The sequence below is a fragment of the Haloferula sp. A504 genome (assembly GCF_044385805.1).
Classification (GTDB): domain Bacteria; phylum Verrucomicrobiota; class Verrucomicrobiia; order Verrucomicrobiales; family Akkermansiaceae; genus Haloferula.
On record NZ_JBISBU010000023.1, the window covers coordinates 1 to 57671 of the forward strand.

Annotated in this window: 32 protein-coding genes and 1 pseudogene (1 of these 33 running past the window's edge); 16 read left to right on the plus strand and 17 right to left on the minus strand. The window is 65.0% G+C overall.

Features of this window, described 5'->3' with window-relative positions; all coding sequences use genetic code 11:
* Positions 1–67: 67 nt before the first annotated feature.
* Together ACG2LG_RS12305 and ACG2LG_RS12310 are read left to right on the plus strand one after the other, a co-directional pair.
* Positions 68–154: pseudogene (locus ACG2LG_RS12305) on the plus strand (hypothetical protein); the annotation flags it as partial.
* A 171-nt stretch (positions 155–325) separates the two neighbouring features.
* The gene (locus tag ACG2LG_RS12310) at positions 326–1066 is read left to right on the plus strand and encodes a TIGR00266 family protein (RefSeq protein WP_396259472.1); all 741 of its coding nucleotides are present in this window, start codon (positions 326–328) and stop codon (positions 1064–1066) included.
* Positions 1067–1068: 2 nt separating this feature from the next.
* On the opposite strand, the gene ACG2LG_RS12315 is transcribed toward ACG2LG_RS12310, so the two are convergent.
* Complete coding sequence (locus ACG2LG_RS12315) at positions 1069–1410, minus strand: hypothetical protein (protein WP_396259390.1); 342 nt, start codon at positions 1408–1410, stop codon at positions 1069–1071.
* A gap of 484 nt (positions 1411–1894) precedes the next feature.
* On the opposite strand from ACG2LG_RS12315, the gene ACG2LG_RS12320 reads away from it, so the two are divergent.
* The 6 genes from ACG2LG_RS12320 to ACG2LG_RS12345 are packed head-to-tail and all read left to right on the plus strand — an operon-like array spanning position 1895 to position 30211.
* On the plus strand, positions 1895–2872 hold the full coding sequence (locus tag ACG2LG_RS12320; RefSeq protein ID WP_396259392.1) for a hypothetical protein: 978 nt from the start codon (positions 1895–1897) through the stop codon (positions 2870–2872).
* 55 nt (positions 2873–2927) lie between these two features.
* Positions 2928–5510 (plus strand): hypothetical protein, encoded by a 2583-nt coding sequence (locus ACG2LG_RS12325; protein WP_396259393.1) that lies wholly within the window; start codon positions 2928–2930, stop codon positions 5508–5510.
* A gap of 23 nt (positions 5511–5533) precedes the next feature.
* Positions 5534–14329: a hypothetical protein gene (locus ACG2LG_RS12330; RefSeq protein ID WP_396259395.1), complete on the plus strand. Its 8796-nt coding sequence runs from the start codon at positions 5534–5536 to the stop codon at positions 14327–14329.
* A gap of 35 nt (positions 14330–14364) precedes the next feature.
* Entirely contained in the window at positions 14365–16998 is a 2634-nt protein-coding gene (locus ACG2LG_RS12335; RefSeq protein WP_396259396.1) for a cadherin-like domain-containing protein, read from the plus strand.
* 10 nt (positions 16999–17008) lie between these two features.
* Positions 17009–18019, plus strand: a complete 1011-nt coding sequence (locus ACG2LG_RS12340; protein ID WP_396259397.1) for a peptidyl-prolyl cis-trans isomerase — start codon at positions 17009–17011, stop codon at positions 18017–18019.
* Between the two features lie 24 nt (positions 18020–18043).
* Positions 18044–30211 (plus strand): Ig-like domain-containing protein, encoded by a 12168-nt coding sequence (locus ACG2LG_RS12345; protein WP_396259398.1) that lies wholly within the window; start codon positions 18044–18046, stop codon positions 30209–30211.
* A 128-nt stretch (positions 30212–30339) separates the two neighbouring features.
* Here ACG2LG_RS12345 and sufD read toward each other — a convergent pair whose 3' ends face one another.
* The 6 genes from sufD to ACG2LG_RS12375 all read right to left on the minus strand — a co-directional run bounded on the left by sufD (position 30340) and on the right by ACG2LG_RS12375 (position 38342).
* Positions 30340–31629 carry a Fe-S cluster assembly protein SufD gene (sufD, locus tag ACG2LG_RS12350; protein WP_396259400.1) on the minus strand — a complete coding sequence of 430 codons (1290 nt, stop codon included), beginning with the start codon at positions 31627–31629 and terminating at the stop codon, positions 30340–30342.
* Between the two features lie 81 nt (positions 31630–31710).
* The gene (gene sufB / locus ACG2LG_RS12355) at positions 31711–33156 is read right to left on the minus strand and encodes a Fe-S cluster assembly protein SufB (protein WP_396259402.1); all 1446 of its coding nucleotides are present in this window, start codon (positions 33154–33156) and stop codon (positions 31711–31713) included.
* Positions 33157–33209: 53 nt separating this feature from the next.
* Entirely contained in the window at positions 33210–33962 is a 753-nt protein-coding gene (sufC, locus tag ACG2LG_RS12360; protein ID WP_396259404.1) for a Fe-S cluster assembly ATPase SufC, read from the minus strand.
* A 28-nt stretch (positions 33963–33990) separates the two neighbouring features.
* The gene (locus tag ACG2LG_RS12365) at positions 33991–34431 is read right to left on the minus strand and encodes a Fur family transcriptional regulator (protein WP_396259406.1); all 441 of its coding nucleotides are present in this window, start codon (positions 34429–34431) and stop codon (positions 33991–33993) included.
* A 177-nt stretch (positions 34432–34608) separates the two neighbouring features.
* Positions 34609–36075 carry a glycoside hydrolase family 130 protein gene (locus ACG2LG_RS12370; protein WP_396259408.1) on the minus strand — a complete coding sequence of 489 codons (1467 nt, stop codon included), beginning with the start codon at positions 36073–36075 and terminating at the stop codon, positions 34609–34611.
* The gene (locus ACG2LG_RS12375) at positions 36054–38342 is read right to left on the minus strand and encodes a glycosyltransferase family 4 protein (protein WP_396259410.1); all 2289 of its coding nucleotides are present in this window, start codon (positions 38340–38342) and stop codon (positions 36054–36056) included. Before ACG2LG_RS12375 ends, ACG2LG_RS12370 begins: the two co-directional genes overlap by 22 nt.
* 357 nt (positions 38343–38699) lie before the next feature.
* On the opposite strand from ACG2LG_RS12375, the gene ACG2LG_RS12380 reads away from it, so the two are divergent.
* Positions 38700–39029, plus strand: coding sequence for an HU family DNA-binding protein (locus tag ACG2LG_RS12380; RefSeq protein WP_396259412.1), 330 nt, complete (start codon positions 38700–38702; stop codon positions 39027–39029).
* Positions 39030–39301: 272 nt separating this feature from the next.
* Here the strand turns inward: ACG2LG_RS12380 and ACG2LG_RS12385 are convergent, their stop codons facing one another.
* The 3 genes from ACG2LG_RS12385 to ACG2LG_RS12395 form a co-directional block, all read right to left on the minus strand.
* Positions 39302–39901, minus strand: a complete 600-nt coding sequence (locus tag ACG2LG_RS12385) for a hypothetical protein (RefSeq protein ID WP_396259414.1) — start codon at positions 39899–39901, stop codon at positions 39302–39304.
* A 79-nt stretch (positions 39902–39980) separates the two neighbouring features.
* A complete protein-coding gene (locus ACG2LG_RS12390) occupies positions 39981–40430 on the minus strand; it encodes a hypothetical protein (protein ID WP_396259415.1) in 450 nt (149 codons plus the stop codon).
* The gene (locus ACG2LG_RS12395; protein WP_396259417.1) at positions 40427–41344 is read right to left on the minus strand and encodes a hypothetical protein; all 918 of its coding nucleotides are present in this window, start codon (positions 41342–41344) and stop codon (positions 40427–40429) included. Before ACG2LG_RS12395 ends, ACG2LG_RS12390 begins: the two co-directional genes overlap by 4 nt.
* A gap of 149 nt (positions 41345–41493) precedes the next feature.
* Here ACG2LG_RS12395 and ACG2LG_RS12400 point away from each other — a divergent pair, with 149 nt between their 5' ends.
* On the plus strand, positions 41494–42231 hold the full coding sequence (locus ACG2LG_RS12400; RefSeq protein ID WP_396259419.1) for a hypothetical protein: 738 nt from the start codon (positions 41494–41496) through the stop codon (positions 42229–42231).
* 216 nt (positions 42232–42447) lie between these two features.
* On the opposite strand, the gene miaB is transcribed toward ACG2LG_RS12400, so the two are convergent.
* A complete protein-coding gene (gene miaB, locus ACG2LG_RS12405; protein ID WP_396259421.1) occupies positions 42448–43818 on the minus strand; it encodes a tRNA (N6-isopentenyl adenosine(37)-C2)-methylthiotransferase MiaB in 1371 nt (456 codons plus the stop codon).
* A gap of 227 nt (positions 43819–44045) precedes the next feature.
* Between miaB and ACG2LG_RS12410 the strand changes: the two genes are divergently transcribed.
* The 5 genes from ACG2LG_RS12410 to rph all read left to right on the plus strand — a co-directional run bounded on the left by ACG2LG_RS12410 (position 44046) and on the right by rph (position 48440).
* Positions 44046–44843 carry a hypothetical protein gene (locus ACG2LG_RS12410; protein WP_396259423.1) on the plus strand — a complete coding sequence of 266 codons (798 nt, stop codon included), beginning with the start codon at positions 44046–44048 and terminating at the stop codon, positions 44841–44843.
* A 197-nt stretch (positions 44844–45040) separates the two neighbouring features.
* Entirely contained in the window at positions 45041–46276 is a 1236-nt protein-coding gene (lepB, locus tag ACG2LG_RS12415) for a signal peptidase I (protein WP_396259424.1), read from the plus strand.
* Positions 46277–46286: 10 nt separating this feature from the next.
* Positions 46287–47126: a phytoene/squalene synthase family protein gene (locus ACG2LG_RS12420; protein ID WP_396259427.1), complete on the plus strand. Its 840-nt coding sequence runs from the start codon at positions 46287–46289 to the stop codon at positions 47124–47126.
* Positions 47127–47154: 28 nt separating this feature from the next.
* Positions 47155–47601, plus strand: a complete 447-nt coding sequence (locus ACG2LG_RS12425; RefSeq protein ID WP_396259429.1) for a hypothetical protein — start codon at positions 47155–47157, stop codon at positions 47599–47601.
* Between the two features lie 53 nt (positions 47602–47654).
* Entirely contained in the window at positions 47655–48440 is a 786-nt protein-coding gene (rph, locus tag ACG2LG_RS12430; RefSeq protein WP_396259431.1) for a ribonuclease PH, read from the plus strand.
* An 81-nt stretch (positions 48441–48521) separates the two neighbouring features.
* Here the strand turns inward: rph and serS are convergent, their stop codons facing one another.
* The 5 genes from serS to lpxA form a co-directional block, all read right to left on the minus strand.
* The gene (gene serS / locus ACG2LG_RS12435) at positions 48522–49805 is read right to left on the minus strand and encodes a serine--tRNA ligase (RefSeq protein WP_396259433.1); all 1284 of its coding nucleotides are present in this window, start codon (positions 49803–49805) and stop codon (positions 48522–48524) included.
* 99 nt (positions 49806–49904) lie between these two features.
* Positions 49905–52460, minus strand: coding sequence for a serine/threonine-protein kinase (locus ACG2LG_RS12440; protein ID WP_396259435.1), 2556 nt, complete (start codon positions 52458–52460; stop codon positions 49905–49907).
* 67 nt (positions 52461–52527) lie between these two features.
* Complete coding sequence (locus ACG2LG_RS12445; protein WP_396259437.1) at positions 52528–53448, minus strand: helix-turn-helix domain-containing protein; 921 nt, start codon at positions 53446–53448, stop codon at positions 52528–52530.
* 33 nt (positions 53449–53481) lie between these two features.
* The gene (locus tag ACG2LG_RS12450) at positions 53482–55875 is read right to left on the minus strand and encodes a heavy metal translocating P-type ATPase (protein ID WP_396259439.1); all 2394 of its coding nucleotides are present in this window, start codon (positions 55873–55875) and stop codon (positions 53482–53484) included.
* Positions 55876–56023: 148 nt separating this feature from the next.
* A complete protein-coding gene (lpxA, locus tag ACG2LG_RS12455; RefSeq protein ID WP_396259441.1) occupies positions 56024–56797 on the minus strand; it encodes an acyl-ACP--UDP-N-acetylglucosamine O-acyltransferase in 774 nt (257 codons plus the stop codon).
* Between the two features lie 102 nt (positions 56798–56899).
* Between lpxA and ACG2LG_RS12460 the strand changes: the two genes are divergently transcribed.
* Positions 56900–57610: a DUF4190 domain-containing protein gene (locus ACG2LG_RS12460; protein WP_396259442.1), complete on the plus strand. Its 711-nt coding sequence runs from the start codon at positions 56900–56902 to the stop codon at positions 57608–57610.
* Between the two features lie 43 nt (positions 57611–57653).
* Here the strand turns inward: ACG2LG_RS12460 and ACG2LG_RS12465 are convergent, their stop codons facing one another.
* Positions 57654–57671, minus strand: the 3' end of a protein-coding gene (locus ACG2LG_RS12465) for a class II aldolase/adducin family protein (RefSeq protein WP_396259444.1). 1275 nt of this gene lie beyond the right edge of the window; only the last 18 of its 1293 coding nucleotides appear in the window; its start codon lies beyond the right edge, outside the window; the stop codon is at positions 57654–57656.

A 57671-nucleotide genomic window follows, 5' to 3' on the forward strand; every position in this document is an offset into this window, starting at 1 on the left:
GAGGTTACGGATCAGGCCTGATTTTACCATCGTCAGCACGGGTCGATTTGCTACGACGTGGGCCGTTATGCAGGAATGGCACTATCTCGACAGTCAGAACGCCTCGCAGAAGGTCACGGAGGAACAACTCAAGAGCCTGGTCGCGGCCGGCACGGTCACGCCGCAGACGATGCTGTGGAAATCGGGCATGGCCGAGTGGGCACCGGCTTCCGGGGTGCTTCCCGCGTTGTTCGCGGGGGGTTCCACGCCGCCGCCGCCGGTCCCGGCCGGCGGTGCGGCTTCGCGGCGCTGCCATGAGGTGGACTACGAGGTTTTCGGCGACGACATGCAGATCGTCGAGGTCGAGCTCGACCCGGGCGAGACGGTGATCGCCGAAGCCGGGGCGATGAACTACATCGAGAGCGACATCACCTTCGAGGCGAAGATGGGGGACGGCTCCTCTCCGCAGGAGGGCGTGATGGGCAAGCTGTTGGCGGTCGGCAAGCGGGCGCTCACGGGAGAGTCGATTTTCATGACCCACTTCACGCATGCCGGCGGATCCGGCAAGCGGCGCGCGGCCTTCGCCGCGCCGTATCCGGGCAAGATCATGCCTCTCGACATGGCTTCCTTCGGCGGCGGCATCACCTGCCAGAAGGATGCCTTCCTCTGCGCGGCGCTGGGCACCAAGGTCAGCATCGCCTTCAACCGAAAACTCGGGGCCGGCTTCTTCGGCGGCGAGGGCTTCATCCTGCAGCGCCTCGAGGGCGACGGCATGGCCTTCATCCACGCCGGAGGCACGGTGATCAAGAAGGAGCTCAAGGGTGACCAGTTGCGGGTCGACACCGGCTGCCTGGTCGCGTTCACCGACGGCATCAGCTACGACATCCAGCGCGCCGGCAACCTGAAGAGCATGTTCTTCGGCGGCGAGGGTCTGTTCCTCGCGACCCTTTCGGGTCACGGCACCGTATGGCTGCAGAGCCTGCCCTTCTCGCGCCTTGCCGACCGGGTCGCCGGCAACATCGGCTCCGGCGGCAAGGGCGAGGGCTCGGTGCTCGGCGGTCTCGGCAACCTGCTGGATGGAGACTGAACTCAGAGGTAGTCGACGCGGCTCATCGCCATCGACTCGCGGACGTCGCCCATGCAGCCGTTGGTGCCGACGTTGAGGCGAGACGTGAGTTCGAAGAAGTCGAGGCAGGTGCCGCAGAGGATGATCAGCGAGCCGCGCTGCTCGAGTTGCTTGAGCAGTGCGTTCACCTCGTCGTCGAGCAGCGCCGCCTTCACGCCTCCATTGTAGAAGACGTAACGCTCGGCGCATTCGTCGCGCTCGAGATCGGAGGCGAGGTACTTGCGGAGCAGGCGCAGTCCGAGTTCGGGATCGCCCGACCCCATGCCTTCGCGCGAGACGACGACGGCTTGCTTGCTGTTTTTCATGCAGCGGGATCCTGCCAGACGGGGCACCGGGGTAAAGCCGCGCCCGCGTTTTTCCGGTCCTCGACTACGGTGTCGTGACCCGCAGGTTCCTTGGCATCGTCCGTGGGTTTCGCCGTTCCGCGGGCAGGAGATGGGCCTCCACGCTGCACGAGCACCGTTGGTTCGGTCACCTGGCGGGACGTCTGGTTCGTTTCACCCCAGCGGGGGATCCAAGAGAATATGCGCGGTTTTTTAATTCATCGTAAAGATCTGGGAATCAGCGATCCGTGACGGATCCCGGCATCTGTGGCGCGATTCATCTTTACCGGAGCTTAGGCGGTTGGGTAAGGCTCGGTTCAATGTTTGCTGGTTGAGGGAACTCCTGCCATCGGCGAGCTCTCCCAACCCTTTTTCTGATCACATGTCGATTTTCCGGGCCGTCGTCCCTAACAAAAATTGGTCCGGAAATGGCACGCTGAGGTGGTTTTTCCCACTGCTCGCCATCGTGGTTTCGCTCTCGGCCCGGGCTGAAGACGGCCTCCAGCGGACCCAGTCGATTTCCTTGGGCAAGGGCTGGAACGCGGTCTTTCTCGAAGTCGAGCCTGTCGATACTTCACCGGCGAAGGTGTTCGCAGGCTTGCCGGTCGACAAGGCGGCCACGCTCTTCGAAAACCCGGTCAGCAACCAGTTTGTCACCGATTCGACGATCAATCTCTCGACGAGCAGTGGCTGGGGCATCTGGTATTCGGGAGAACTGCCGGAGTCGTTCCTGCGGTCCCTCGACGCCATCCATGGCAACCGGGCTTATCTGGTTCATGCCACGGCCCCCTGTCAGTGGAATGTGCTCGGCGAGGTCGAGCGTGCGGTCATCGATTGGAAGCCCGATGCCTACAATTTTGTCGGGTTCTCCGTCCGTTCACCCGGGGGGCCGACCTTTGCGGAATTCTTCGCGGGTTCGCCCGCCCACCGGGGCCAGAAGATCTATCGTTTGGTGAATGCCCGTTGGAAGCAGGTGCTTCAACCGGCGACGGAGGCGATGCGCTCCGGAGAGGCCTTCTGGATCTTTTGCGACGGTCCGTCCAACTACCAAGGCCCCCTGACGGTTGAAACCCCGCTCAGGCAGGGGCTTTCCGTCGGCCGGGGTGACGGGGAGCTGATTCTCCGCAACGCCTGCCCGCATCCGCTGGGCCTGACCATCCACCATGTTCCCGGAGTGGCGGGAGGGGTGCCCTTGTCGGTGGTGGTGAGCTCGGTCGGCGACCCCGCGAATCCAATCTCGGCGGTCGGCGTGCCGATGCCAAGCGGCACCTGGCAACAGGCGCTTCCGCCCTTGGAAGTCGGCGGATCAGTGGCCGTTCCCTTTGAATGCCGTTCGGGTGACATGCTGAAAGCCGAACAGGCGACCCTGCTCAAGATCACCACGGACCTTGGCTCCGAAAACTGGGTGCCGGTCCGGGGTTTCCGCGACGATCTGAACGACTGAGCGCCTGCAACACCGCCCTCGATTTCGCGCCTGCCGCGACCTTTCCCTCAAACTCATGACTCATTGCCCCTTCCGCCGGAGCTTCGCTCTGGCTTTCTCCCTGCTGGCTACGATTCACGCCGGAGCCCAGTCGAGCCCCCACCGCGGACTCTGGGTCGGAGAAGCGACGCTTTCCGAGGTCAGCCAGGTGACGATCCCGCTCGACGAGGACAACATCCCGCGGGCGCCGGATCCGGCGGTCACGGCACCGACTTCGGACCTGGCGAAACTACGGCTCATCCTCCACGTCGACGCGTCCGGGAACGTCAGCCTGATCAAGCATGTGGCGATCGTGGGTCGGAAGGCGGGAGACCAGGTGTCCGACTCGGATCTTGCGCTGGTGACGGATCCACGACTCTACGGGGACTTCCCACCCCAGCCGGCAACGCGCATTTCGAGCGTGGCGTTCGACTTCGGTGACGCCAAGGCAACCGGGGCGGTGAACGAGATTGCCGGTCGCGCCGCCGCGGCTGCGGCCACTGCCGCCCAGGCCGCCGGCGCCTCGATCGCAACGGTCACCGCGGCCGCCCAGGCCGCGGCCCAGACGGTCATCGCCGAGGCCGACGCCGCCTCGGCCTTCTCCGATTTTCTCCAGGACCCCCTCACCCTCGCCGCCGTGCGCTCGATCGCGACCGGTGGTCCGACCGACGACCTCGAGGCGAAAGCCGTGGAGCTTTTCGAAAACTCCTTCTTCGGTGACCGGCGGGGGATCGAGATGATCCAGGCCATCCTCGATGCGGTGGCCGCACTCCCGGCCGACGCCACGGACGACGAGAAAAGGACGGTGGCCGAGAACACCGCGGCCTCCTTCGTCGAGACCGACGGCGCCTACGACCGCTTCCTCGCCAGCGAACTGCTGGGCGACATGATCCGCGAGGGGGCGGAAGCCGGTGCTTTGGCCGCGGACGCCCTGCCGCCGGTGCCGGTCGACTCGTTCCAGCCCGCCGACCCGGCTCCCGGAACCGTCATCGTCTCTCCCGCCCACGGACTCGTGACCAATGACGAGGTCGCGATCTTCGATACCGCGATCGGTGCCTACGGTGGCGTCCGGAAGGTGATCAATTTCGATGACGACACCTTCCAGATCGACGTTCCCTTCGTCACCGGCGGTGCGATCAGCGGCTATGCCGCCTTGACGAACATCACCCCGACGACCGTCGAGTCACCCGCGCACGGCCTTTCGGATGGCGAACTGATCACGTTGCGCGATTCACCGCTGGCCGCCTTCAACGGCAAGCACTTGGTTTCCGTGATCGATGCCGACCGCTTCACCATCGAGGTGCCCTTCGATTCGAGCCCGCCGGTGCCCGGCGTGTGGTCGGTCCGCTCGGGCGAGATCACCGGCTACGCGGGAACGGCCGACGGGTCGGCGGGAATCGCCGTGACGGCACCGGATCACGGGCTCGACAACGGCGCACGGATCGAGATCCAAGGCTCCGGTGAACCCTCCTACAACGGGATCAAGACGATCACCCGCATCGACGACAACTCCTTCTCGATCAACCAGGCCTTCGGAGGAAATCCGGCGCAGAAGGGCAGCTGGGACCTTCCCCGGCCGATTGCCTCGTTCCAGCCGCCGTCGGTGGTGCCGACCCTGGTTTCCTCGGTGGCCCACGGCCTGTCATCGGGTGACCGGGTGGTGATCTCGGGATCTGACAAGGCGGAATACAACGGAGAGCAGGTCGTGACGGTGATCGACGCCGACAGCTTTTCGATCGGCGTCGCCTTCGATGACGCCGACGGCGATCCCGCGGTCAAGGGGGACTGGGTTCCGGCGGACGGCGGCCGCTGGCGGAAGGCGAACGCGGTGCGCACGGCGATCGAGCAGCAAGCGAAGGTCGTCCAAGCCAGGAGCGAGGCACTGACCCTCCAGATCAGTACTTACTCGGACAGCCGCGCCCGTGATGCGGTCGAGATCCTGATCGAGGCCATCCTCGGTGAGGTGGCGACGGACGGTTCGTCGCTGGCCGCCCAGGCGGCGATCCTCGGGGAAGAGGCCGGTCGCGAGGCCCTCGCCACGAAGGTTCCGCGCTATCCGGCACCGCCGACGGTCCCCTCGCTGGACTACAACGACTTCATCGACACCGAAACCTTCACCAGCAGCGTCGGCACCGCGGCCTCGGCCGCCGCGGAAGCCGCCGTCAAGGAGAGTGAGAACGTGATCTCCACCCCGGAGTCGATCGAGCGTCGTGCCCTGGATGCCGCGACCGATGCGATCGTGGGGACCTTCACCGCGGCCTCCCGCGCGTTCCTCACCGAACTGCCGATGAGCGGTTCCTTCGGCCCCGGTGCATCCGGCCTCACGGGTGAAATGCTGCTGCCGGCGAATCATCCGACGAACCCCTTCCGCCACCGCCGCCACCCGGATCATGCGAGGGGCTTCGACGTCAACCGCACGGTCACCCTTTCGTTCTTCTCGCAGGACGACCAACCACGCTCCCGGGCCGGCTACGGCATCGACCGTATTTCCGGCATCTACGAAGAGGAAATCTTCGGACTCCACAAGCCGCTCGGCCCCGACAAGGACATCGGCCTGAGGGTCCGTGGCGGTTTCCAACTTCAGCGAATCAGCCTGATCGACACGCTCAACGGCCGCTGAGGCGCGCCCACCCAAATTTCCCCATGCATTCCTTCTCCAGACTCCGCGCGCTGATCGTCTCCCTGACTGCCGCCACCGGTCTCACGCCGGCCTTGTTCGCCGATCCCTCGGACCTGCTGTTCACGGTGGAAATCGGCGGAACGACCAACCGGCCGTCCGTCACGATCACGAACAACTCACCGAACTTGTCGTTCACCGGGGTCACCTTCGACATCACCACGACCGGCTATGTGTTCGATACCAGTGACTTCCTGGAAACGAACGCCCCCCCAGGCGACAACGGGGCTTTCGTCATCAGTCCCACGGTGATGGTGTGGACACCGTCGTCCTCCGACGATGGTTTCGATCCCGGTGAATCGCTGTCCTTCCGCGTCGATCTCGACACCGCAGGGTCCAATGACGGCGTCAACAACCGCTTTGCCTTCTACAACAACGGCGGAACCCTTGCCAACAACGCGCGGGCCGGCGTGCGCAACGGCATCGCCACTGCCACCCGGATCCTGCCGGACTACGCGCCGGCGGAGCCAATCTTCCGGGGGCCGGGCCGGCAGATCACCGTAACGACCCAGGCCGAGTCCCAGGGCGATGACGGTGCCTTCGTGCGGGGTGTCGAAGTCCACCGGGACGGTGTCCTTGTCTCGGACAACTTCGAGACCGTGACCTTCGAGGCCGGTCATGGCGACCGGGTCCAGGTGATCGCCCCGCAGGAGGTGTACAAGAACATCCATTCCGAGTTCCTTTCCGGAAGCAGCGACGGCGAACCCGACCTGATCGCCGAGGAAGCGGAGGAGCGGTTTGTCGCGCTCGGCATGTCGGTAAACGACATCGCGCAGACCGGCGACCCGACCAACTACGACTTCGAGGCGCTCGACGACACCGACATCCGGGTGAAATGGGAGCACTACTACGCCCTCAGGATCGCGCACGACTTTTCCAAGACCCAGAGCGTGGAGGTCATTGCCGATACACCGTGGGCGGGACCGCTGGCATCCGACGCGGCGGGCACCCCGGATCCGCCTGTCAGCAAGCAGTGGGTCCTCCGCGGCACCCAGCCGGTGGTCCAGATCGACGGCTCGCTGGTCGACAACTTCAGCCATCCCGGTCTCGACATCCGTTTCGTGGTCGACGGCTACCGTGCCTACGGCCCGCCGAACGAGGACCGGACCAAGGACTACAACGATGCCCGGCTCGCGCCGACGCGGGCGGACATCCGCCAATCGCAGACCGGCACGGTCGCCTCCTATTCCAACGATGGAGGCAAGACCAGGATCACCATGGAGGACAACGCTGCGGGAACCTACAACCACGGCTTGGTCGCGGGGAACAGCGTTGAGATCACGGGAAGTGGATACGAGTTTTACAACAAGATCCACAAGGACATCACCAACGTCGACCGCCTTTCCTTTACCATCAATGTGCCCTTCGTGTCGGGCACCGGTGCGGGAGAACCTCTCGCCAAGGGAATCTGGCGTCATGTGTCGTATGTCAATCGCTTCGCCTTCGAGACGGTCGAGCAGCGCCAGCAACTCGGGAGCTTCACGATGTACGGTCCCGGCGGAGTCACCTACATCTGGCAGATCCAGTACGGCGTCCGGCTGACAGCCGACGATACCTCGCGGGCCGACCTGCCGCGGGTCTTCGAGGTCGTTCCCGGCGAAGCCGGACCGGTCGACCGGACGGTGGTCGACGGTGTGGCGTGGTTCGACCCGGGCGCGAGCATTCGGGTGATGGCCCCGGCCAACGAACCGGGCCCCGACGGACTGGCGTTGACGGGATGGGTGAATGGCGACGGCTATTACTTTTCGAACACGGGCGAGATCGATCCGGCGTCCGGGCTGCCCACCACCGGTGGGCCGGCCGAGGTGGACGGGAGCCCCGTGGCCGCGTGGACCCAGGGAAATCCTGATGGATTCATCGGCTACGAAATCCGGAGCCTGCGCCGACCGGTGCGGGCGCTCTGGCGATACGGTGCGGGTGCGATCGTGATCCATGCCACGGTCGGCAGACCCCTGTTCGCAAATGCCCCCCAGTATGCCACGACTTTTGTCCGGGAGCCCGAACCCATCATCAATGCGGTCCCCGATCCGATCGCGGTGCAGCCAGGCGTGACGCCACCCGGGGCCGACCTGATGGCGGAGTGGGACCCGGTCAGCGGTCGCCTTTTCCCGACCGTCCCCGGACGCTTCACGGTGCCCTGGAAGCCGGGACTTGAGGCGGAGAATGCGGTCGAGGTCCGGGTGATCGCCGAGTTGCCCTTCGATTCCGAACGCCAGATCCGCGGTCACTACCCGCACATCCACGGCACCCCGGCCGTCAATCTGGATCCCGATCCCGGCGATGAGCTCTCCTTCCGCTCGGTCAAGTTCACCACCGCCGGAGCCACGGTCGACGATGACGGCATGTTCTCGACCGAGAACCCCGGCATCAGCGTCCTGCTCTTCAGCCAACTGCAACGGGTCGGCCGCGGGGAACCGCGCGAGTTTCTGGCGGTGAGGGTGGTCGATACCCGGCCGTGGAACGTCAGCCTCGCCGCGGTCCCGAAGGAGGTGCCGGTCGGTTCGAGGATTTTGGACCCGCAGGTCGACCGGGCCGGTCTCGGGACCGGTTACGTTTACGATCCAAGCGGCCGGGCTCGCTACAATCCCTTCGTTTACGATGCCGGCGCGCTCGAGGGCCTGGCGGCGATCGACATCTACGACATGGACCAACTGCTCGCCGACACCTCCTCGCTGTCGGTGGTGAACAAGGGAGCGCTGCCGGGACCGGTCATCCCCGTCAACGAACATCCCGGCGTGCCGGACGACGAGCTTCCGATCATCGTCTGGTACGACGATCCGAGGGCCAACGACACGCTGATGTGGCCGTGGATCTCCCGCATCTACCGTCCGGTCTGGCCGCGGGCTGCCGACACGCCGCAGATCGTGATCGCCAGCCAGTTCGGCAGTGAGGGATTCGGACGGACCGGCGGCGAGCAGGTCACGGCACCGGCCATCGACGACACGCCCGAGGCGACCACCTACGACCCATCCCGCCTGCAGGCGGTCCAGATCTATCAGCAGCCCGATCCGGATGCCCCCGGCTACAATCCCAACGAGGAACATGCCCTGGTCGCCCCGTCGCTGCGCTTCTCCGACGTCTCGCCGCGACCGCCGGCCATCTACGCGCTGCGCGATGGCGACATCAACCGCGACAACCCGAACGTCACGAGTGGCGCCAATGCCTACACCTCCGATCCCTTTGTGCTGGTCCAGTTCTTCGATGAAGCCGCCGACGAGATCCGGATGAACCTCTACACCGTGAAGCGGGAGAGCAGCCTCGGCGACCAGCCCTTCTACCGCTTTGCGAACGACTTCACGGCGAGCACGACGAACCTGGCGAGCCAGCCGTACGTCGTCATGAATGCCGGAGAGCCGGTGATTCCCTTCTACCCGCTCGGGGTGGCGATCGGTGCCAGCCCGCCCGCCGAGACCTTCGGCAACAACTTCTTCCCGCAGGAAACCTATTGGGAGGACTGGCGGGGATCCTACTGGTCGATTTCCGGCGGCAATCGTGCGTGGTTCAACGCCTCGTTCTACTATCCGCTGAATCCGGATTTCTGGTGGCCTTCCGACCTCACCGTTCCGCCCGTGGAGGTGGTCAAGGATGGAGCGACCTACACCGCGACCTACGATGACACCCGCACTCCGCGGGTTCCGGTCACCGGCGATGCCGTGGCTTTCCTGCCTGCCGACGTCAAGCGAGGCCCCTCCGAGAACACGCTGGCCGAGCACCTGCCGACCAGGGTCATCTACAAGTCCGAGTGGCCCGACAATCCGCCGGTCCTGAAGGCGGGTGAGACCCTGACCTTCTCCGGTGGCGAGAACGCGGCCGACGAGATTTTCCTCGGAACCTCCGACCCGGCGCCCGGACTGCCCCAGCTTACGGCCTTCGCCTCGGCGGAGGTGGTGTTCGACTCCCTCAACCCCGAGGGCGAGCCGGAGCAACTCAGGAACAACTGGACCGCCCGTGTCACCCAGGCGCTCGACAAGCGGACCGCCAGCCTGCCGACCTCGAGCTTCCCGAGCGAACTGCAGCCCGCCAGCGGCCGCGTCACCGTGAAGGGTGGCAAGTACATCTTCGACGAGCTGCCGGCCTCGCTCCAGAAACGTCTGCGTTACGACCCGTTGGCGGTCCGTTTCATCAACGGGTCCCAGGTGGCCGGCGTGCTGGAATTCAGCGGTCTGCTGAACGACAAGGAGATCGGCGATCCGACGCTCACGGCCTCGCCGCCGGCGGTCTATGTGCTGGAGCCGAATATCCTTACCGCGAAGGAGCGGGACGCCATCCTCGATCTGGTGAGTACCGGCTCACCGGACCGCACGGCATGGGTCACCTCGGTCAACGCGCTCTACAATGTCACCCGGAATCCGGAAGGGGTTCCCGGTCAGAACGGTGAATACCTCACCGGGGTGATGAAGAAGCCGCTGCTCGATGAGGACGGTGGCATTGTGAAAGACGAGCTCGGCAACGTTCAGTTCGTCGACCCGGCGGTTCCGGCGCCGATGCGTGCCTACGGTCCGGGCCTTGCCCTGGTGCCGAACGACCGCTTCCTCGACCCGCTCGGACAGTTGGGCAACGGCGATCCCTTTCCCGACGAAAGCTGGGTCACGGTCGTCGAGAACAACGATCCTGCGCTCGGTGGTTCGCCGATCACCCCGCACATCATCAAGGTCGACCGCAAGAAACGCTACCGCGGGGCCATCAAGACGATCCTCTCCGACAACGTGTTTGATGAGAACATCGTGCTGCGCTCGACCGGCGACTTCGGCGCGAATGCCGACCAGCTGGTCTTCGAGTGGTGGTATCGCCCGGACGACGGGAGCCTGAACGTGCCCCCACCGGATCTGATTCCCGCCGGCCAGACGAACCCTTGGAAGCTTTTCCCCGACCCGAGTGGCAATCGTGGCCTCGGTCGCTACCAGATCACCCTGAAGGGAAATCCGAATGCTCCCGAAGCCCTGCTGGCCGACACCTTCTGGTTCTGCCGTTACCGCCACGACAACGACAACGCCAGCGGCACCAACTGGAACGTCCCCCAGCCGGACGGCACCAACGGCGTCAACTTCACCTGGGCCGGTGCCGGCAACTCGCAGCCCTTCGTCGATGCCGATCTCGACGGCTTCAAGGACTTCCGGGCCCAGCTGGCCCAGGGATGGATCAAGCGGGTGCTCGATGCGGTCAACCCCTACGAGGCCCGCATCCGGGATTTCGATGGGGACAACCCCGCCACGGTCACCAGCATGATCTCGCAGCTCGGGGCCCGCTACGAGGGTCCGGTGGCACTGAATCCCGACAAGAACGTCATCGAGAACGTCGGGCTGATCGAACTCTACGAGACCATTCTCAATCGTGGACGTAGCCTGAGTATCGACCTGTCGCGCCCGGTCTCGACGCCCGCGATTGCCAACGCGCTGCAGCTTGCCTCGACCCGGATCTCCGACTTCTACACCCTGCTCGGGAACGAGGCCTACGGCGATGCGGTCGACCCGACCATCGGTCACGGCAGCAACAGCGTCGACTACGGTTCGCTGGCCAGCTCGGTCTTCACCTTCCAGAACCAGCTCGCCTCACCCATCGACGAGGAACTGGCGATGCTCCGCGGCGTCGATGACTTCTTCGCCCGTCCGGTTTACAACCGGCTTTTCTGGAACTTCACCAAAGGGGAGGGCGAGGCGGCCTACGCCACCAACTACGACATCAGTGACGTCACTGAAGACGGCTTCGTGGACGAAGATGATGCCATGGTGCTCTTTCCGCAGGGTCACGGCGATGCGTGGGGGCACTACCTGACCGCGGTCCGGAACCAGTATGAGCTGCTCCGCCATCCTTCTTTCAACTGGGTCTCGAGGTCCGAAAGCTACAACCTGCAGGACATCGTGATCACGGTCGACTTCCTTGATGAAAGGAAGTTCGCCCAGGCCGCCGCCGCACGGGCAAAGGCGGGCAGTGAGATCGTGGCGATGACTTACCGCGACCGCTACGTCGCGGATCCCGAGGCCCAATGGCAGGGCTACACCGATTCGAATCCGGACCGCGCATGGGGCGTCGACGAATGGTCGCGCCGGGCCGGGCAGGGCGCTTACTTCGACTGGGTCACGGCCAATGCCCTGCTTCCGGCCGAGCATCCGAACGAGGAGCTTGAAGGCATCCGCAAGGTGGACCGGACGACCAACGCGGACATCAGCGTGGTTTCCGCCAACCTGAGCGCGATTCAGCGCACCATCGACCAGGCCGACCGCGGCTACAACCCCTTGGGCATCGCCGCCGGAGCGCAGATGTTCGACCTCGATCCGCTCTTCGAATATTTCGGGGAATACGGGGCCGGCACCGAGGGCAAGCAGCACTTCGACCAGATCTACGACCGCTTCGAGAGGATGCTGGAGATCGCCGAGATGAGCTGGGATGCCGCGAACGTCCGGGCGAACATGGTCCGCCAGATCGGCAACTCCGAGATCGACTTCCGCAATTCGACCTTTCAGGAGGACCTCGTCTACCGCAACGAGCTGATCAAGATTTTCGGCAAGCCCTACGAGGGCACCATCGGGCCCGGCAAGCTCTATCCGGCCGGCTACGAGGGCCCGGACCTCGGGCTCTACATGTATGTGCCGGTGCGTGAGATCAACTACGACACCGTGCCGCGGCCGGTGCTCGAATTCGCCACCTTCAACGGTGCCAACGGGGCGCTTTCGGGGGGAGATCTCTATGACGCCTACCTCGCCAGCTCGCCCTCCGGCAGCGGCAGCTCGATCCTCAACAAGGAGACGGCACTCAAGGATGTCAGCGTCAACTTCCGCGAACTGTTCAATGCGACCTTCGCCAACGCCACCAACAACCTCGAGTACGATGCCAATACGACTTCGGGCCTGTTCGCGGTCAACTACACCGACCTCGACAACCCGAAGGTCGAGCTTGAGAACTTCGTGAACCAGATGCCGATCACGACGGCCGGCTACACCTTCCAGGCGCCTCCCGAGTGGGGAGCCCGCGGGGCGACCGGCGAGTTGCAGATCCTGCTCAACCAGATGATCCAGCAGGAGGCGGAGATCGCCAAGGCGGTGGCTGCGTGGGATGCCTTGAGCGGCGAGACGGTGCGGATCCTGCGCCTGATCAATGCCCGCCTGACCACCTCGGGCCTGAACCAGGGCAACGAGGAAATCTTCAGCCGCGTCAAGCTCGCGACCAACACGGTGATCAAGGCCATCGAGACCGGCAAGACGATCAACGACCTCGCCCAGTATCTCAACATCGAGCTCTTCGGCGCGGCCCGCGAGGGCATTCCAAGGAGCCTTCCCACGGCGGGCCTTGCGGTCTCGCCGGGGGATGCCCTGTCCGTCGCCCGGGCCGGGATCCTGTTCTCGAAGGTCGGGGTGGGCAGTGTGCTCAAGGGATTCGACGGGGCGTTCTCCATCGCCAAGCTGGTTGCCGAAACCGCACTCGATATCACTGAGAACGAACTGGCGCTGGCCGCGGCCGACCGTGACCGGGAACTCGAAATCAAGGAGTGGATCAAGGAGCTGGAAGACCAGGTCGGAGACGAGGCCATCCTCAGGGTGGCGGTTTTCAAGGAGATCCAGGTGCTCCGGGAGCTGTCGGACCGCTACCGCACGCTGCTCGATGAGGGTGGGCGTCTCGTCGACGAACGGGCCGCCTTCAACAAGCGGGTCGCCGCCCAGACCCAGCGCGAGCGCTATCAGGACATGACCTTCCGGGTTTCGCGCAACCATGCGCTCCAGTCCTACCGGAGTTCCTTCGATCTCGCCGCCCGCTATGCCTATCTCGCCGCGTCGGCCTACGACTACGAGACCAACTATTCGTCGTCCGACCAGGCTTCGGCCTCGCCGTTCTACAGCCGGATCCTCAAGGCCAGGACGGTCGGGTCGCTGAAGTTGGCGATGCGACAACTGAAGCAGAATTACGACTCGCAGCGCAGCCAGCTCGGTTTCAACAACCCGCAGCGCGAGACCGGCGAGATTTCGCTGCGCCAGGAATACATGCGCATCCTTCCCTCCGGCGAGGTCCAGCCGGACCTTCCGGCCAACGAGTATCCATCCCCGGGAGCCGATCCGGATGCCGTCTGGAAACAGGAGCTCCAGAAGGCGCGCGTCGAGGATCTCTGGCAGATCTCGGAGTTCCGGAACCAGTGCCGTCCCTTCGCTGCCGCGACGGATGCCTCCGGCCGGGCAATTCCCCAGCCGGGCATCGTGATCCGCTTCTCGTCCGACATCACCTCGGGCAAGAACTTCTTCGGCAAGCCGCTCAGCGGGGGCGACCAGGCCTACAGCACGAGCAACTTCGCGACGAAGATCTCGGGCCTCGGCGTGGCATTCGAAGGCTATCAGACCGATGGTGTGCTCGACGATCTTGCGGCAGCGCCGCGAATCTACTTCGTTCCGGCCGGACTGGACGTCATGCGCGTCTCCCGCAGCCCCGATCCCAACGAGTTGCGCACCTGGAAGGTCGTCGAGCAGGCGATTCCGGTGCCGTTTCCGACCTCGAATTCGGACATCGAGGCGAGCGGCTACATCCCGCTTCTCGATTCGCTCAACGGCCGCCTCGGCGAGCAACGCCGCTTCTCCGACTTCCGGGCCTACCCCGACCAGCTTGGCGATGGCGTCAAGGACACGCGCCTGGTGGGACGCTCGATCTGGAACACCCAGTGGATCCTGATCATCCCGGGTGCGACGCTCAATGCCGATCCGGATACCGGTCTCGACCGCTTCGTCGACCAGGTCTCGGACATCAAGCTCATCTTCGACACCTACGGCCAGAGCGGCGGCTGAGCCGATCATTCGCTGCAACACCCAAAAGATTCCTCATGAATTTCTGGAACATCTCCCAACCGGTCCGCGGACTCCGGCTCGCCGCGTCATGCGTCGCGAGCGCTTGGCTCGCCGCCCCGGCAGTGCATGCCTTCATCGCCGAACCGGAGACCATTCTCTACGGCCGGGTCCTCAACCGCAGCAACCCGAACACCGAGCAACTCGTGGTCGAGGGCAGGCTCCTCTGGACCATCCAGAAGCCGGATGGTTCGTCGATCCAGCTGGCTGGCGAGATGGCCGAGATGAGTGGCGGCGAATTCTCCTACACCGTCCGGGTTCCCCATCAGGCGGTCATGCTCGGCGAGACGGCCACGACGAACGCGGTGCCGCTCGGCACGTCCGAGGCACCGGCCTTTCACTCCGAGATCACGGTCGACGGGGTCATGGCCGAGATCCTGCCGCCGGCGACGTCCGCCTTCGATCTGGACCAACTCTTGCGGGCGAGCGCCGTGCGGATCGACCTCGGGGTCATCGCCGAGGAACTCGACAGTGACGGCGACGGGATGCCCGACTGGTGGGAGGATGCCAACGGCCTCGACAAGCAGGATGGCAGCGACGCCCTGACCGATTCGAACGGCAACGGCCTGAACAATCTCGCGGAGTTCCTTGCCGGAACGGATCCCGGGCGCGACCCCACCGAGCCGTTGCTGCTGACCCGGGAAGTGATCGCCTACGCGGATTGTGGTTCCCTGATTCCTCTTGAAGTCGCGGACAGCGACACGCCGGCCGACTCGCTGACCTTCACGCTTCATTCGCTGCCGACCGGTGGGATGCTGGTGCTACGCAATGCCGCGGAACTGCCGGAGCCGACCGCGACCGCTCTGGAGCCGGGGGCGACCTTCACCCTGGCGGATGTGCGTTCGGGCCGGCTTCGCTTCGACCACCAGGAGGGATCGACGGTTGGACCGTTCGAGGTTGGCGTTCGCGACGAGGATCCCACTCATGCGGAGTCCCGCGGCGAGGTGAGCATCCTCTTGTTCGACTCCGATGCGGATTCCGTCGCGCTCACGGCGGCCGAGAAGGTTCGCTATGAAAGCCATCGGCTGGGTTGCGATTTCGGTCACCTGATTGTGGATTTCGGAGCGACTGCCGGCCCACACCAATTCGCCGCCCCGACGGCCGGTCTCTCGGAGTCGCAGGAACTCGCCCACGCCGAGAGTTATGGCATCGATCCGGCCCACATCTTTCTCGGTGGCCCGGCCGATGACATCCTCACGGGTGGAACGGCGGACGACTTCCTGATGGGTGCCGACGGAGCGGACCGGCTGACAGGCGGGCCGGGCGCGGATGCATTTCTGTTCCTTTCGGCTTCCACCGCCGTCGACGTCATCACCGACTTCGATCCCGCGGCCGGCGACACGATCGACATCAGCCCGATGCTCGACGGGCCGTCACTGCTGTTGACGGACTACGCTCGCATCCGGCGCGACGGTGCGGATGCCCTGCTTGAGATTTCGGCCGCCGGCACGGCGACGGGCTACTCCGATGCCGTGATCCGCCTGCTGGACTCACCGCTGCAACCGTCCGACCTGGTGAACCTTTACTATGCCGGGAATCTCGTGACGGGAGACGTCGGCATGCCGCCCCGTCTCAGTGTGATCGCGACGAATACCGGTGCCAGCGAGAACGGCCCGGCCGACGGTGTCTTCACGATCGAACGCGAGGGCGAGCTGGGTCACAGCCTCAATGTCTCTCTACTGTTCACGGGCAATGCGACCAACGGCTCGGACTATGAATTCCTTCCAAGCACCCTGGTGATGCCTGCCGGGGCGGCCTCGGCCGAGCTTCGGGTGCGCCCCTACGTCGACTCGCTGGTCGAGTTCAACGAACAGGTTCACCTGTCACTCGTGACTTCGGCGGATTACCTCATTTCCAGCCAGTCCTCGGCCCAGATGGCGATCGAGGACCTCAAGCCGCAGCTGAGCCTCGAGGTGCTCGATGGCATTGCGGGCGTCGAGACCGGAACTCCGGCTTCGGTCCTGATGCGGCGGGGCGGGCTGACCTCCCCCGAGGTCTTCGTTCAATTCCGCCTCACGGGGACCGCGGTCAACGGGGTCGACTACCAGTATGTGACCCCGTTCACCTCGATGTCGGCCGGCCAGACGACCAAGCTGATTCAATTCACCCCGACGGCGGGCGTCGATTTCTCGGGGGCCAGCGCCAAGACCATCCGGATGGACCTGAAGCCGGACGTGGCCTACGCCATCGCTTCGCCGCTGGCCCGTCTGGTGATCGTGCCGAAGCGCCTGACCTATCCGGCCTGGCTTGCGGAGAGCGGACTTTCCGGCTCCACCGAGCAGGGGATGTCCTTCCTGATGCGCTATGGATTTGCGGTCGATCCTTTCAATCCGAATGCGGCGGACACGCGGCTGCGCCTGCCAAAGGCGGAGCTTGGAGGTGACCACCTGATGCTTTCGTTCCGCCGCAAGCCGGGGGTCACCGACCTCCGCTACCAGGTCGAATACACCAACGATCTGGTCACCTGGAATACGGGTCCCGAGTTCGTCGAGGAGATCACCCACGAGTTTTCTCCGGATGATCCGGAGACGGCGGTCTTCCGGGCCAAGCGCCCGATGTCCGAGGCCAAGACGGCGGCCATGCGCGTCCGTCTCCTTCTTTCCGGCGAATGATCTGCACCTGATGTTTTCCAAGCTCCATATCCTGCCGATGCTTCTTGCGGCCCCCGTTTTGCTCACCGGCTGTGGTGAACCGCCGTCCGAGACGGACGCGGCGGGAGGATCGCCCGTGCTCGCGACGGTCGCCGGCGAGCCGGTCACCGAGGCGGATCTGCTTGCGGAGGCGAAGTGGCGGATGGAACGGCGTGAAGCGATTCCGTCCACGAAGGAGCTGCTGGACGAGCTGATCCAGCGACGGGCCCTGCTGGCCAAGGCCCGTTCCGAAGGCTTCGATGAGGATCCGGACACCCGCCGCCGGATGGAGAACCTGTTGATTGCCGCCCTGCGGGAGCGCGACCTCGAGCCGGCGGTCGCCAACGCGCAGGTGAGCGACGAGGAATTGCGCGAGGAGTATGAGAACCGCAGTGCGGAGCTCGGCACCAAGGACCTCGACCGCTTCGCCATCCTTTTTCTGGAAGCCGACGAGAAACGCCCGGACGACTATCGTGCGGAAGTCCGGTCGCGGCTCGAGGAGGGAGTCGCCAAGAGTGACGCCAATCCCGCACCCGGCGGGCGCGGCCCGGCGGCCGGCGGGTTCGGTGCGATCGCGGTCGATTACTCCGACGACCAGGCGGGCCGCTACCGCGGCGGAGACATCGGCTGGATCGAGGCCGGTGCCGGCTCCGCACGTGTTCCCGATTCGATTCTCGAGGTCGGCCGCTCCCTCGAGCCCGGGGCACGGAGCGGGATCATCGAGGCCCCCGAAGGCTTCTACGTCATCATGAAGACCGACAGCCGTCCGGGCGGGCTGCCGGCCTTCGAAAAGGTCTCCGCGAGACTCTATCAGGACCTTCTGATCGCGAAGCGACAGCAACTTCAGCAGGACTTCATGGCCGACATTCTCAGTGCGGCCGAGATCTCGATCGACGCCGACGCCCTGGCGGGGGTCGAGCTTCCCGCCTCCTCCGAATCTCTCGCTCCACCCGTTGCTCCGACTGGCCCCGCCGGGGTCCCAAGCCCCGCCGCTTCCCGCTGATTCCCGATTTTTCCACCCCGACGCATGGACACACACTCCAGAAAACTTCTGCGGCTTTCCTGCCTGGCGCTGGTCGCCCTCGCGACTCCCGCTTTCGCCGCTCCGCCGACGCTTACCAATGTCGACGACTTGGGGCCGGTTAATGAGGACACCGCGATTCCCATCACTCGTGCGCTTCTTGAGAGCAAGTCGAACGTGAATGATGACACCACACCCAAGGGTGATATAGGTTTCCAGCTGAGGTCGGTTGCCTCGGGTACGCTTCGCGACGGTGGCGGGGTCGTCGTGGCAACCGGGACCGTTCTTGCCGGCACCACGACATGGTCCTGGACCCCTGACTCCAATGAAAATGGCATCATCAGCGCCTTTTCCATCCGGGCCATCGCCGATGGCGAGTTGTCAGGATCCGACGAGTTGGTTCGGATCGAAGTGACGCCCGTCAATGACCCTCCCGTACTTGGCGGGACCCTCGGCGAGGGCGGCAGCGCCGGTGCCTCGGCCGGCCAGCCGATGCTGGATACTCCCACCGGAGCGGAAGGAACGCCGGCCGTCACCGTGGCGGTCTTCGACTCGATCACGGTGAGCGATGTCGATCACAACAAGCCCGATCCCGAGCAGATCGACGTTACGGTCACGATCGACGAGGCGATTCTCGACCACGGGACCTTCGCGTCACCGGGTTGGTTCCAGTCGGCCTCGGGTGGAAACGTGATCTTCACCCGCCTGAACCGGACGCCTTCCCAGGCCGAGGCGGCCCTCGATGACCTCACCTTCACGCCAAATCCGAACACCCGACCGGTCAACCTCTACGACTTCGTGACCTCCGTCACGATCACCGATATCGCGGGCGCGGGTCCTGCCGGCCCGGTGAGCGGCTCCCTATATGTGCAGAGCGTGAACGACCCTCCGAAAGTCGCCGCCACCCTGACGCAGAATTCGATTCCCGACTCCGGAACCTGGAAGCTGTTCCGGCTCAGCGTGACGGATCCGGATGTGGACGAGACCTTTGAGGTGACCGTGAACGAGACCGGCACCTCCCGGGGCACGCTGGTGGTCCCCGCCACGCCGATCACCGGCGACGCGGCAGCGGTGGCCGAGTCGATCAAGGACGTTGAATTCCAGCCCAACCTCCAGGGGGCGATCGTCAATGCGACCTTCGACGTGTCCGTGGTCGATGTCCACCCGAGCGGCGACAAGGGAGCTGCCCAGACCGACCCCGTGACTCTCGAGATCGTCTTCGACAACGACGCGCCGCAGATCTCGGGACTTCCGACCGGCCTGATCCGGATCACCGACGACCCGTCCAACGACTCCATCTTTCCCTTTGCCAATGTGACGGTTTCCGATGCCGACCCCGGCCAGGAACTCACCGTCACGATCACCCTCGACGACATCGCGAAGGGAAGTTTCACCGGCGACACGGCCGCACTCATGGTGAATGGCGTCATCCAGGGCACGGCGGGGGAAATCACCAACCTGCTCGCGGACCTGGGTTTCCAACCCAATCCGGATCGCCAGCGGGAAGGGGGAAGCGAGACGGTCACCATCACGATTTCCATCGATGACGGGACCACCGTCCTGACCAACAGCCAGACCCGGATCGAGGTGACCTCGGTGGACGGATCCCCGAACATTACCTGGGATGGATCTGTCGCCTTTCCAGTTTCGACGAACCCGGCCTTGATCGATCCGTCCACCGGTCCGCGCCCTTTCGACAAGATCGGGATCACCGACAATTCCGAAGTGGACGTGACCATCACGCTCGCCGAGCGCGCCAAGGGCGAGTTCGATCCGGCCACGCTGGGTGGCTTCGTCGATGAGGATACCCTCAATCCGGGGGAGCAGCCCGATCCGTCCGATCCCAGAATCTATCGCTTCAGCGGCACCCCGCCGGACGCCCAAACCGCGATCCGGGGAATCGTCTTCAATCCGAACCCGGACTACCTGTTCCCGCCGGGTCAACCCGGGCGGACCGACTTCACGATCTCGGCGAGCGACGCCGTCCTGAACATCACGACCCGGGTCCTGCCGATCGTCCTGATCAGCGACAGCCGCAACTTCATGGTCACCAACGTGGCGGATGATCCCACCACGGAAGGCAGCCTTCGCCATGCCCTCTTCCATGCGAAGAACAACGACGTCATCACCTTCGCACTGCCGAGCTACCCGGCGGTGATCCGGCTCAGCGCCCTCCATGGACCGCTCGAAATGGATCGTCACCTGACGCTGCTCGGGCCGGGTCCGGACAAGTTGACCATCTCCGGCGACGCGAATGCGAACGGCAATACCGATGCCAATGACATTCAGCTGATGCAGGTCAAGGCGACCGTCCGGCTCAAGGGTTTGAGGCTTTCCAGCGGCTTCGCCGACCTGGGGGGCGCGGTGCGGGTCAGTCGGATCGATCCGGCCACCCGTCCGGGCGAACTCATCCTCGAGGACTGCATCATTTCCGACTGCGTGGCGGGTCGCTGGGGCGGCGCGGTGGACGTGCAGGAGGGCTCCGTCCGTGCCGAACGCGTCCTGTTCGAGAACAACCGGCTGGTGGTTTCCTCCGGGCAGGGAGGTGGGGCGGTCTCGCTTTGGACCGATCTGGTCTGCGTGTTCGAGAACTGCACCTTTTCCGGCAACATCCAGGGAGCACCGACCGGCTACGGCGGGGGCGCGATCTATGCCGAGAGCTACACCTCGACGGTTCCGTTCCGGGTCTCGGTGACCCATTCGACCTTCGCCGCCAACGTCGACGCGGCGGGGAACGGAAGCGCCATCCACAGCAACGCCGGCAATACCGACGTGCTGCTGACCAACAGCTTGTTTGCCGACGGCAGCGACCGCAACCTGCAGGTGGCCGGTGCGGGTGAGATTTCGTCGCAGGGTGGCAACCTTTCCGACGACAACACGACGACCGCGCTGATCCAGGGCGGAGATCCGGGGCAGAACTACTTCCTTAAACATTCCACGGACCAACGCAACGCCGAGCCCGGACTGGCTCCGATCGCGACGCTCGAGGGACCCACGCGTGGCTACCGCCTGCTGCCTTCCAGCGACGGCAAGGACGCGGCGACGGATGGCGTGTCGATGCTCGACCAACGCGGCGTCCTGCGGCAAGGCGATGCGGATGTCGGCGCGGTGGATGCCGATTCCCTGGGACGGATCATCGTCAACGAGATCTTCCTTTCCGCGGCGGATCCGACGCTCGAGTTCATCGAGTTCTTCAATCCCCGGGACCAGGCGGCGGTGGACCTTGCCGGCTTCCGGATCCGGGTGAACGGCGTGGTCCGCTACGAGTTCGGCGGCCCGCCGCTGGTGGTGCAGCCGGGCTTCGGGTTTATCCTGGCGACCAGCCCAACGGCGGTGATCGCGGCCAGCGCGAGTACGCCGGTGCTGGGTGCCTCCTCGCTCGCCCCCGATCTCGGTCTCGGCCTTGATCAGCGAGGGAGGGTCGAACTGCTGGCACCGTTGCCGCCCAGTGGTTCCGGCCCGACGCACCGGGTCGTGGAGTCGGTCCAGTACGTCGGTGTGTTCGTCAATCAGGCGGATCCCACGGGACCCCCGAGGAATTTCGACACCGACTCGATCACCCTCGCTCCGCAGTCCCAGGGCGCGGCCTTCGTGCCGAACAGCAAGATCAAGGGAGGACCGGGTGGGGGCGTCGACCTGACCAAGGACGGCCCCGTGACTTCACCGGGCGCCACGGCAACCGGCACCCCCTTCGGTGAGCCCAACGCCTATCCCTTCGCGGTCACCGACCGGATCGAGATCAACGAGGACGATGTTTCGCTGCTCGACGTGCTCGCCAATGACGTCGATGCCGACGGCAACGATCGCCTCTACATCGTCGATCTCGACAGCGGTCTGACGGCCGTGCTGAGCGGTGAAAACGGCTCGCTCCCGATCAACCTCGCCAGCAGTCCGCCGGATGCCCCGGTCACGGTGAATCCCGACCCGCTGGCATCACCGCTCCTCGGCACCTCGCTCGAGTATGATCCACGGGTGGCCTACAACTACCTTCCCGCTGGCGCCCGGGTCACGGACACCTTCGCCTACTCGATTCTCGACGTTGGTGGCGGGGCGATCACCGGCTACGCCGACGGCGGGGCCGGCAAGACCCTGGTGACGGCACCCGGACACCGTCTCGGCGCGGCCGGTGGAATGGTGGAGATCAGCGGCTCCGACGTGCCGACGTACAACAACACCTTCGTGGCGACGACCGTCGATGCGGACGTCTTCGAGATTGATGTCGACTACGTGGTTTCCCAGACATCAGGCACCTGGGAGTCCGTGGTTCGGAGCGGAACGGTCGGCGGCTACGCCGACGACACGGTCACCCCGGGCCCTAACACGGCGGTGACCATTACCGGCCACGGCCTCGGAACAGGCGGCGGCACGGTCTGGATTTCCGGATCGGACACGCTCGAATACAACGGGGTGTTCGAGGCGAGCACCCTCGATGACGACACGCTCAGCATCGATCTTCCCTTCATTACCCCGACCGGCGCACCCGGCACCTGGTTGATCGGATCCCGCATGCCGAGTCCACGCTCGACGGTGGTGACGACCGGCACCGTGGGGGGATTTGCCGACGATGGCGGCAATACCGCGGTGACGATCACCGCTCACGGGATCGGAAGCGAAGGCGGTGAGGTCACGATCTCCGGATCCAGCATTGCCGCCTACAACGGCGTTTTCCAAGCATCCCGAATCGACGACAACACACTCAGCATCGGCGTTCCTTTTGCGGGTGCCGCAGCCACGACGGGGACCTGGCAGATCGTCTTTTCACCGCCGAGCAACCGCTCGCAGGCCCTGGTCGAGGTGGTGGTGCTCGGTCGCAACGACCCACCCCAACCGCTTGCGGATTCCACGGGGATCCTGACCGACGAGGACACGGTGCTCCGCCTCTTCGCCGATCCGGTCGCCAGCGTGCCCGTTCTCGATTCCGATGCGCTCTACCCCTTGCCGCGGACGGCCTTCACCGGCGGCCTCCTGAGCAATGACTCGGACCCGGATACCAACGACCAACCCTTCACGCAGTTGCGCCTCGTCGGCGTCTGCCAGGCGGCGGACATCACGGATTTCACCGGCACTCCGGGCGAAAGCCCGGTGACGGTGACGAGTCCGGGACATGGCATCTCGGATGGCGAGACCATCCTGATCTCCGGCTATGTGGGGCACCCTTCCTACAACGCCTACCATGTCGTGAGCGTTGACCCGGCTTTCCCGGACACCTTCACGATCCCGGTGACTTTTGTTGATAGCGAAGCTCCCGTGGCGGGCCCCAAGGCTTTGTGGACCCAGCTCGATGACAGCAACCGCTTCCAGACGACGAGCCTCCGCGATGCAGTCGTCAAATTGGAGATCCGTGCCGACCGGACCCAGACGAACGTGATCTTCGACTCCCGAAGCTCTCCGGAGCTCAATGCACTCGCCGATGGGGAGAGCATCACCGACACCTTCTTCTACGCGGTCGAGGACACCTCGGGTGCGGTCTCGCTGGCAGAAGTCACGGTCGAGGTCGACGGGGTGAACGACGACCCCGTCCCGACCGACGATCCCCCCGGTCTCGCAGTGCTCCTACCGTTTGTCCCGGCGGGCTCCACGCTTCCGGAAACCGCAGGCAACGCCACCGTGCTTTATTCGTTGCCGGCACCCGCCGGACCCGGAACGGTCAACCTCACGGTTCGTCCCGAGGGGGCGGCCGACAGTGACTTTGTCGTGATTCCCGGGGTCGATTGGACACACGAGGACGCCGCACTCGAACTCCCCAAATCACGGTTCCTCGACAATGACGGCGAGGTCGACACGAACGACGAGCTGAGTTTGGCCATCGGTCCGGGACAGGAAACCAGCCCTCTCCAGGCGGCGATCCGCCTCAATGGGGACGCCTCCGTGCTGACCTATGACCCCACCGGATCACCGGAACTTCAAGCGCTTGCGTTCAAGGAACGGCGGATCGATGTGGTGACCGTCAACGTCACCGATGGCATCGCGACGGTCCCGACGACCTTCATCGTGATGGTCGAGGGGCGCAATGACACTCCGGTGGCATCGCCCGCGACCTACACCGTGGACGAAAAGACGCTGCTGACGGTGCTTCCTTCAGGGCTCATCGACAATGGTGTCGAAATCGACCAGAACGGGACCTTGCCGGACAACCGGCGATTTGTGCGCCCGCAGGAGGATCTGGCGACGACCGTCTTCGGGGCCCGGGTCGACTACCTGCTCGAAAATCGTGGTGGCCAGATCTCCTCGATGGGCGGGGTGACCGGGGATCCCGGTTCGACCGCGATCGTTTCGGTCGGGCACGGCCTGCAAACCGGTCAGGAAGTGGTCCTGCCCTCGAGTGGCCCGCTGACCGGGCAGTATTTGGCGACCCGCCTCGATGAGGATCGGTTCGCCATCCCGGTGCCCTTCGATCCGGCGAACGCCGGTCTCGGCGGGACCTGGCAGGCCTTGAGCAGCACCTTCCTCTACGATCCGCGCGCCTCGGTCTTCGCCGGTCCGTCCGGAGCGCCGAACTTCACGCTCCAAGGCCTCGCCGCCGACCAGTCGTATGTGGACACCTTCGACTACACCCTTCTCGACGGCAGCCACCTGTTTGCGAACGATGACATCTTCCGCGTCGAGGTCGACCGTTCGGACATCGAACTCCGGGTGCTGGTCAACGACACCAGCCTCGACGGCCTGGCGACCTCCCGCTCGATCGTCGCGGTGGGTCCCCCGAGTGCGGGCGGCACGGTGAGCCTCAATGGCGACGAATCCATCCTCTACACGCCGGAAACCGGCTTCGTGGGTGATGAGTTCTTCACCTACACGATTGAGGATGACCTTGGAAATCGCGACACCGCGCTGGTGACGGCGCGGGTGACCATCGACCGTCTCAACGGCAACCTTCGTGCCAATCCGGACGCGTTCACGGTGGCGACGACCCAGTCACCGCTCCTGGATGTGCTGGCGAACGACAGCATCATCCCGGCTACCGGGGCGCCCCTGAGTCTCGATGCGATCACCGCGAATCCCGACCAAGGCGGCACGGCCGTGGTCGAGGCCGGCCAGATCCGCTACACGCCTTCGCCGGCGGCGGTCATCTTTCCCTACACCGAGACCTTCAGCTATCGCATGTCCGGTGGTGGAAGCGCGACGGGCGAGACGACCGTCACCGTGTTGGTGGTCGATCGCCGGGAGACCCTCAATGCCCGCGCCGACAGCTTCGGCGTGCCGGCCGGAAGCACGAGCAACACGCTGAACGTGCTGGAGAACGACAACGTCCTGCCGGCGAACGGGGAGGACTTTGAAATCATCTCGACTCAGGATGGTCCGTCCAACGGGTCGGTGATCATCGTCAACGGCGATGCGCTCAGCTATTCGCCCGACCCGGGCTTCCTTGGGGATGACAGCTTCACCTACACGGTGGCCGATGGATATGGAGGCACGAAGACCGCGGCGGTCACGGTCAGCGTCGGCTACCTCGTAACCAACCCCGACATTTTCAGCATTCGCTTCGATGAGACCGGCCCGGGTCCCGGTGACGTGGTGGCTGAACTGGACGTCCTCGCCAACGACAACGTCCTCCAGGGAGGCACCGGCGGCGTCACGATCTCAGGCGTCAGCACCACCGATCCCGCGGCAGCAGCTCTCGGGACGATGGACGTGGCGAGCGATGACCTCAGCCTTGAATTCGATCCGGCCGAAGGGGAGACGGGACAGGCGGACTTTACCTATCAGGTGGTCGACTCGAGTGGTCGCACTTCCAGTGGACTCGTCACGGTGGTGGTGATTTCGAACGGTGTCCGGGCCAGCAGTGATTATTTCACGGTCCAGACCGACAGTTCGGAGAACCAACTGAACATCCTTCAGAACGATCTGCGGTTGTCGCCATTGCCCGGCGAGCTTTCGATCTCGTCGATTGGTGCCGGGCCGGACGGTCCGGATCAGGGTGGCACGATCGAGATCGTCGACGCGCCGCCCGGGGAAAAGGATTATCTCGTCTACACCCCGGCACCCGGCTTCAGCGGCACCGAGTCGTTCACCTACACCGCGACCGATGGTGACGACAGCGACACCGCCCGGGTTTCGGTGCGGGTGACTGCGGGAGCGATGGTGGCGGCGGATGACGACTTCCTGGTTTACGAAGGCAGTGCGGCGAACCGGCTTCCGGTGCTGCTCAACGACCGCGTCATCCCGGATGCCGGCCAACTGCTCTTCGTGACCGCGACCGGGCTTGACTCCGGCAATGCCGGAAACCCGGTGAGCCGTGGGATGCTCGAGATCATCGAGGACGGTGCCGCACTCAGCTACACCCCCTCGCCCGACAATTCGAGCCTTCCATCCTACGTCGAGACCTTCACCTACGAAATTTCCTCGGGCGGCACCGGGCGTGCCGAGGGGACCATCAGCATCCAGGTGATCGACCGGGTCGGAGTCCGTGACCTGGAAACCAACGACGACCGCTTCGACGTCCGCAGCGATTCGACCGGGACGCTGCTCCCGGTGCTCGTCAATGACAGCGTGCTGCCGGCAAGTCCTGCCGGTTGGACGATCAGCGGTGTCTCGCCCGCCGTGGTGAATGTCTGTTCATCCTTCCTCTTCCTGCCTTCGGATTTCGCGGACCCGCTGCCTTTCGCGGCAACGCTCACGGCTCAGGACACCAATCTGAGTGGCTTCCTCTGGTCGCAGTTCTCTCCGGCGTCGCAGGTGCTGTTCGGCAACCCGTCCGCGGACGAGGCGGCGATTCGCCAGGCGATGGCGGATGAATTCAACGCCCTGCTTCAGGGAGGTGCCTCGATCCATGACGCCACCCGCTTCGAGGGGGTGACCCTGCGGACTTCGACCCAGTATCTGATCGACACCGGTGCGACCGGCGACGAGATCGTCGTGCTCAACCGGCTGCTGCTGGAGGATGGCTACACTGCCGGGATCGCGCGTGCTCCCGGTGGGGGATCCCTGCAGATCAGTGGCACCGATCTCATCTACGTTCCGGTGCCCGGCTTTGTCGGGAGTATCCGGTTCACTTATTTCGTCTCGGACGGCCTCGGCGGAACCGGCGAGGGCGAGGTGATCGTCAAGGTGGGCGACGTCAGCGTGAGTGACGATGCCTTCACCGTCCTCGCGGAAGGCGGACCGGTATCCCTCGATGTGACCGCCAACGACGGGGTGCTCCGTGCGGCCTTCCCCGCCGAACCGGAGCCCGGGCAGGCGGATTTCTCCCTGACTTCCCTGCAGCCGGTCGACGTCGTCCCTGCCTCAGCCGGAACCGCCACGGTGGTGGATGGCAAGGTGGAGTTCACGCCGGATGCCGGATTCATCGGCTTCGCGCACCTGACCTATCGGGTGGCCGACGATGGGGATTGCACCTACCCGGGTCTCGCGGTCGTGGATGTCCGCTCCACGCTCGAGGATGAGGACACCGCGTCGATTTCGGTCACGGTGACGGGGGTGAATGACGAACCGATGCTCATCGGTGCGGATCCGAGCGGGGTCAACGACACGATGCAGGGCAATCCTTTCGCCAACGCGACCGTGATCGAGTACGACGAGCAGCGACTGCAGCAGGTGACGCTGACCGTGACCTACGATCCTGCCAGGGGCACGCTGGTCGGTGGCGGCACCGAGCTTTCGCCGGGTGTGCTCCAGTTTGTCGGCACGGCCGAGGAGATCACCGCCGCACTGCGGGCTCTGGTGTTCACGCCGACCATCAACCGCATTCCCGTGGGAACCACGGAGGACACCCTGTTCTCCGTGAGCATGGACGACGGCTTCGTGGCCTCCCCGGTGATCGTGGACACGGCGGTGACCACCGTCACCCCGGTCAACGATCCGCCCGTCCTGACCGGCACGGTCGGCGGACAGCGGCTCTATCAATTCACCTCGATCCGGCCGTTCAGCGGGGTCGATATCAACGATGTCGACGACCTTGAGCTCCAGGCCCAGACCGTCACCGTCCAGATCGATGATCCGGCGAAGGGTGGATTTTCGGAGCTGGGTGGGTTCATTGAAACCACACCGGGAACCTGGGTGATGGGGGGTACGCCCGCCGCGGTGTCATCCGCAATTCGCGCGCTTCTGTTCACGCCGACTCCGGGTGACCGGATCACCCCCGAGTCTTCGGAGACGGCCCAATTCACCATCTCGGTCGATGATGGATTTGCCCCGCCGGTCGTCGATGCGCTGACGACGGTGATCATTCTGCACGGCGAGGTGGACCGGCTGCTGCCGCTTGATCCGACCGGAGTCGATCAGTCGGAATTTGCCGCCGAGTTCGGAGAGAGTATCGGGGTCAGCGGCGACACGCTGGTCGTCGGTTCGCCGCTTCGCGACGGTGCGGGAACCAACGAGGGCCGGGCGTACGTCTACGAGGAGAATTCCGGGTTTGGTCTGCCTTGGGGTCAGGTCGCCGAGTTGAGTGCGCTTGATGCCCAGTCGGATGACCTTTTCGGCGAGGCGGTCGCCATCGATGGAGACGTGATCGTGGTCGGGGCCCCCGGTGAGGACGCCGCCGGTCCCGGGTCGGGTGCCGTCTATGTCTACGAGCGCGATGCGATCAATCCGAACGCGTGGTCGCAGGTGGCCAAGCTTCTCCCGCCCACGGTAAATGCCGGAGGGGGTGATGCCTTCGGTGCCGCGGTGGCCATTGACGGGGACACCCTGCTGGTGGGTGCCCCCCGGGCCAACCTTCCGGGAGCTCCCCGGTCGGGGCGTGCGTTCGTGTTCCGTCGCCAACTCGGGAACTGGACCGCGGGCGAGACCCTCGTGGCGGCGGACAACCGGGTGAATGTCTTTGTTCTCAATGACTTTGAGCGCTTCGGTGAGTCTCTCGATATTGAGGGGGACACGGTGGTCGTCGGATCACCGGGGGCCAACCTCGATGCGGGGATTTCGGGTCGCAACTACGGAGCGGCATACGTCTTCACCCGCGACTCGTTCACCGATCCCTTCGTGGAACTGTTGAGGCTGGATGACTTCACCGGACCTGATGGATCGAGTTTCTCCGGCTACGGATTCTCGGTGTCTCTTTCCGGGGATCGCCTGGCGATTGGCATTCACGCCGGAACCTACTCCGGCGACCCGGCCGACGCGAACTTTGTTGCCGGTGGTGCCCGGATCCACGAACGGAACGAGGGAGGTGCGGACCAGTGGGGCCTCGTGCAGAAGTTCTCGGCGTTCGATGGTTCCAGTACGCTCCATTTCGGACATGCGGTGGCGATTTCGGGCGACCTGTTCATGGTTGGATCCCCGGGATACACGCAACCGGGACGCGGCGAGGTCGATGTCTTCCGCTTCGACGCCGCGGCTTCCCCGTCATGGAACCAGATCGACCGCTACGTTCCGAACGACATCAGCGTCTCCGATCGCTTCGGTCACGCCGTTGCTCTGGATGACTTCACCGGAGTGGTCGGAGCGATCCGGGACGGGGAGAATCCCAGCCTTGTGGATTCGGCGGGCTCGGCAAGCGTCTATCAGTTCCAGTATGACCTCGGCCCCCAATTGGTGATGCCGCTCGAAAATCTGGTGGCGAACCAGGATGAACTGTTCGGGTTCACCCTGCCGGGCGAGACCTTCGGCGATGCGAATTACCCCGACCAACTCACCCTCGGAGTGGAGCTTTCCGATGGGAGTCCGCTGCCGCTGGATGGCTGGCTTGCCTTCGATCCTGCGACGGGGAGCTTCAGTGGCACCCCGACTTCCACGGAGCGCCGCGATTACGCGCTGGTGGTTTATGCGGTCAATCCGCTCGGTTCCCGGACCAACTCCGCCGTGTTCCAGATCGACGTTACGGCCGGTCCCGGGCTGGCGGGGCTGTATCAGGTGTGGGCGGCGACCCAGTTTCCGCCTGCCGTGCTCAATGATCCGGCCCAGGAAAGCACCGTCTGGGGCATGGACGCCAACCCCGACGGGGACAAGCAGTCGAACATCTTCGACATGCTGTTCGGCGGATCGGCGACGATGCAGGACCCTCCCCCGATGACCTTCGTCAAGGTCGATCCCTCGGGAGGCGAATTGACCTTCCCGCTTTCGGACAGCTTCCCGCCCGCCTACATGCGGGTCGAGTGGAGTCTCAACCTGGTCGACTGGTTCAACACCGATGTCACCTACGACTTCGGACCCTCGGTTCTCGGGGTGAGGGAGACCGTTGCGCTCGTTTCACCGCCGGGGAATCCCGGCAGGCTGTTTGTGAGGATCGTGACCGTGCCCTGATTTCTTCCCGGCGTCATGCGCCGGTTGTGTGTGCAAAGGCGCTCGGTGGATACGGAAAGACCGCGACCTGTCGAGTCGCGGTCCCTGAATGGAAGCCTTCGGTTTGGCGGATGCCTTCCGCGACCGCGTCACGCCCCGCCGCGGGCGAGGTGGGCGAACTTGTCGTCGAGGTAGCGCAGGACCACCGCCTCGATCTCCTCGTCGCCGAGGCGTTCGATCACCTCCACGGAAAAGCCGCGGGCGATGAGCTGGCGGGCACGGACCGGATCGATGCCGCGGGTCTGGAGGTAGAAGATCTCCTCGTCGCTGATCTGGGCGCTGGTGCTGCCGTGGGAGCACTTCACGTCGTCGGCATTGATCTCGAGGCCGGGCATCGAGTTGGCCTCGGCATCCTCGCTCATGAAGAGGTTGCGGCAGGTCTGGTAGGCGTCGGTGCGGTGCGCCCCCTCGTCGACGAAGATCAGTCCGGAGAAAATGGTACGGGACTTGTCGTAGAGCGAGTTCTTGTAGAGCAGGTCGCTGAAGGCCCCGGGCGAGACGTGGTGCTGGAAGGTGCGCTGATCGTACTCCTGGCTGCGGGCCGGCACGCTGACGCTCAGCATGTCGGAGCGGGAGCCCTCGCCCTCGAGGCGGCAAAGCGATTCGTTGCGGGCCCACGAGGCACCGGTGTTGAGCACGAAGCCGGTGGTCGAGGCGTCCCTGGCGACGCCGGTCTCGTTGACCGAGACGACCCGCGTCTTTTCATTAAAGGCCTGGATGGCGAGGTAGTCGAGCTTCGAGCCTTCGCCGGCGATCAGGTCGTTGACCGCGATGCAGAGGCCGGAATCGGCGTCATCCGCCGAGCGGAAGTAATCGACCACGCGGACCTTGGCGTTGGCGCCGGTGACGACGAGCGTGTGGGGGAAGATCGCGGCGTGGTCGCCGGCGAGCCAGTGGAAGACCTCGATCGTTCCCGCTACCTCGACGTTGTCGGGGACGTGGACAAAGAGACCGTTGCTCACGCGCGCCTCGTGCAGGGCGGTCCACTTGGTCGACCCAAGCCGCGTGTCCTGTTTCATGAAATGGGCCTCGACGAGGTCGGAATGCAGCAGCAGGGCCTCGGCGAGCGGCAGGCAGATGACCTCGTCGGGAAGCTTCGAGTCGATCTCGATCAGCGTCTCGTTGACGAAGATGAACTTGGCGGCGGGATCCTTGAGGCCGGACGAACGCTCGATCAGCGAACCGGTATCTTCGGGCACCTCGACGTCGTTGCGGTAGCCGGAAAAGTCGAGCTGCTTCAGGCTGGAAAAGCGCCAGGTCTCGTCCTTGCGGGTGGGGGCGGGAGTTTCGAGAAAGCGCTGCCAGGCGGAGCGCTGGCGCTCGGCGAACCATGCGGGAAGGTCCGCCTCGGTTTCGGGCGGGGATTCAAGGATCGACATCGGGGGTTCTGCTAGAATGGACATGGGGATGTGACAAGTAATCGGTGGAAATGAAAGCCGATTTCACAACCGGCACCGCGGTCAACCAACCGAGCCTTCCATTTCGAGGTCGATCAGGCGCTTCAGTTCGACGGAGTATTCCATCGGGAACTCGCGCACGAGGTCATTGATGAAGCCGTTGACGGCGAGCGACATCGCGTGGCCCTCGTCGATGCCCCGCTGCTGCATGTAGAACAGCATTTCCTCCGAGACCTGCGACACGCTGGCCTCGTGCTGGGTCGCGTGGCGGTTGCCCTTCACCGTGATCGCCGGGTAGGTGTCGGTGCGGCTGTTGGTGTTGATCAGCAGCGCGTCGCACTCGGTGTTGTTCTTGCAGCCCTTGAGCTTCTTCGGGATGGAGACCTGACCGCGGTAGGTCGAGCGACCCTCGCCGACCGAGATCGACTTGGAGACGACGTTCGAGGTCGTGTTGTCGGCGGCGTGGATCATCTTGGCGCCGGTGTCCTGGTGCTGGCCGCTGTTGGCCAGGGCGATCGAGACGACCTCGCCCCGGGCGCGTTCGCCGCGCATGATCACGCCGGGATACTTCATCGTCAGGCGCGAGCCGATGTTGCAGTCGATCCAGCGCACCTCGGCATCCTCCATCGCCAGACCGCGCTTGGTGACGAGGTTGAAGACGTTGCTGCTCCAGTTCTGGACCGTGATGTACTGGATCTTGGCACCCTTGAGGGCGACCAGTTCGACCACGGCGGAATGCAGGGTGGCGGTCTCGAACTTCGGCGCGGTGCAACCTTCCATGTAGGTCACCTCGGCACCCTCGTCGGCGATGATCAGCGTCCGCTCGAACTGGCCGAAGTCCTCCGAGTTGATGCGGAAGTAGGCCTGGAGCGGCTGTTCGAGCTTCACGCCCTTGGGGATGTAGATGAAGGATCCGCCGGAGAAGACCGCGCTGTTGAGCGCGGAAAACTTGTTGTCCCCGGTCGGGATCACCTTGCCGAACCAGGGGCGGAAAACCTCCTCGTGCTCCTTGAGGCCTTCACTCGAGTTGACGAAGATCACGCCCTTCTTGGTCAGTTCCTCCTTCATGTTGGAGTAACTGGCCTCGGAGTCATACTGGGCCTCGACCCCGGCGAGGAACGCGCGTTCCTGCTCGGGGATACCAAGGCGCTCGAAGGTCTGCAGGACCTCGTCGGGCACTTCGTCCCACGAACGCTTCGGTTTCTCGCCGTCGGAAAGGTAGTAGCGGATCTTGTCGAAATCGATGTTGTTCAGGTCCTCGGTGGCCCAATTGGTCGGCATGGGCTTGTCGCGGAAGACCTTGAGCGCCTTGTGGCGGAACTCCCGCACCCAGTCCGGGTCCTGCTTGACGTCGCTGATGTAGTCGATGGTGCGCTCGGTGAGACCGCGTCCGGCGTCGAACTTGTGCTTCTCGGGAAAGCGGAAGTCTCCCTTGCTGCGGTCGATGTCGAGCGCGGCCTTGGTTTCCTCGTCAATGGCGGGAGTGGTTGCTGGGGCGTCGTAAGTCATGGGAAATTCAGATGGATTCAGGGGCTTGGCGGATGGAATCCGCCGCCACGGGTTCAGGCGGTGGCGAGCTGCTTGAGGAAGTCGTAGCCCTTCTCCTCGAGTTCGCGGGCCAGTTCGGGACCGCCGGAGCGGGCGATCCGGCCTTCGGCCATGACGTGGACGTGGTCGGGCTCGATGTAGTCGAGCAGTCGCTGGTAGTGGGTGATCAGAAGGATGCCGCGATCCGGCGAGCGCATGGCATTCACGCCCTTGGCGACAATCTTGAGCGCATCGATGTCGAGGCCGGAGTCGGTCTCGTCGAGGATGCAGAACTTCGGCTCGAGCATCAGCATCTGCAGGATCTCGTTGCGCTTCTTCTCACCACCGGAAAAGCCTTCGTTGACCGCGCGGCCGGTGAACTTCCGGTCCATCTCGAGGAGGTCCATCTTCTCGTAGAGTTCCTTGTAGAAGGCGACGGCATCGAGTTCCTCGCCGTCGGGCAGGCGGGCCTGGCGGGCGGCGCGGATGAAGTTGGCGTTCGAGACTCCGGGAACCTCGGCGGGATACTGGAAGGCGAGGAAGACGCCGGCGCGGGAGCGCTCGTCGACCTCCATCTCCAGCAGGTCGACGCCGTCGAGTTCCACGGTTCCTCCGGTGACTTCGTAGCCTTCATGGCCGGCGACGACCTTGGAAAGGGTGGACTTGCCGGAGCCGTTCGGGCCCATGATGGCGTGAACTTCGCCGGCGGGGACTTCGAGGTCGACACCATTGAGAATCGCGGTGCCGTCTTCGAGCTGTGCGTGGAGCTTGTTGATTTTCAGGGACATGGAATTTCGGATTTCAGATTGGGGAATTTCAGATCTTGGTCGTGGGCAGCTTGCCGCGGAGGGTGAGTTCGATGTCGGTGATGACCGTGCCCTCGGGCAGGTCGAGCACCTCGGAGAGGTCGATGCCGGGCTTGAAGGTCACGTCGTGGATCGAGCCGTTGGACTCGTCGTGGAAATGACCGTGCTCGGCGAGATTCGGACAGAATCGCGACGGTTCGCGGTCGAAATTCACCTGCCGGACGATGCCGTGTTTCACCAACGCCTCGAGGCAGTTGTAAACGGTCGCCAGGGAGATGTTCGGCAGTCGCTTCTGGATCCGCCGGAAGACGTCGTTGGCCGTCGGATGATCCTTCTGCGTCATCAGCAGCCGGTAGGTCTCCCAGCGCTGGCGGGTCATCCGCAGCCCGTTGATTTCCGCCGGCATCTTGCCGGAGGGCTCGGGGTGGAGGTTGGAATCGTCGCTGACCATGGGTGGGCGGCGGGAACCTAGAACGATTCCAATTCCTGGCAAGAATGATTCTTATTCTTTTTTCGGGCGGTGGCTCTCTCCCTGCGCCGGGGGGATGTGCCGATGACCCTTCGGGCCGTTTGTGGCCGTGGTCGGGGTGCGGCTGCGAAAGAGTCGGCTTTCCGGCAGTCGCGGGGCTCAGCCGCGACCGGGATCGAGGGCCGAGAGGATGGAATCCAGCTCGATGGTCGTGATGGTCGTGGAGGTGTCGTTGAGGCCGTAGGGAAGGACGAGTTTCCCGGCATGGACGAGGCCGCCGCAGGAATAGACGACGTTGGGCACGTAGCCGTCGCGGGCCGGTTCGTCGGGCTCGATGAGCGGTTCGGCGAGGTGTCCGAGCACGATGGAGGGATCCTTGAGGTCGAGCAGCATGGCACCGATGCAGTAGCGGCGCATCGGACCGACGCCGTGGGTGAGCAGCAGCCATCCGGCGGGGGTTTCGATGGGGGAGCCGCAGTTGCCGATCTTGACGGCCTCCCAGGCTTCCGACGGGCGGCGGATGAGGAGCGAGTCATCCCAGCGGTGGATGTCGTCGGAAAGCATGAGGTAGAGATTCTCGTCATCGCGGCGCGAGATCATGGCGTGCCTGCCCTGGATCCGGCGCGGGAAGAGGGCCATGCCCTTGTTCCGGACCGAGGGGCCGGTGAGGGAGCGGGCGCGGAAGTTGAGGAAGTCCTGGGTTTCCAAAAGCTGGGGGAGGACGGCGCGACCGTTGTAGGCGGTGTAGGTGGCGTAGTAGGTGATGGTGCCGTCGTCGTCAGTGAAGCGGACGAAGCGGGCATCCTCGATGCCGTTGCTTTCGAGGGGCGAGTTCGGGAAGATGATCCGCCGGGAGAGTTCGACCTCGGGTTCGAAATGGACCTCGTAGTTGATGGTGGCGAGCCACCGGATGCACTCGATGGTGTGCTTGGCCTTGCGGGAGTCGCGCCGGGTCGAACCGCAGGCGGTGCGCAGGGCCGCGTCGAGCTCGCTGCGGGTGAAGGTGTCGCCGAGGGAGTCGATCAGCGCCCGCGTCCACGGGCTGTCGAATTCCATGTCGTTGAGTTTCCGGAAGAACACCGACCGGCGGAAGCTCGGGTCGGGGTTGAGCCGGGGGGCGCAGGGCAGGCTTTGGCGCGGATCGAGGTCGATCCTGCCGTCGGCCCCGACGACCCCCGAGCGGAAGGCGATGGACGAGATGTGACCCTCGCCGACAGCCCGCAGGCTCATGATGAAGCGCAGGGAGCCGGCCGGGAGCCCGTTCTGATCGGGGTGGGGGGTGATGGACGGATTGAACAAGGCGGCGGACTCCAGCGCGTATTCGCCTGAGAAAAGAGCGCCGAGGTAGAGGCGGCGCTGCGGGGTGAGCGAGGACTCGTGGGGGACCAGGTGGCGGATGTGCTGGTAGTGTTCCTGCCATGCATCGGTGAGCGCGGGGTGGCGTCGGTCGAAGTGTTCGTGGAGATGGGCGAGTCTTTCGGCGATCTGCGCTTCGGAGAGGTCCATCGCCCGCTCGATGACGCGGAGGACGGATTCCTGATCGGCCGGGATGAAAGAGCGGACGATGACGCGTGAGCTGTCCGGGAGGATGTTGATCCCGGCGTTCACGGGGTGGGGAGTGGGCATGTGGGTTTGCTTGTGCGAGAGGCTTTGGCCGGATCGCCGCAGCGGCTGATCTCCAGGCGGGAGAGGTGGAAGGCGAGGGTGGATTCGGCACCCTGGTTCTGGTTGAGGTGGTCGCGCAGCAGGGCATCGCGGCAGCCGCCGGTGGTGGCGTCGTAAAGCGGAATGCCGAGGTCGTTGCGGCCGAGGAACCACTCGAAGCAGCGGCGGCCGTCGGCGGCCCAGGCCGGGTCGCCGGTGAGATCGGCGGTGGCCATGCAGGCGGAGATGGTGGCGTGGGCCTCGACCGGTTGCTGGTCGAAGCGCGCCTTGGTGCCTCCGCGCGGCCAGAAGCCGTGGCAGCCGATGGGGGAGAACTGGCCGCCCTCGGCGGTCTGGCTGTCGATCAGCCAGCGCAGCGAGGCGAGCCCGATTTCGACCGCTTCGGGTTGCCCCGAAACGATCAGTGCGTGGGACAGCTTGGCGTTGTCGTAGGTGGCGGTGCGCTCGAACCACACCCAACCGGGGCCCGAGTTCGCGCGAAAGAGATCGACGAGGCGGCCGACGAGGATGCGGCGCATGACCTCGACCGTGCGGTCGCCGGCGAAGGAGCGCAGATATTCGTGGATGGCGATGAGCGTGAAGGCCCAGGCGCGGGGCGAACTGAAGTGCTTCACCGGGCCGAGGCCGCGCTGGAAGAGCAGTGCGGAGAGGTTGCGGAAGCCCTCGTTGCCCGAGCGGCCGAGGGCGGTTCCGGCGGCCCACAGCGCGCGGGCGTGGCTGTCTTCCGAGCCCTTGCTTTCGAGCCACTTCCGCCCGTGGTTCATGAAGTTGCGGAAGCGCCGGGTGTTGGCGTCGAAGGCATACCACAGGAAGGCCAGGTAGGAGCAGGCGAGGCGGTCGAGTTCCGGGTCGGTGCCGTGTTCCTCCTGATGTAGCACGGTGTAGATGAAGGCGCGGGCGTTGTCGTCGGTGCAGTAGGCCTCGTGGTAGTTGGGCACGCTGTAGATGGCGTGCTGGAAGATCCCGGTGTGGTCGCTCATCCGGAAGAGGTGCTCGAGGTTCGGTGCCGGCACGGGGTACTGGCAGCCGTCGTCCTTGCGTTTCCGGACGGTGTCGGCGGTCGGCACGCTGAGGTTGGCGCGGGCGCGGTCGAAGCTGTCCATGTAGCGGCGGGCGACCTCGGGCCAGATCATCGAGCGACCTTCCTTCCAGGCCCGTTTGCGCATGGCGATCATCCGGGTCGGGTGGGCGAGTTGGCCGAGCACGGCCTCGGAGATGGACGCCGGGTCGTCGAAGGGGACCAGAATGCCGCGCTCGTCGCCGAGCAGTTCCAGGGCGTGCCAGAAGCGGGTCGAGATGATCGCCTTGCCGGCGCCGAAGGCGTAGGCCAGCGCGCCGGAGGTGATCTGTTCCTCGTGCCGGTAGGGTGTGAGATAGACGTCGGCAGCACCGATGAACTCCTTGAGCTCGTCCAGCGAGACAAAGTGGTTGTGAAAGCGGACGTGGTCGGAGACGCCGAGCTCCGCGGCCAGCGCGACGATCCGGTCGCGGTACTCGTCGACGCCGCCGGCGAGGAGGTTCGGATGGGTCGCGCCGACGACGAAGTAGATCACGTCCGGGTGTTTTCGGAGGATCGCGGGAAGGGCCTCGATGACGTTTTCGACGCCCTTGTTCGGCGACAGCAGCCCGAAGGTCAGCAGGACGGTCCGGCCCTCGACGTCGAAGCAGTCCTTGTAGAAATTCGAATCGACGAAGGGCATGTCGATCACCCCGTGGGGGATGAGGTCGACCTTTGCCGGATCGATGCCGTAGATCTCGCCGAGCAGCCGTTGCCCGCGCTCGGCCATGACGACGAAACGCTCGGAATACCGGTCGAGCTGCTTCATGACCTTGAATTGCTCGGAATCGGGCGAGCCGAGGACGGTGTGGAGCGTGCTGACGACCGGGCGGCGCAGCTCGCGCAGCAGGTGGAGCAGCATCGATCCGGCGGGGCCGCCGTAGATGCCGAACTCGTGCTGGATGGAAACGACCTCGACGTTGTTGATGTGGAGGAAGTCGGCGGCGCGGCGGTAGGAGGCCGGGTCATCCTGCTCGATCTCGAAGCGCACGCGGGACGGGTAGGCGTAGCCTTCCGGCGAGTCGTTGACGGCACCGGCGATGCAGGTTGTGGACGGGAATTCCGTGGAGATTGCCTCGCAGATGTCGGTGGTGAAGGTGGCGATGCCGCAGCGACGGGGCGAGTAGTTGCCGATGAACGCGACGTGACGGGTGGGGACGACCAGGGACATGAGGGCGGAGATTCAATCATCTCGCGCCCATCATGGCGGGGGAGCCGGCAAGGGCTCCGACAAGGACAAACGATATCCTTACGAAACAGACCACCGTAAGGCGCTGGTGGAGTTCAGTCAAAGTGAATCCGAAAATCACTCGCGCCGCCCCGCATCCCTCCTCTCCGGGGAGGGCAAAGGGGTGGGGAAATTGGAATGAGTTGGATGGATCATGTGTGAGAATGCCCAACATTGCTTCCGCAATTCGCAAAGCCGGGGCATGCCCAAAGGACCGAATCGAGCCCGCACCCCTTTTTTTTCAGTCTGAAATGCACAGTGCGGCTTGACAAAAGGGCTCGATTCCCTGAATTCCTCGGCATGGCTAAGAAGTTAACCGCTATTAAAGAACGCTACACGAAGACTCAAATCCTCGACGCCATCGCCGAGGAAACCGAACTCAGCCGCAAGCAGGTCGGTGCCGTGCTCGACAGCCTCGGTGAGGTCATCGAGCGCCACATCAAGAAGAATGCCGCCGGCGAGTTCGTTCTCCCGGGCATGTTCAAGATCGTGACCGTCCGCAAGCCCGCCGTGAAGGCCCGCAAGGGAATCAACCCCTTCACCAAGGAAGAGGTCATGTTCAAGGCCAAGCCCGCGAGCACCGCGGTGAAGGTCCGCCCGCTCAAGAAGCTCAAGGACATGGCGGGCTGATTAAACAGCTTTCGAACTGTTTTGAGGGGTCGTCGGTGAATGCCGGCGGCCCTTTTTTGGCTCTCCGGGCGAGATCGCCGGACATTCTTCAGACACGGAGGCACGGAGAGTGCAGAGTTCGCGGAGTCGATACGCAGCAGGATCGATTGGAGGAACCCCCTCCAGAATGTCATCCCCTCTGCGTCCTCTGGATCTCTGCGCCTCCGTGGCTTGGGAAAGTGCTGGTCGCCTGAAACGCAGTACGACGGCGGCTGGATTCCGCAGCCGCCGCCTCAGTAGCCGCGCCAGAAGAGGAAGGCGCAGGCGAGGGTGGCCGCACCGTAGGCGAGGCCGCCGAGGCTGAGCAGGCGCCAGCGGGAGTCGCTGGCGGTGGCCCAGGTGACCGCGTCGCGGAACAGGTAGGGCATGCCGACCCAGTAGAGCGACTTGACGATCAGGATGTAGGCGAAGATGGGCACCAGCAGCCGGCTGGTGGGATCCTTCTGGAAGGCGGATTCGAGCAGCGGCGCGGCGACCATCAGGCCGAGCAGGCCGAGCGCCCGGACGGCGAGGAATTCCTTCACCGCCAGCGAGACCAGCACGATGGACACGGGCACGGCGATCTTGAGGATGGGCTTGAGCGCGTTGAACTGGTCGCCGAGGTCCATCGCCAGCGAGTTGAGCAGGCCGGGACCCGGTTGGGCGACGATGAGCCAGAACCAGATAAGGCCGACCCCGAGGATGATCTGCCCGAGCCGGTCGTTGCGGGGGAAGCGCCTGAGGAAGCGCTGCACCTCCGGCCCTTTCACCAGCATCACGAGGTGGAGGGCGACCAGCCACAATCCGAGGGCGATGCCGGTGTGGAACAACGGCAGCTTCTCGTAGGCGTGCATTGACTGCGAGGGATCCATGCGGGGGAGGGGAGTAGGGGGAGGAATGACGAATGACAAATGCCAAATGACGAATGGAGCGTCAGGGATGCGGGGATTGGCCAGGCGTGAGAGGCCGGATGAGGCAAAGGCCGGCGAAGGTGAACGTCGGGGAGAGGGCCAGCGGGAGGAGGAGGTCGGCGGCGTAGGCACCGTAACGAACCAGAAAGAACCAGAAGGATGCGGCGAGAATGATGCTGCACCACCGCAGCAGGCGGGTCAGCAGGCGGCTCACCTCGAGCCATCGAAGCAGGAAGGGGCTGGCCAGTGAGGTCACCGAAAGCATGAAGAGGGCGCTCACCGCCACCGCGTCGTCGCCGCTGGGGAAGCTTCCGCGGATGAAGGAACCGAGGATTTCCGGGAAAAGGTCCCTGCCGTCCTCTAGCAGGAAGATGAAGAGGAAGGCCAGCATGCCGCCAACCAGGAAAACCCGGGCCGCCTTGCGATTCGGGCGGTCTCCGGATTCGCTGGCAGGGCCACCGTGATCGTTCACTGCACCGCCTCGATCGCCGTCTCGAGGGTTTCGACCTGGGTGGCCATGACCTGTTCGCGGGCGGCGAGGAAGCGCCTGGCCTCGGTCTCGTCGAGGAAGGTGCCGATCTCGGTGGCAAGGATTTCGCCGGTCTTGGTCCACTCTTCCTTGAAGCGCTCCAGCGCATCGGGCTCGGCCATGGCCTTCATGCCCTGGAGCGAGTTCCAATCGATCCCGCCTGCCGCCTTGCGCGCCCGGTGCATGGCTTCGATCAGCTTCAGTTCCTTCTCAAGCTCGAGCACGACTCCCGGCTCGGTGACGCCTTCCGCGGTCTCGACGGGCTGATCCATCACCGGGGCGATCTGGGACAGCAGCTCGCGCTCCGGCTGCATCAGGTCGTAGGCGACGTAGGTTTCGAAATCATCCTCGTTCCCGAGAAAGGTCCGGATGCGGTCCTGGGTCATCGAGTCGATGTCCTCCATCGATTGCCCGATGCTGAGGCGGTCTTCGGGCAGGGCGTCGATCCACTGTCCGGCAAGTTGCTGCTTTTCCAGCCGACGGGATGCCATGAGGTCCTCGAAATAGGCGCGCTCGCGGTTGGTCAGGTTGAGGGCGTAGTGGAGGTGGGAGTAGGGGCTCAGCGCGATCTCGCGGATGCGGTCCTCTTCCGGAGCGGGGTAGTTTTCCGGCACCGTGCGCAGGCCTGGAACCGGCGGCGGAGCGGTGGGCTCGACCTCGGGTTCGATGGCGGGTTCGACGGGATCCTCGCCCTCGGCCGGTTCCACGACGAGGGGCGGGGCCTTGTCCGGCACCCGAGGCGGCAGGGCCCGCAGGCCGGTGATCTCGTCCTGCAGCTTCTTGATGCGGGTTTCCTCGATGACAACGGTGGCGAGGACCGCGATGACGATGGCGGAGATGGCGACGGCGGGCTTCATGAGGGAGGTGTTGCCAGCATGGGCAATCATCGGCCGGAGGGCAAGGCGGCGGGTGAGGGGGGGAGCGCCGGCGTCCCGCCGGCATCGTCGGGCGTCCCGCCCGGCGGCGGGGCTTGTGTTTCCGACGGGGTGGGAGGATGTTGGAGGCGGTGAAAATGCTGGAACAGCCGCCGCCGGGCCCGGACGATCTGCGGGAGCTGCCGCCGAGAGGGTGGCGGGGGATGTCGCCGCGGCAGTTCTGGGGGATGTGTGTGGTCGGGGGCGTAGTGCTTTTGCTGGCACCAATGGTGGCCGCGCCGATGATCCTTCGTTCCTCCAAGGCGGCGGCTCGCACAGAGACCATCAACAACGCCAAGCAGCTTGGGCTCGCGTTGCTGGAGTTCGAACGGGATTTCGGTACCTACCCTTCCGACAAGACGATTGCTGCGGTCATTAAGGCGACTGGAGCCACGCTCGATTACACCGATGGCAGCTCGAATGCGATGTTCCGTCAGTTGATTGCCTATGGGATTCAGTCGGAAGATATTTTCTACTGTTTGCACCCGGAAGGCACGGTCCGGCCGGACAATGACATTTTCGGCCGGGATGCGTTGGAAGCGAGGGAGGTGGGGTTCAGCTACGTGGTGGGTCTGAAGACCTCGGGAGATCCCGACACACCGGTGCTCCTGACGCCGATGAAAACCACGAGCTACGATCGTTGCTGGAGGGAGAAGGAGTATCGGGAGAGTGCGGTGGTACTGTGGCTGGATCATTCGGTGAGCCTGGCTCCGGTCCGACCCCTGGATGATAAGGCAGTGAATTCTGGCGGCGTCCCCATCCTCGATGCCGCCCAACCCTACTTCGGGGGCAAGTGGCCGGACATCCGGCATCCGAAGATGGGGCCGTAGGAGTGGCGCTCTGCGAGCGCCATGCCGGGGCTTGGCGGCTTTCAGCCGCGTGGGAGAGCGCCGGGTGCTTGGACGGCCCCAAGGAACACTCGAGCACTCAGGGGAATCTCCGTGATCGGAATCGAAGTCGGCATTCGGAGCGCTTTGAACACTCCCTGCCCAAAGAAGCGACCGGAGGTCGCCGCGCCCCGGCATGGCACTCGCAGAGCGCCACTCCTACACCACTTCCCCGTAGAGGGTGAAGCCGGTGGTTTCCTCGACGCGGATGTCGATCAGTTGGCCGGTGAGCTTGTGCGGGTCGCCTTCGAAGATGAGGATCTTGTTCTGGCTGGTCCGGCCGCTCATGCGGGCCTTGTTGGTCTTGCTCGGGCCCTCGCAGAGCACCCGCTGGATGCTGCCGACGAGGGCTTCGTTTTTGGCGACAGCGTACTTGTTGACCACCGTCAGCAAGCGCTGGTTGCGCTCTTCCTTCTCGCGCTCGGGGAGTTGGTCCTCCATCTCGGCGGCCGGGGTGTCCTTGCGCTTCGAGTAGCGGAAGACAAACGCGTTGTCGAAACGCAGCTGCTCACAGGTGTCGATGGTGGCCTGAAAGTCCTCCTCGGTCTCACCGGGGAAGCCGACGATGATGTCGGTGGTGATGGCGAGGTCCTCGCGGGCGGCGCGCATCTTCTCGCAGATCTCGACGAACTTCGCGTGCTTGTACGGCCGCCGCATCGCGCGCAGGATGCGGTCGCTGCCACTCTGCATCGGGAAGTGGATGTGCGAGCAGAGCTTGGGGAGGTAGGTGAAGGCGGCGACGAGGTCGTCGCGGTAACCGATGGGGTGCGGAGAGGTGAAGCGGATGCGCTCGATGCCCTCGACCTCGTGCACGGCCTCGAGGAGCTGGACGAAGGGCGACTTGCCGTCGATCTTCTCGAACTCGGTGCGGCCGTAGAGGTTCACGATCTGGCCGAGCAGGGTGACCTCGCGCACGCCGTGGTCGGCGAGGCGTTTCACCTCCTCGACGATCTCGGGAATCGGGCGCCCGCGTTCCTTGCCGCGGGTGTCCGGGACGATGCAGAACGAGCAGCGCATGTTGCAGCCCTGCATGATGGAGACGAAGGCGGTGGCCTGGTGCTCCTGCGGGACGTGATCGCGGATGGTGTTCTGCGAGCCGTCCTCCTCGTCGATGTCACAGACGTGGTCGCCGAGGAGCGACAGCGCGGGGTCGTCCATGCGGCGCTCGAGGCGGCGCGACAGGATGCCGTCGACGTATTCGAAGACCTTGTGGTACTTCTGGGTGCCGACGACCACGTCGAGGTGGGGCACCCGCTCGAAGAGTTCCTCGCCGCGGCTCTGGGCCATGCAGCCCATGAAGCCGTAAACGACGTGGGGGCGGTTCTCGCGGTAGGCCCCCATCAGGCCCATCTTTCCGAGAGCCTTCTGCTCGGCCTGGTCGCGCACCGAGCAGGTGTTGACGAGGATGGCGTCGGCTTCGGTTTCCTGATCGGTCACCGTGTAGCCGCCTTCCTGAAACATCCGGGCCACCTGTTCGGAGTCCCGGGAGTTCATCTGGCAGCCATAGGTGCGGATGTGGACCTTGGGCATCGGGCGCAAAGCACTAGCCGGGGGCGGGCGATGTTCAATGGCAAAAGTTCTGCCGCCCTTCGGGCGGAGACAGAAGACCTTGGGACGGAGGACGCAAGACTGATGGATGGAAGATGGAAGATGGAGGATGGAAAAAGAGCCGTGCCGTCGATTCTTACTTTGGAACTTGGCCCTTCGAACTTGGAACTTGGGTTTGACGGGATGGATCGGCGGGTCGAATGCGTGCCATGAAGGCAATTCTGGCTCTCCCGCTCGCAGCACTGCTCGTTTCCTGCTCGTCGCTGACGGTCCCGGGCACCGCTCCGGCGGTCGGCGATGCGGCGAAGGCGCGGGCCGTGCTGAAGGCCTCCGCCGACGCGACGGGTGATGCCTGGCAGAGCTACCGCAAGGTGACGGTCTCCTACGACGGTGAATGGACCGGGATCGTGAAACGGATTCAGCCGGACCTTGTGGATGCGGAATTCCGCAAGGCCTCGGTGGAAACCTACGACACCCGCCGGGAGTCGGTCGATCAGGTCCACACCGGCCCGGGCGGCGAGAAAACGGTGAAGCGGACCCGGGACGACGTGGTGGTGGCCTACAATGGCGACAGGATCGGCAATGAATCGCGTCGCGACGCCTCGGCGCTGGTGGCCGATGCCTACACGGCCTTCCTTTTCGGCTCCTCGTGGCTCCTGGACAAGGGTGAGGCGCTTGAGCTCGTCGGGACGGAGACGATCGACGGCGAGGTCTGCGACGGGGTGCAGGGCCGGTTGCGTCCGGGCTTCGGTTTCTCGGAGGAGGACCGGTTCATCGCGTGGATCGGCCGCGACAGCCGTCTGATGCGGCGCCTGCAGTTCACCATCGAGGGGCTGGAGAGCACGCGGGGCGCGGATGTGGACGTGACCTTCTCCGGGCACTGGAAGGCGGCGGACGGCTCGGTCTGGCCGGGGCGCTTCGTCGAGTACGTGCACCGCCCGCTCTTCGTAAAGGCCCACGACTGGCGGCTCGAGAGGCTGAGCGTGGATGGACGAAAGCTGCGCTAGGGCGATCGGGCTGTGGCGCAAAGCGATGCTTTGCGAGTCGATCCACGGGGCTCTGTCCCGTGGCGGGTGGTCCAGGTGGTCACGTGCCCGCTCGCGGGCCTCGACAGGGTAAAGCATCGCTTTACCCAACGCCCGCAAAGCATCGCTTTGCGCCACGGGGCTTGCATGGTCGGGCCGGTCCGTCGATGCTCCGCCGCATGTTCGATTTTCTGAAGCCTCGCTGGAAAAAAGAAGCGAAGCACCTGGTCAAAGGGGCGAAGAAATACGTCCACTACAAGCGGGACCTGCTCGACGACGCCAGGATCGCGGAGATCGAGTCGCGCCGGGATGACCTCAAGAACGCGATCAAGGCCGGTGACAAGAAGACCGTGGACGAGGCCGGCAAGCAGCTTCGGGCGACCTGTGAGAAGGCCCTGCCCCGGGCGCCGCAGCAGACCTGGTGGGAGGAGAATGTCGAGGTGATGTTCGTCGCGCTGGTGATCGCGCTCGGCCTGAGGGCCTATGTGCTCCAGCCGTTCCGGATCCCGACGGGATCGATGCAGCCGACGCTGAACGGGATCACCGTCCATCGGGCCGACGACAACTTCGAGAAGCCGTGGTTCGGCAAACGCGCCTTCGAGTACCTCTGGCGGGGCCGGAGCTACAAGACCTACGTCGCCGAGAACGACATGCAGTTGCGGCGCTACCATCCGGACCAGCCGGGTCGTCCGGCGACCTGGTTCTTGTTCACCCGCACGGCCTTCGACTTCAGCGACGGCACCACGATCAAGGTGCCGGCCGAGTCCAACGAAGCGACCCGCGTGCTGGTGCAGAACGGCGGGTTGCGGGAGCGCTACAAGGCGGGCGAGACGATTTTCAACGGTTGGGTCGACAGCGGCGACCTGGTTCTGGTGGACAAGATCTCCTACCACTTTCGCAAGCCGAAGAGGGGCGAGGTGTTCGTGTTCGACACACGGGGGATTCCGACGAAGGGCCGGGTGGCAGGCAGCCTCGCGGACCAGACCGGCGGCTCGCACTACATCAAGCGCCTTTGCGGCGTGCCGGGTGACAAGCTCCAGATCGAGGAGCCCCACCTTTATGTGGATGGAAAGATCGCGGACGAGCCGGGCATCGTCCGGGTGATGGAACGCGAGGGCGAGTACGCCAAGTATCCCGATGGCCGGGACCGGCCGGGCTACATCCTCGGAGACATCTCGAATCCCAAGATGCAGGCGGCCTACAAGCGGACCGCCGAACTCGTCGGTGCGGACGATGTCTTCGAGCTGAAGGACACCGACCGGGTGGGCATGCGCGAGTATGCGGCGCTGGGCGACAACACCGCGAACTCCCTCGATTCGCGTTACTGGGGTGCGGTGCACGAGTTCAATCTCGCGGGTCCCGGGTGGTTTTCCCTGTGGCCCTTCGGTTCGGGCCACTGGGGCTTCATCAAGTAGCCCACGACGCATGACCGAAGCTGCGGCGATCACTCATCAGGCACGGTCGAACCTCGCGTTCGCCCTGCCGATCCTGCCGAAGGAGCGACGCGCCGATGCGAAGGTGTTCTACGCCTTTTGCCGGGTGGTCGACGACCTGGCCGACGACCTGAATGTGCCGCTCGCGGAGCGCGAGGAGGGATTGGCCGCATGGGAGGAGGGTCTTCATCACGGCTTTGCGGATCCGGATCCGCTGCAGCGGCAGGTCATGTCCATGGTCGAGCGCTGCGGGATTCCGCCGGACCTGATGAGCGCGGTGGTGGATGGCTGCCGGACGGATTTGAGACCCCAGCGCTTCGGGACCTGGGACGACCTTTCGAAATACACCTGGAAGGTCGCGTGCTCGGTGGGTCTGGTCGCGATGCGGGTCTTCGGGGCCGAGGACCCGGCGACGGAGCGCTACGCGGTGGCGCTGGGCCACGCCCTGCAGCTCACCAACATCCTGCGGGATGTGGATGAGGACCTGGCGAACGGCGGGCGGATCTATCTGCCGCTGGCCGATCTCCAGCGATTCCAGTACACCGAGCGGGACCTGGTGGGCCGGGTCCACGACGGGCGTTTCATGGCCTTGATGGCCTATGAAGCCGGGCGTGCCGATGCCTTTTATGCCGAAGCCCGGGAAAGCCTTCCCCGCGGGGATCGCCGGGCGATGCTGGCGGCGGAGGTGATGCGGGACATCTACGGCCGGCTGCTCCAGAAAATGAAGGCCGACGGGTTTCGTGTCTTCGACAAGCGCTACCGGGTTTCCAAGGCGCGAAAGTTGGCGATCTTCTCAAAACACCTTTTCAAAGCCCGGATGCGGGGTGAATAATATCGCCCAAGCATCGTTTCAACGAGTGATGAAAATGCCAACGGTCACCATGATTTCCCTGGTCGTGCTCGGGCTCGCGTCCTGCACCTCCTATCAGCAACAAGGGGCCCTGGTGGGCGGGCTGGTGGGAGCGGGAGCGGGGGCGTTGCTCGGCGATGATCACCAGGACGTGATTGCCGGGGCTGCCGTGGGAGCGGGCGTTGGCGCCGCCGGTGCGGCGGTCCACGAGAATGAGATGAGGCGCCGGAATGCCGACTACCACGGGAATCCGACACCCCGGCAGTATCAGGAACCCGGTCAATCTGCTCCCCAGCCTGAACCGCAGCCCCAGGACTATCCGACCGCCCAGCGGACGACGACTCCGGGCGAAGTGCTGAGTCCCTACCCGCCGAACAACCGGATCGACGTCTCGGGATTCCGCAGTGGCCAGTTGGTCAAGGATCCGAACACGGGCCAGATCTTCCGGGTTCCTTGAAGCTGGGAGTTTGAAGCTTGGAGCACGGAGTCGAAGCGCCCTAGGCTGCGCACATGTCCGTGACTCGTCCCGATGGCCGTCAGGCCGACCAACTCCGCCCCGTTTCCTTCGCGCCCGGTGTGGCGCCGCATGCCGATGGATCGGTGCTGGTGTCCTTTGGCAACACCAAGGTGATCTGTGCGGCGACGGTGCAGGAGGATGTGCCGCGCTGGATGAAGCAGCAAAAGGTCGTCGGCGGCTGGGTGACGGCGGAGTATTCGATGCTGCCTTACTCGACCCACGACCGGAAACCGCGCGACATCTCGCGCGGCAAACTCGATGGACGCTCGTCGGAAATTCAGCGCCTGATCGGTCGGTCGCTGAGGGCCGTCACCGACCTGGGGAAACTCGGGCAGCGCACGATCTGGGTGGATTGCGACGTGTTGCAGGCCGATGGCGGCACCCGCACCGCGTCGGTGACCGGTGGCTGCGTGGCCTTGGCCATCGCCTTGAATCGCCTGATGGGCGCCGGGAAGCTGAAGGATTTTCCGCTGAAGCAGCTCGTCTCGGCGATCTCGACCGGCGTGTATGAAGGTGGGCCGGTGCTTGATCTGAACTATCCCGAGGACAAGGCGGCGACGGTGGACTTCAACGTCGTGATGACCGAGCGCGGTGAGTTTGTCGAAGTGCAAGGCAGCGGCGAGGAAGCGGTCTTCACCGGCGATGAGATGACGGCGATGCTCGCGCTTGCGAAAAAGGGATCGGAGGAACTCGTGACCTTGCAGAAGGCCGCGATTCTCGAAGCGGACCGGCCGGAAGGCCCGGCGCTGGCCGATCTCGCGGCGGCGTTTTCGAAATAGGAATGGAGAGGAGCGCCGATCTCCGAATCGGCATTCTGGCAGGATGGATCGATGCCGATTCGGAGATCGGCGGTCCTTTGCCTACCGGATCTCCTCCGCCCCGAAGTAGGGCACCAAGGCGTCGGGGAGCTTGATCGAGCCGTCGGGCTGCTGGCACTGCTCGAGGATCGCGACGTAGAGCCGGGGCAGGGCGGTGCCGGAGCCGTTGAGGGTGTGGCAGAAGCGGTTCTTGCCGTCGGCATCCTTGAAGCGCAGGCGCATGCGGCGGGCCTGGTAGTCGGTGAAGCAGGAGCAGCTCGAAACTTCGAGATACTTGCCCTGGCCCGGCGCCCAGACCTCGATGTCGTAGGTCTTGGCGGCGGAGAAACCGAGGTCGCCGGTGCACAGTTCGATCACCCGGTAGTGCAGGCCGAGCTTTTGCAGCGCCGCCTCGGCGTGGCCGGTGAGTTCCTCGAGGACGTCGAACGACGTGTCGGGGTGGACGAGCTGGACGAGCTCGACCTTGTCGAACTGGTGCATGCGGATGATGCCGCGGTTGTCGCGCCCGGCGCTGCCGGCCTCGCGGCGGAAGCAGGGGGTGTGGGCGCAGAGCTTCTTCGGCAGGTCGGCCTCGGCGAGCAGGCTCTCGCGGTAAAGGTTGGTGACGGGAACCTCGGCGGTCGGCGCCAGGAACATCTGGTTGATCCCCTCGTCGCTACGGTCGGTGCCGTACATGTCGTCCTCGAACTTGGGCAGCTGTCCGGTGCCCTCCATGCATTCGCGGCGGACGATGTGCGGCACGTTGACCTCCTCGTAGCCGTGCTCGCCCGACTGAAGGTCGAGGAGGAACGAAATGAGGGCGCGCTCGAGCCTCGCGCCGGCGCCGCGGTAAACGGCAAAGCCGGAGCCGGCGATGCGGGTGGCGTCGTCGATCGAGATCAATCCGAGCGCCTCGGCCAGGTCGAGGTGGTCCTTCGGGGCGTCGAACACGGGCTTGTCGCCCCATTCGCGCACGACGGGATTGGCTTCCTCGTCGGCGCCGACCGGGCAGGCCTCGTGCGGCAGGTTGGGCAGGTTGAGCAGGAGGTCCGTCTGGCGGCTGCCGGCCTCCTCGGCAGCCGTGTCCAGCGCCTCGATCCGGTCCTTCAGCCCGCGCACCTCCGCTTCGACCGCCGAACTGTCCTCCCCCTTGGCCTTGAGCATGCCGATCTGCTTGGAGATCTGCTTGCGCTGGGAAAGCAGCGCCTGCTTGTCGGTCTCGGCCTTGCGGCGGGACTCGTCGCAGGCGAGGACCTCGTCGATGAGCTGCCAGTGGTCGCCGCCACGGGCCTTGAGGCGCGCGCGGACGGCGTCGGGGTTTTCGCGGATCTCGCGGATGTCGAGCATGGCGCGGCGTGATTAGACCATCCGGAGGCGGAGGTCCAACCCCGACTGCGTCGAAGCGCGGGCGGAAATTCGGGTGAAGGTCTCTCCGGCGGGCCTTTGCTATTCGCCGCCGCCCTGGATCTTGGCGCGCTCGCGCATTTTCAGGAGGGCCCGCTCGGCCTGGTCGATCACGTTGTCGCTTTCGGCTTCGTCGACGAAGTACTCCACGACCGACAGCGCCCAGTCGGCCCATTCCGTCCTTGCGAGGCCGGAGATCACGTTGAATTGCTCGCGCTCGGTCTTGGCGTTGCGGGCGAGCATCTTCCAGTAATCCTCGCTGTCGAGTTCGTCGCGGGCGGCGGCGCGTTCGCGGTCGGTCAGCATGGCGAGGGCGCCCTCGAAGGTCTTGCGGCGGATCAGTTCGTCGGTCTGGGTTTCGAGGAAGGCGACCAGCTCCTCGAACATCGAATCGTCGGGCCAGTTCTGGGCCGCCTGCAAGGCGGCGAGCGTGTCGAGCCGGTCGTCGCCCTTGAGCGCGGCCATGATCTTTTCGAGCGCCACATCGGAGCCGGTGAAGCCGAGCAGACGGAGCATCGTGCGGCGGGTGTCGTCACTGACCGCGTTCTCGGCGGCGGTGACGAGGATGGGACCGTACTTTGCGCGGTTGTCGGAGCGCTCGAGCGCCGAGGCGGTGGCCTTCTCCGCCTCGATCCGGATCCGGTCGGAGGAGGTGAACTGGATGAGTTCGAGGAACTCGTCGATCTGGTCTTCGCCTCCGATCGCGGCGACGGCGGTGAGCGCGGCGGCGGCGGACCGGTCGTTGTCGGTCTCGCGCGCGAACTTCATCAGGACCGGCAGCGTGCTGGTGCTGGCGCGGCGGCGCAGGACCCGCTCGAGGAGTGAGACCCGGATTTCGTCGGGCAGCACCTCGGTGGTGGCGAACTCGGCGATGCGGGCATCCACATCCGTCGATCCCTTGGCCTTGGCGATGGCCAGCGCCTTGTAGACCGTTTCGCGCGAGCTGTTGCTGCCGGCACGGACGGAGTTGAGGAGGATTTCGAGGTCCCCCGAGCTCACGGGCAGTTCCTTGGCCGAAGGTTCGGCGGCGATGGCGACGAGTTCGTTGTAACGCTTGTTGATCTTGTTGCTGCTCATCGTGCTGAGCACGACCCAGCCGAGGATCACGACCACGATGGAGAGCATCACGGCGATGGTCACCTTGGCACCGCTTCCGAGGCCCTTCTTCTTCGGCGGCAGCATGCTGCCGATGGTTGTCGGACCCTGCTCGACGGCCTGGCCTGCCGGGGCGGCGGTTTTCAACTGGTGGGTGGCGGGGCCGGAAACACCGACGCTGGGAACCGGCTGGGCCGGGGCCGGCTGGGAGGGAACCGGCGTGGCCACCGCCACAACCGGGGGTGCGGGAGCGGGAGCCGGGGGCGCGGGCGGCGGCGCGTCGGGGGCGGTTTCGGCCGTCGAGGCATCCGCCTGCTGGGCGGTGGTGTGGATGCTCGGAGGGGCGCCCTCGGGTGGCGTCAGCGGCTGGGGAGCCGTCTGGGTCACCGGCGGCGGAGGCACCGGCCCGGTCTGCGATTCGGGAGCCGGGGGGCTCGCCGGTGCGGGAGGGCTGGGTGGGACCGGTTGCACCGGCTGGGGCGGTGCGACGGGCTGCACGGGCTGGGCAGGGGCGACCGGCTGCACGGAGGGCGGCTGTTGGGCTTCGGGGGCGGGGGACGCCGCTGGCTCGGGATTGGCGCCAGGGATGATCAGCCGCGGCCGCTTCGGGGCGTCTGCGGGCTTGGGCTCGTCGGGCGGAGTCTCGGAATGGCCGGTGCTCATGGATTGGGTGACAGGTTTGTCGAGTTCGATGAAGCTCTTGAGGGCTTCGCGGGCGTTTTCGGGCCGCTCGGACTGGATGCGGTTCATGTGCCACATGATCCAGTCGGCCGCCCATTTCGGCACATCCGAACGGAGTTCGCCCAGCGGGACAACCCGGTGTTCGAGATGCGATGCCATCACCTGCGGGCCGGTGTCGCCGTTGAAGGGGGCCTGGCCGGTGAGGGCGAAGTAGTAGACGCAGCCGATGGCATACATGTCGGTGCGGGTGTCGAGCGAGGTGCGCTCGAATTGCTCCGGGGCCATGTAGAAGATCGAGCCGTAGACCGATTCGTTCTGATCGATCGTCTGCGAGCTGGGGGTCCGGGAAAACTTGGCGAGTCCGAAGTCGACGATCTTGGCCTGGAACTTGCCGGAGGGCAGCCAGTTGATCATCACATTGGACGGCTTCAGGTCGCGGTGGAGGAGTCCGAGATCCTGGGCGGCGATCAGCCCTTCCATGATCTGCTGGACCAACTCGCGGAAATCGGGCCAGGTCAGCGGGGCGCGTTCGACCAACTCGTCGAGCGTGTTGCCCTTGAGCAGTTCCATCACGACGAAGGGGCCTTCGTCGTCGGTGCCGGTGTCATAGATCGTGACGATGTGCGGGTGCTGCAGCGCCGCGAGGGCCCCGGTTTCCTGCTCCATCTGGCGCGCGGCTTCCTCGGTCTGGCCGTCTTCGCCGGTCTTGATGCGCTTGATGGCGACCTCGCGCTTGAGGCTCCGGTCGTAGGCCTTGTACACCGTGCCGAGACCCCCTTTGCCAAGGGTGTCGCGGATCTCGTAGCGTTCCTTGATGTGCATCGCCGGGCGGGAGGTACTACTGACGCCACAAGGCCCGCGGCGCAATCAAGAAAGCCGCCCGAATGCGTTAGGAGGCCGCGCGGCGGAGTTGTTCGGAGCGCCACTGGGTGGGCGAGGCGCCGACGATGCGGGCGAAGCTCCGGTTGAACTGCGAGAGCGACTGGTATCCGACCTGGAAGGCGATTTCCGACACCCTCAGCTCGGGGCGGAGCAGCTCCTTCTTGGCCCACTCGACCCGGCAGCGGTTGACGTAGTCGGTCAGCGTCAGGCCGGTCGCATCCTTGAACAGCCGGCAGAAGTGCGACTCGCTGAGGCCGGCGACCCGGGCGACGTTGCCGAGCGGCAGCGGGCTGTCGAGGTGCTGGTGGATGTATTTCCGGGCCTTGGAAATGGCGGCCGGCTCACTGCCTTCCTCGATGATGGCGAGCGATTCGGCGTGCTGGCCCAGTTGTGAGGCGAAGCTGTCGAGCAGCTTGATCATGCCCTCGTAGCGTTCGGGCTCGATGGTCACGGTCTGGAAATACGTTTCGCGAAGAATCTTCTCGGACTCCTTCGGCAGATTCTTGCGGCCCATCTTGCCGAGGAAGTTTTCGAAGTCCGCTTCGGTCGGCACCCGCGAGAACACCTGGCCGGTCCGCAGGTAGCCGATGGTCGTGGCACCCATCCTGACCGGGACGGCGGTGGACATCAGGCCGGCGAAGCAATGGCAGGAGCTCGGACCTTCCACCTGCGCCTCGCGCATCAGGCGGCGGTTGGTGTCGACGCAGGCGTTGCAGGCGGACTCGCAGATGTTGAGTTGTTCACAGAACGGACTGCGGTTGACGCATTCCTCGTCCAGATCCCAGGCATCCGGATCGGCACCGACCAGACGCAGCGGCAGGCCCGTCGCGGTGCGAAATGCTTCCTGATACGTCCGGAAGGTGTCGGACTGTTTGAGCCGCTGATGCAGAGTGGCCTCGAAGCCCTTCGGCGTGGTTGATGTCACCATGTGCGTGAAGCGTAGGAGGATTTGCGGAGGGTTTCAATCCTTACTGAACGAACCTGCGCGGGCCACGATCAGGACTGAAATAATGGAGCTGAGGGGCATAAGAACGGCCGCCAGAAGCGGATTCATACGGCCGGTGAGGCAAATTGTGACGACGGCGAGGTTGTAGATCAGGGCAAAAATGAAGGCGGCCCGGGTCCCGGCGGCCCGGGAATCGGCGGCCCGGAAGAGGATGGGAAGGAAATCCAGGCCGGATCCGAGGGTGTAGAAGTCCGATTTCGACTCCAGCAGCGAGCGATCGACCACCGGCGTGCCGGTGACGCTGGCGGCGTCGAAAGCCAGCGAGTCGTTGGCACCATCGCCGAGGTAGAGCGTGTCGCCGTGATCGATTTTGCGGACTTCCGCGGCCTTCTGGTCGGGATCCAGCCCGCCGCGGGCTTGATTGCCGGGGATGTCGAGCTGGGAGGCGAGGGCGGCGACCTTCTCCGGGGTATCGCCGGAGAGGATGTGCAGTTGGAGTTTCCGGCGGCGCAGTTGATCGAGCGTCTCGCGTGCGCCCGGGCGGAGCTCATCGCGGAAGCGGAATGAGGCGACGCGGGCGCCGTCGAGGCACAGCGTGGTGGAGCCATCGGCCTCATCCCCGGCCCAGCCCGCCCGCCCGAGGGTCCAGCGCGCTTCGGGCGGGTCTCCGGCGGCGGTTGCCGGGCGGGAAGTGAAAGACACGCCCTGCCCGGGGTGGTCGTGAATTTCGGTCCGGCCGTGGGTGGCGAGGAGTTTCTGGCCGCGGGAGCCGAGCGCCTCGAGGAGGGTCCGCCCGACCGGATGCAGCGAACCGGCGGTGAGGCGGGCCAAGGCCAGCGCGGCCTCGTCGTCGAGGGCTTCGACGGCGTGCCGGTCGATGAGCACCGGGCGCTCGAGGGTGAGGGTGCCGGTCTTGTCGAAGATGACATGTTTCACGGCCCGCAGGCGCGACCACAGCGTGGCGCTGCGGACGAAGGCACCGTGGCGTCCGGCGCGGGAAGCGGCGAGTTCGTCGGCCAGGGGGATGGCGACGCCGAGCGCGCAAGGGCAGGAGACGACGAAGACCGAGATCATCGCCTGCAGGCCGATGGCGGGTTCCCCGGCGATCAGCCAGCCGATCAACCCGCCGACGCCGATGAACAGGACGGCGACGAGGTAGATCCGGAGGACGCGTTGCAGGACCGGCGAGCCGCGTTCACCGGCACTGTCGGCGGTGAGGCGCGAGAGCAGCGAATCGGCCCACGCCTCATGGGCTTCCAGTTCGAGAGGCCGGCGGCTGAGCAGAATGGCACCGGCCGGGAGTTGGCGTCCGGGGCCGGTGAGCACCGGCTCGGCCTCGCCATTGATCCACTCGAGGGAGACCTCGGCCTCGGCTTCGCGCACGGTCGAGGCGACGGGCACCGCCTGGCCGGGTTCGATGCTGAATTTCAGCCCCGGGGCGAGGGATTCGAGTGGCGCGGGTTCTCCATCGACGGTCACCGACCCCGGCAGCGGCGAGGCGCGCTGGAGGCGGCGGCGGTTTTTTTCCACGGCCGAGGTCTGCAGGTAGCGCCCCCCGAGCATCAGGAACACGAAGGTCGCGACAAAATCGAAGTAGCGCAGGCCTTCGATTTCCAAGGCCCAGCCGGCGATCGACCCGGCATAGGCGAGGACCAGGCCGAGCGCGATCGGCAGGTCGATGTGCAGGGACCGGGCCTTCAGCGCGCGCCAGGCGCGGTCGATGAAGTAGGAGCCGCCGACCAGCATCGACAGCGTGGCCGAGATGAAGGCGATGATGCGGAACAATCCGGCGAACTCGAAGTCGTCGGGCATGCCGAGGTAGTGCGGCAGGGTGAAGCCCATCGCGTTGAGCGCGAAGGCGCCGCAGAGGCCGAGCCGGGCGACCAGGCGGCGGCGCTCGACGTCGGTCGTGCCTGCGGCGGCCGGGGCGGCGACGTAGCCGAACTGCGTCAGTTCCTCGCAGAAAGCCCCGAGGTCGCAGCGGCCTGCCTGCCATTCGAGATGGAGGCGACCGGTCGCCGGATGGGCGGCGGCGCGGATCGCACCGGGGTGCTTGTCGAAGAGCTTCTCGACGAGCCACACGCAGCCGACGCAGGAGATGCCCTCCAGCGCGCAGTCGAGCGAGGCCGAGCCGTCGGCGGAGCGGGACTCGGCCTCGGCGACGCGGGGCTCGAGCCAGGAAAAGTCGTGGTTCTCGAAGGGCCGGCTGCGGACCGGCGCGGTGGCGAGGCCGCCCTTGAGGTCGTAGAAGCGATCGAAGCCGGATTCCTCGATCATTCCAGCGACGAACTCGCAGCCCTTGCAGCAGTACTTTTCCTCCGGATCCGTGGAGGAAAAGGCCGTGCCGCAGTGTTCGCAGGTCGCCATGGCGGGAGGCTGCGCCTCGAAGTTCCAAGTGAGAAGTTCCAAGTTCCAAGACTCGGATTTGAGCTTCGAGCCGCCCGCCCGCTGGATCCAGGCCCGGAGGGCCTGCGGAAATTAGCCGGTGGCGCGAGCCACGGGACGCGTATCGAATCGCGAATCCGCCCCGGAGGGGTGGTGGAGAAGCAGGAATGCCCTACCGCGTGACACCGCGCTCGGAGCTTTCGAGGAAGGCGATGAGGTGTTTCACGTGCGGGTTGTTGGCGGGCGTGTCGGCCTTCAGCGACGAGACGGCGATGCCGAGGTTGCCATCCTTCTTCAGAAACAGCTTTTTGTAGGCGGCGCGCAGGGCCTTGAGGTCGTCTTCGGTGAATCCGCGGCGGCTGAGGCCGACCTGGTTGATCGCCCGGGTCGAGGCGGGATTGCCCTCGACGATCGTGTAGGGGGCGACGTCCTGGTTGACGCGCGAGCAGCCGCCGATCATCGCATGGCAGCCGATCCGGCAGAACTGGTGAACCGCCGTCAGTCCCGAGACGATGGCGTGGTCCTCGACGGTCACGTGGCCGGCCAGCGTGCCGTTGTTGGAGAGGATGATGTGGTCGCCGAGCTGGCACTCGTGGGCGATGTGCGAGTAGCACAGGAACAGGTTGTCATGGCCGATCTTCGTCGGCGTGTGGTCGAAGGTGCCGCGGTGGACCGTGACGTTCTCGCGGAAGACGTTGCGGTCGCCGATGATGAGCGAGGTCGGTTCGCCGGCATACTTCAGGTCCTGGGTCTTGCCGCCGATGGCGGCGAAGGGTAAGAACTCGTTGTCACGGCCGATGCTGCTCGTGCCCTCGATGACCACGTGCGAATGCAGCACGCAGCCATCGCCGAGGGTGACGTGGTCGCCGATGACGCAGTAGGGGCCGACCTCGACATTTTCGCCGAGTTCGGCCTTGGGAGAAACGATCGCCGTGGGGTGAATCACGGGGCGGAGTGTGGCGGGTCGGAGCGCCGGGGTCTAGCGGGTTTCGGAGCATCCCGTTTCCGGGGAATCGACATTCCTGTCGGTCCGCCGCAAAATCCATTCATGACCACCGCCCCGCCGCTTTCCAGCCAAGCACCTCCGCAGACCTCCGGTCTCGCCATCGGCGGCATGATCTGTGGGATTCTTGGATTTCTGACCACCGGGCTGACCGGTCTTCCCGCGGTGATCCTCGGTCATATCGGGCTTTCCCAGATCAAGAAGTCTGGCGGGGCCCTGGGCGGCGGCGGCTTTGCGATCACGGGTTTGATCACCGGCTACATCACGGTGCTGATCCTGCCGATCGCGGTGGTGGTGGGGCTTCTGGCACCGCTGATTCTGCGCACGCAGGTGAAGGCGGATCAGGTGGAAATGATTTCCAACATGAAGATGGTGGGTTTGTCCCTGCTTGAGTTTGACCAGGAGTTCGGAGGCTTTCCCTCCGACGAGACCGCCCGCTTGGTGGCGGAAGCGACTTCGAGTGAGGATTTGGAAATGACCGGTTCGAGCGTTTTGAGGCAGCTCGAGGTTTTCGGGTGCACGGACTCGATGGATGAGCTGTTGGCGGTCGGCTCAGGAGCCGAAGGGGGTTGGACCTATTTCCCCGGCCACACGATGGAGCATCACTATGAAACGGTGATTTTGATTTCACCGACGATTCGCAATGAAGCGATGGCGCTGCGTATCGACAACAGTGTTGAGACGCTGTCCGAATACGAAGCAGCATCGCTTCGGGCGGCACCCGATGCCGTGACGATTCCCGCGCTGCGGCGGTAGCGGGACGCAACACGAAGATGCCGATTTCATCATCGGCGCTCCCTCACACCCGGCCGAAGGC

What these genes read in the sequence shown, in the direction of transcription:
- ACG2LG_RS12310 (WP_396259472.1), top strand. Translation starts at nt 326, where the DNA reads ATGCAGATCGTCGAGGTCGAGCTCGACCCGGGCGAGACGGTGATCGCC.
- ACG2LG_RS12315 (WP_396259390.1), bottom strand. Translation starts at nt 1,410, where the DNA reads ATGAAAAACAGCAAGCAAGCCGTCGTCGTCTCGCGCGAAGGCATGGGG.
- ACG2LG_RS12325 (WP_396259393.1), top strand. Translation starts at nt 2,928, where the DNA reads ATGACTCATTGCCCCTTCCGCCGGAGCTTCGCTCTGGCTTTCTCCCTG.
- ACG2LG_RS12330 (WP_396259395.1), top strand. Translation starts at nt 5,534, where the DNA reads ATGCATTCCTTCTCCAGACTCCGCGCGCTGATCGTCTCCCTGACTGCC.
- ACG2LG_RS12335 (WP_396259396.1), top strand. Translation starts at nt 14,365, where the DNA reads ATGAATTTCTGGAACATCTCCCAACCGGTCCGCGGACTCCGGCTCGCC.
- ACG2LG_RS12340 (WP_396259397.1), top strand. Translation starts at nt 17,009, where the DNA reads ATGTTTTCCAAGCTCCATATCCTGCCGATGCTTCTTGCGGCCCCCGTT.
- ACG2LG_RS12345 (WP_396259398.1), top strand. Translation starts at nt 18,044, where the DNA reads ATGGACACACACTCCAGAAAACTTCTGCGGCTTTCCTGCCTGGCGCTG.
- sufD (WP_396259400.1), bottom strand. Translation starts at nt 31,629, where the DNA reads ATGTCGATCCTTGAATCCCCGCCCGAAACCGAGGCGGACCTTCCCGCA.
- sufB (WP_396259402.1), bottom strand. Translation starts at nt 33,156, where the DNA reads ATGACTTACGACGCCCCAGCAACCACTCCCGCCATTGACGAGGAAACC.
- sufC (WP_396259404.1), bottom strand. Translation starts at nt 33,962, where the DNA reads ATGTCCCTGAAAATCAACAAGCTCCACGCACAGCTCGAAGACGGCACC.
- ACG2LG_RS12365 (WP_396259406.1), bottom strand. Translation starts at nt 34,431, where the DNA reads ATGGTCAGCGACGATTCCAACCTCCACCCCGAGCCCTCCGGCAAGATG.
- ACG2LG_RS12370 (WP_396259408.1), bottom strand. Translation starts at nt 36,075, where the DNA reads ATGCCCACTCCCCACCCCGTGAACGCCGGGATCAACATCCTCCCGGAC.
- ACG2LG_RS12375 (WP_396259410.1), bottom strand. Translation starts at nt 38,342, where the DNA reads ATGTCCCTGGTCGTCCCCACCCGTCACGTCGCGTTCATCGGCAACTAC.
- ACG2LG_RS12380 (WP_396259412.1), top strand. Translation starts at nt 38,700, where the DNA reads ATGGCTAAGAAGTTAACCGCTATTAAAGAACGCTACACGAAGACTCAA.
- ACG2LG_RS12385 (WP_396259414.1), bottom strand. Translation starts at nt 39,901, where the DNA reads ATGCACGCCTACGAGAAGCTGCCGTTGTTCCACACCGGCATCGCCCTC.
- ACG2LG_RS12395 (WP_396259417.1), bottom strand. Translation starts at nt 41,344, where the DNA reads ATGAAGCCCGCCGTCGCCATCTCCGCCATCGTCATCGCGGTCCTCGCC.
- miaB (WP_396259421.1), bottom strand. Translation starts at nt 43,818, where the DNA reads ATGCCCAAGGTCCACATCCGCACCTATGGCTGCCAGATGAACTCCCGG.
- ACG2LG_RS12410 (WP_396259423.1), top strand. Translation starts at nt 44,046, where the DNA reads ATGAAGGCAATTCTGGCTCTCCCGCTCGCAGCACTGCTCGTTTCCTGC.
- lepB (WP_396259424.1), top strand. Translation starts at nt 45,041, where the DNA reads ATGTTCGATTTTCTGAAGCCTCGCTGGAAAAAAGAAGCGAAGCACCTG.
- ACG2LG_RS12420 (WP_396259427.1), top strand. Translation starts at nt 46,287, where the DNA reads ATGACCGAAGCTGCGGCGATCACTCATCAGGCACGGTCGAACCTCGCG.
- ACG2LG_RS12425 (WP_396259429.1), top strand. Translation starts at nt 47,155, where the DNA reads ATGAAAATGCCAACGGTCACCATGATTTCCCTGGTCGTGCTCGGGCTC.
- rph (WP_396259431.1), top strand. Translation starts at nt 47,655, where the DNA reads ATGTCCGTGACTCGTCCCGATGGCCGTCAGGCCGACCAACTCCGCCCC.
- serS (WP_396259433.1), bottom strand. Translation starts at nt 49,805, where the DNA reads ATGCTCGACATCCGCGAGATCCGCGAAAACCCCGACGCCGTCCGCGCG.
- ACG2LG_RS12440 (WP_396259435.1), bottom strand. Translation starts at nt 52,460, where the DNA reads ATGCACATCAAGGAACGCTACGAGATCCGCGACACCCTTGGCAAAGGG.
- ACG2LG_RS12445 (WP_396259437.1), bottom strand. Translation starts at nt 53,448, where the DNA reads ATGGTGACATCAACCACGCCGAAGGGCTTCGAGGCCACTCTGCATCAG.
- ACG2LG_RS12460 (WP_396259442.1), top strand. Translation starts at nt 56,900, where the DNA reads ATGACCACCGCCCCGCCGCTTTCCAGCCAAGCACCTCCGCAGACCTCC.